At 73.4% G+C, this 57,671-nt stretch carries 45 protein-coding genes, 1 tRNA gene and 3 pseudogenes (1 of these 49 cut by a window edge); 19 read left to right on the forward strand and 30 right to left on the reverse strand.

The features are described from left to right. Nucleotides 1-8: 8 nt before the first annotated feature. From AB0G08_RS02515 to AB0G08_RS02560, 10 genes and pseudogenes are all read right to left on the reverse strand, one after another. Nucleotides 9-1,249: pseudogene (locus AB0G08_RS02515) on the reverse strand (IS701 family transposase). 394 nt (nucleotides 1,250-1,643) lie between these two features. Next, a complete protein-coding gene (locus AB0G08_RS02520; protein ID WP_358082028.1) occupies nucleotides 1,644-2,153 on the reverse strand; it encodes a Pycsar system effector family protein in 510 nt (169 codons plus the stop codon). Next, nucleotides 2,150-2,908, reverse strand: a complete 759-nt coding sequence (locus AB0G08_RS02525) for a hypothetical protein (RefSeq protein ID WP_358082031.1) — start codon at nucleotides 2,906-2,908, stop codon at nucleotides 2,150-2,152. The genes AB0G08_RS02520 and AB0G08_RS02525 overlap by 4 nt, the downstream gene beginning before the upstream one ends. 1 nt (nucleotide 2,909) lies before the next feature. Continuing rightward, nucleotides 2,910-4,964, reverse strand: a complete 2,055-nt coding sequence (locus tag AB0G08_RS02530) for a hypothetical protein (RefSeq protein ID WP_358082034.1) — start codon at nucleotides 4,962-4,964, stop codon at nucleotides 2,910-2,912. Beyond that, nucleotides 4,961-5,923: a hypothetical protein gene (locus AB0G08_RS02535; RefSeq protein ID WP_358082037.1), complete on the reverse strand. Its 963-nt coding sequence runs from the start codon at nucleotides 5,921-5,923 to the stop codon at nucleotides 4,961-4,963. Before AB0G08_RS02535 ends, AB0G08_RS02530 begins: the two co-directional genes overlap by 4 nt. Continuing rightward, nucleotides 5,892-6,563, reverse strand: coding sequence for a Crp/Fnr family transcriptional regulator (locus AB0G08_RS02540; protein ID WP_358082040.1), 672 nt, complete (start codon nucleotides 6,561-6,563; stop codon nucleotides 5,892-5,894). The genes AB0G08_RS02535 and AB0G08_RS02540 overlap by 32 nt, the downstream gene beginning before the upstream one ends. A gap of 116 nt (nucleotides 6,564-6,679) precedes the next feature. Beyond that, a complete protein-coding gene (locus tag AB0G08_RS02545) occupies nucleotides 6,680-7,279 on the reverse strand; it encodes an ABC transporter permease (protein ID WP_358082043.1) in 600 nt (199 codons plus the stop codon). 227 nt (nucleotides 7,280-7,506) lie between these two features. Further along, complete coding sequence (locus AB0G08_RS02550; protein ID WP_358082046.1) at nucleotides 7,507-7,842, reverse strand: hypothetical protein; 336 nt, start codon at nucleotides 7,840-7,842, stop codon at nucleotides 7,507-7,509. Next, nucleotides 7,839-8,984, reverse strand: coding sequence for a hypothetical protein (locus tag AB0G08_RS02555; protein ID WP_358082049.1), 1,146 nt, complete (start codon nucleotides 8,982-8,984; stop codon nucleotides 7,839-7,841). Before AB0G08_RS02555 ends, AB0G08_RS02550 begins: the two co-directional genes overlap by 4 nt. A 674-nt stretch (nucleotides 8,985-9,658) precedes the next feature. Beyond that, nucleotides 9,659-9,745 (reverse strand) — tRNA-Leu (locus tag AB0G08_RS02560). 222 nt (nucleotides 9,746-9,967) lie between these two features. Here AB0G08_RS02560 and AB0G08_RS02565 point away from each other — a divergent pair. The 8 genes and pseudogenes from AB0G08_RS02565 to AB0G08_RS02600 form a co-directional block, all read left to right on the forward strand. Then, nucleotides 9,968-10,405: pseudogene (locus tag AB0G08_RS02565) on the forward strand (tetratricopeptide repeat protein); the annotation flags it as partial. 2,361 nt (nucleotides 10,406-12,766) lie between these two features. Continuing rightward, a pseudogene (locus tag AB0G08_RS02570) lies at nucleotides 12,767-13,225 on the forward strand (fibronectin type III domain-containing protein); the annotation flags it as partial. 217 nt (nucleotides 13,226-13,442) lie between these two features. Continuing rightward, nucleotides 13,443-16,013, forward strand: a complete 2,571-nt coding sequence (locus tag AB0G08_RS02575) for a fibronectin type III domain-containing protein (RefSeq protein ID WP_358082232.1) — start codon at nucleotides 13,443-13,445, stop codon at nucleotides 16,011-16,013. A 25-nt stretch (nucleotides 16,014-16,038) separates the two neighbouring features. After that, entirely contained in the window at nucleotides 16,039-17,034 is a 996-nt protein-coding gene (locus AB0G08_RS02580) for a MoxR family ATPase (protein WP_121400830.1), read from the forward strand. A gap of 12 nt (nucleotides 17,035-17,046) precedes the next feature. Then, a complete protein-coding gene (locus AB0G08_RS02585) occupies nucleotides 17,047-18,216 on the forward strand; it encodes a DUF58 domain-containing protein (RefSeq protein WP_358082052.1) in 1,170 nt (389 codons plus the stop codon). A gap of 125 nt (nucleotides 18,217-18,341) precedes the next feature. Continuing rightward, nucleotides 18,342-20,591, forward strand: a complete 2,250-nt coding sequence (locus tag AB0G08_RS02590; protein WP_358082235.1) for a transglutaminaseTgpA domain-containing protein — start codon at nucleotides 18,342-18,344, stop codon at nucleotides 20,589-20,591. A gap of 173 nt (nucleotides 20,592-20,764) precedes the next feature. Continuing rightward, the gene (locus tag AB0G08_RS02595) at nucleotides 20,765-21,832 is read left to right on the forward strand and encodes a DUF2855 family protein (RefSeq protein WP_358082055.1); all 1,068 of its coding nucleotides are present in this window, start codon (nucleotides 20,765-20,767) and stop codon (nucleotides 21,830-21,832) included. A 583-nt stretch (nucleotides 21,833-22,415) separates the two neighbouring features. Further along, nucleotides 22,416-24,116, forward strand: a complete 1,701-nt coding sequence (locus tag AB0G08_RS02600; protein WP_358082059.1) for a substrate-binding and VWA domain-containing protein — start codon at nucleotides 22,416-22,418, stop codon at nucleotides 24,114-24,116. Between the two features lie 311 nt (nucleotides 24,117-24,427). Here AB0G08_RS02600 and AB0G08_RS02605 read toward each other — a convergent pair whose 3' ends face one another. Together AB0G08_RS02605 and AB0G08_RS02610 are read right to left on the reverse strand one after the other, a co-directional pair. Continuing rightward, nucleotides 24,428-25,489, reverse strand: a complete 1,062-nt coding sequence (locus AB0G08_RS02605) for a hypothetical protein (protein WP_358082062.1) — start codon at nucleotides 25,487-25,489, stop codon at nucleotides 24,428-24,430. Then, the gene (locus AB0G08_RS02610; RefSeq protein ID WP_358082065.1) at nucleotides 25,486-25,830 is read right to left on the reverse strand and encodes a PadR family transcriptional regulator; all 345 of its coding nucleotides are present in this window, start codon (nucleotides 25,828-25,830) and stop codon (nucleotides 25,486-25,488) included. Before AB0G08_RS02610 ends, AB0G08_RS02605 begins: the two co-directional genes overlap by 4 nt. 507 nt (nucleotides 25,831-26,337) lie before the next feature. Between AB0G08_RS02610 and AB0G08_RS02615 the strand changes: the two genes are divergently transcribed. Next, entirely contained in the window at nucleotides 26,338-27,072 is a 735-nt protein-coding gene (locus tag AB0G08_RS02615) for an alpha/beta hydrolase (RefSeq protein ID WP_358082067.1), read from the forward strand. 178 nt (nucleotides 27,073-27,250) lie between these two features. Here AB0G08_RS02615 and AB0G08_RS02620 read toward each other — a convergent pair whose 3' ends face one another. Both AB0G08_RS02620 and AB0G08_RS02625 read right to left on the reverse strand, forming a co-directional pair. Next, complete coding sequence (locus AB0G08_RS02620) at nucleotides 27,251-28,042, reverse strand: SDR family oxidoreductase (RefSeq protein ID WP_358082070.1); 792 nt, start codon at nucleotides 28,040-28,042, stop codon at nucleotides 27,251-27,253. Next, on the reverse strand, nucleotides 28,039-29,013 hold the full coding sequence (locus AB0G08_RS02625; protein WP_358082238.1) for an LLM class F420-dependent oxidoreductase: 975 nt from the start codon (nucleotides 29,011-29,013) through the stop codon (nucleotides 28,039-28,041). Before AB0G08_RS02625 ends, AB0G08_RS02620 begins: the two co-directional genes overlap by 4 nt. 126 nt (nucleotides 29,014-29,139) lie before the next feature. Between AB0G08_RS02625 and AB0G08_RS02630 the strand changes: the two genes are divergently transcribed. Continuing rightward, on the forward strand, nucleotides 29,140-30,024 hold the full coding sequence (locus tag AB0G08_RS02630) for a DUF1028 domain-containing protein (RefSeq protein ID WP_358082072.1): 885 nt from the start codon (nucleotides 29,140-29,142) through the stop codon (nucleotides 30,022-30,024). A 106-nt stretch (nucleotides 30,025-30,130) separates the two neighbouring features. Here the strand turns inward: AB0G08_RS02630 and AB0G08_RS02635 are convergent, their stop codons facing one another. Beyond that, nucleotides 30,131-30,841, reverse strand: a complete 711-nt coding sequence (locus AB0G08_RS02635) for a maleylpyruvate isomerase N-terminal domain-containing protein (RefSeq protein WP_358082075.1) — start codon at nucleotides 30,839-30,841, stop codon at nucleotides 30,131-30,133. Between the two features lie 71 nt (nucleotides 30,842-30,912). Here AB0G08_RS02635 and AB0G08_RS02640 point away from each other — a divergent pair, with 71 nt between their 5' ends. Then, nucleotides 30,913-31,365 (forward strand): YbhB/YbcL family Raf kinase inhibitor-like protein, encoded by a 453-nt coding sequence (locus AB0G08_RS02640; RefSeq protein ID WP_358082078.1) that lies wholly within the window; start codon nucleotides 30,913-30,915, stop codon nucleotides 31,363-31,365. A gap of 6 nt (nucleotides 31,366-31,371) precedes the next feature. Here AB0G08_RS02640 and AB0G08_RS02645 read toward each other — a convergent pair whose 3' ends face one another. Then, nucleotides 31,372-32,259: a phosphatase PAP2 family protein gene (locus AB0G08_RS02645; RefSeq protein WP_358082081.1), complete on the reverse strand. Its 888-nt coding sequence runs from the start codon at nucleotides 32,257-32,259 to the stop codon at nucleotides 31,372-31,374. 84 nt (nucleotides 32,260-32,343) lie between these two features. On the opposite strand from AB0G08_RS02645, the gene AB0G08_RS02650 reads away from it, so the two are divergent. Continuing rightward, the gene (locus AB0G08_RS02650; RefSeq protein ID WP_358082084.1) at nucleotides 32,344-33,036 is read left to right on the forward strand and encodes a DUF3159 domain-containing protein; all 693 of its coding nucleotides are present in this window, start codon (nucleotides 32,344-32,346) and stop codon (nucleotides 33,034-33,036) included. A gap of 287 nt (nucleotides 33,037-33,323) precedes the next feature. Here AB0G08_RS02650 and AB0G08_RS02655 read toward each other — a convergent pair whose 3' ends face one another. Next, a complete protein-coding gene (locus tag AB0G08_RS02655; RefSeq protein WP_358082241.1) occupies nucleotides 33,324-36,215 on the reverse strand; it encodes a glycoside hydrolase family 48 protein in 2,892 nt (963 codons plus the stop codon). Nucleotides 36,216-37,170: 955 nt separating this feature from the next. Between AB0G08_RS02655 and AB0G08_RS02660 the strand changes: the two genes are divergently transcribed. After that, nucleotides 37,171-38,643 carry a GH1 family beta-glucosidase gene (locus AB0G08_RS02660; RefSeq protein WP_358082086.1) on the forward strand — a complete coding sequence of 491 codons (1,473 nt, stop codon included), beginning with the start codon at nucleotides 37,171-37,173 and terminating at the stop codon, nucleotides 38,641-38,643. Between the two features lie 58 nt (nucleotides 38,644-38,701). Here the strand turns inward: AB0G08_RS02660 and AB0G08_RS02665 are convergent, their stop codons facing one another. The 3 genes from AB0G08_RS02665 to AB0G08_RS02675 form a co-directional block, all read right to left on the reverse strand. Continuing rightward, nucleotides 38,702-39,115 (reverse strand): roadblock/LC7 domain-containing protein, encoded by a 414-nt coding sequence (locus AB0G08_RS02665; protein ID WP_357874472.1) that lies wholly within the window; start codon nucleotides 39,113-39,115, stop codon nucleotides 38,702-38,704. Nucleotides 39,116-39,120: 5 nt separating this feature from the next. Continuing rightward, nucleotides 39,121-41,658, reverse strand: a complete 2,538-nt coding sequence (locus AB0G08_RS02670) for a nitrate- and nitrite sensing domain-containing protein (RefSeq protein ID WP_358082089.1) — start codon at nucleotides 41,656-41,658, stop codon at nucleotides 39,121-39,123. A 99-nt stretch (nucleotides 41,659-41,757) separates the two neighbouring features. Further along, entirely contained in the window at nucleotides 41,758-43,137 is a 1,380-nt protein-coding gene (locus tag AB0G08_RS02675) for an FGGY family carbohydrate kinase (protein WP_358082091.1), read from the reverse strand. A 254-nt stretch (nucleotides 43,138-43,391) separates the two neighbouring features. On the opposite strand from AB0G08_RS02675, the gene AB0G08_RS02680 reads away from it, so the two are divergent. Continuing rightward, complete coding sequence (locus tag AB0G08_RS02680) at nucleotides 43,392-45,332, forward strand: chorismate-binding protein (protein ID WP_358082094.1); 1,941 nt, start codon at nucleotides 43,392-43,394, stop codon at nucleotides 45,330-45,332. Nucleotides 45,333-45,451: 119 nt separating this feature from the next. Here the strand turns inward: AB0G08_RS02680 and wrbA are convergent, their stop codons facing one another. From wrbA to AB0G08_RS02700, 4 genes are all read right to left on the reverse strand, one after another. Then, on the reverse strand, nucleotides 45,452-46,069 hold the full coding sequence (gene wrbA, locus AB0G08_RS02685; RefSeq protein WP_358082097.1) for an NAD(P)H:quinone oxidoreductase: 618 nt from the start codon (nucleotides 46,067-46,069) through the stop codon (nucleotides 45,452-45,454). A 311-nt stretch (nucleotides 46,070-46,380) separates the two neighbouring features. Next, nucleotides 46,381-46,749, reverse strand: a complete 369-nt coding sequence (locus tag AB0G08_RS02690) for a DUF3037 domain-containing protein (RefSeq protein ID WP_357874395.1) — start codon at nucleotides 46,747-46,749, stop codon at nucleotides 46,381-46,383. Then, nucleotides 46,746-47,504 (reverse strand): HipA family kinase, encoded by a 759-nt coding sequence (locus tag AB0G08_RS02695; RefSeq protein WP_358082100.1) that lies wholly within the window; start codon nucleotides 47,502-47,504, stop codon nucleotides 46,746-46,748. The genes AB0G08_RS02690 and AB0G08_RS02695 overlap by 4 nt, the downstream gene beginning before the upstream one ends. 67 nt (nucleotides 47,505-47,571) lie before the next feature. Beyond that, nucleotides 47,572-47,967, reverse strand: a complete 396-nt coding sequence (locus tag AB0G08_RS02700) for a DUF4190 domain-containing protein (protein WP_358082102.1) — start codon at nucleotides 47,965-47,967, stop codon at nucleotides 47,572-47,574. A gap of 130 nt (nucleotides 47,968-48,097) precedes the next feature. Here AB0G08_RS02700 and AB0G08_RS02705 point away from each other — a divergent pair, with 130 nt between their 5' ends. After that, nucleotides 48,098-49,207: a winged helix DNA-binding domain-containing protein gene (locus tag AB0G08_RS02705; protein ID WP_358082105.1), complete on the forward strand. Its 1,110-nt coding sequence runs from the start codon at nucleotides 48,098-48,100 to the stop codon at nucleotides 49,205-49,207. A 212-nt stretch (nucleotides 49,208-49,419) separates the two neighbouring features. After that, entirely contained in the window at nucleotides 49,420-50,163 is a 744-nt protein-coding gene (locus tag AB0G08_RS02710) for a YsnF/AvaK domain-containing protein (RefSeq protein WP_358082108.1), read from the forward strand. Between the two features lie 60 nt (nucleotides 50,164-50,223). Here the strand turns inward: AB0G08_RS02710 and ugpC are convergent, their stop codons facing one another. The 4 genes from ugpC to AB0G08_RS02730 are packed head-to-tail and all read right to left on the reverse strand — an operon-like array spanning nucleotide 50,224 to nucleotide 54,608. Then, nucleotides 50,224-51,429 (reverse strand): sn-glycerol-3-phosphate ABC transporter ATP-binding protein UgpC, encoded by a 1,206-nt coding sequence (ugpC, locus tag AB0G08_RS02715; RefSeq protein WP_358082111.1) that lies wholly within the window; start codon nucleotides 51,427-51,429, stop codon nucleotides 50,224-50,226. A 9-nt stretch (nucleotides 51,430-51,438) separates the two neighbouring features. Next, nucleotides 51,439-52,272, reverse strand: coding sequence for a carbohydrate ABC transporter permease (locus AB0G08_RS02720; protein WP_358082114.1), 834 nt, complete (start codon nucleotides 52,270-52,272; stop codon nucleotides 51,439-51,441). A 1-nt stretch (nucleotide 52,273) separates the two neighbouring features. Further along, nucleotides 52,274-53,272 carry a sugar ABC transporter permease gene (locus tag AB0G08_RS02725; protein ID WP_358082117.1) on the reverse strand — a complete coding sequence of 333 codons (999 nt, stop codon included), beginning with the start codon at nucleotides 53,270-53,272 and terminating at the stop codon, nucleotides 52,274-52,276. 46 nt (nucleotides 53,273-53,318) lie between these two features. Beyond that, nucleotides 53,319-54,608: an ABC transporter substrate-binding protein gene (locus tag AB0G08_RS02730; protein ID WP_358082120.1), complete on the reverse strand. Its 1,290-nt coding sequence runs from the start codon at nucleotides 54,606-54,608 to the stop codon at nucleotides 53,319-53,321. A 232-nt stretch (nucleotides 54,609-54,840) separates the two neighbouring features. Between AB0G08_RS02730 and AB0G08_RS02735 the strand changes: the two genes are divergently transcribed. Next, nucleotides 54,841-55,419: a DsbA family protein gene (locus tag AB0G08_RS02735; protein ID WP_358082123.1), complete on the forward strand. Its 579-nt coding sequence runs from the start codon at nucleotides 54,841-54,843 to the stop codon at nucleotides 55,417-55,419. A gap of 43 nt (nucleotides 55,420-55,462) precedes the next feature. On the opposite strand, the gene AB0G08_RS02740 is transcribed toward AB0G08_RS02735, so the two are convergent. Beyond that, nucleotides 55,463-55,939, reverse strand: coding sequence for a hypothetical protein (locus AB0G08_RS02740; RefSeq protein WP_358082125.1), 477 nt, complete (start codon nucleotides 55,937-55,939; stop codon nucleotides 55,463-55,465). Nucleotides 55,940-56,155: 216 nt separating this feature from the next. Between AB0G08_RS02740 and AB0G08_RS02745 the strand changes: the two genes are divergently transcribed. Then, the gene (locus AB0G08_RS02745; RefSeq protein ID WP_358082128.1) at nucleotides 56,156-56,587 is read left to right on the forward strand and encodes a hypothetical protein; all 432 of its coding nucleotides are present in this window, start codon (nucleotides 56,156-56,158) and stop codon (nucleotides 56,585-56,587) included. Between the two features lie 47 nt (nucleotides 56,588-56,634). After that, nucleotides 56,635-56,910, forward strand: a complete 276-nt coding sequence (locus AB0G08_RS02750) for a hypothetical protein (RefSeq protein ID WP_358082131.1) — start codon at nucleotides 56,635-56,637, stop codon at nucleotides 56,908-56,910. A 31-nt stretch (nucleotides 56,911-56,941) separates the two neighbouring features. Here AB0G08_RS02750 and AB0G08_RS02755 read toward each other — a convergent pair whose 3' ends face one another. After that, nucleotides 56,942-57,671 carry the end of a BTAD domain-containing putative transcriptional regulator gene (locus AB0G08_RS02755; RefSeq protein WP_358082134.1) on the reverse strand. Its footprint extends 1,163 nt past the window's final position, so 730 of the gene's 1,893 nt are visible here — the last part of the coding sequence; the start codon falls outside the window, past its right edge; the stop codon is at nucleotides 56,942-56,944.

Consider the following 57,671-nt stretch of genomic DNA (forward strand, 5'->3'; position numbering starts at 1 on the left):
GTAGAGAGTCAGGCCGGCGCAGCCGCTTTTGGGTCCAGGCGCAGTTCGGTGATGAACAGGTGCGCGGCGGTGACCAGGGTGACGTGGCGGTGCCAGCCGATCCAGGATCGGCCCTCGAAGTGGTCCAGGCCGAGGCCGGTCTTCAGCTCGCGGTAGTCGTGTTCGATGCGCCAGCGGATCTTGCCGTAGCGGACCAGGCCGGTGTGGCTGGTGGTAGCAGGCAGGCTGGACAGCCAGTACTTGACTGGCTCGGCCTCATCGTCGGGCCACTGGGAGATCAGCCACCGCTCGGGCAGGAGGCCGTCGGCATCGCGGGCGACGCGGTGCCCGGCCGGACGCACGCGCAGGAAGACGAACTGGGAGCTTATCGTGCCCTTCGAGCCTTCCCGCCAGGTAACCGTCTCCGTGGCGGCGCGTCCGGCGGCGCGAACGTGCTCGACCAGGCTGATCGCGGTCTTCGGGTAGCGCGGCTCCGTGCGGGTGGGTGGGCGGGCCCGCCCGGACCACACCCGCTCGGTCGGCCGCACGTCTGGCTTGTGTGCGAGGGCATCGCCTTTGACCTGCATCATGTAGCCGATCCCGCGTTCGTCCAAGGCGCTGCGGAACTGACTGTTGTCGCCGTAGCCGGCGTCGGCGGCCAGTAGCGGTGAGCGCAGCCCGTGGCCGGCCAGTTCGTCGAGCAATTCCACCACCATCGCCCACTTCGGGCGGTGACGCGCCTGCTCGGGTATGCCGCAGCGGGCCCGGCGAGCAGCCACCTCGGGCCGGTCAGCCTCGTCAACGGCGTGGTCGTCCCACGACGCCGGGAGAAACAGCCGCCAGTCCAGAGGACAGGACGCGGTGTCGGTGACCGCGTGGACGCTCACCCCGATCTGGCAGTTCGCGACCTTGCCGAGCGTGCCGGAGTACTGCCTGGCCACGCCCGGCGAACTCTTGCCGTCCTTCGGGAAGCCGGTGTCGTCGACGATCCACGCCACCGGCTCGACCACCTCGAGGGCTCGGCGGGCCAGCCGCATCCGCACCGCCGTGGTGTCCCACGTCGAGGTCGTCACGAACTGCTGCAACCCCTGATGATCCACCCCGAGCCGCTGCGCCATCGGCTGCATCGACTTGCGCCGCCCGTCCAACAACAGCCCCCGCAGATACGTCTCACCCTTCGCCCGCTGATCCAACGAACCATAGGAGTGAAAACGTCTGCGGCGAACGCCTCAAGCCGTTGCCGCGCAACGGAAAGCTCGTCAGGGGTCACCGCAACATCGAACTACCCCGAACCACTCGACGACTCAACGACACACCGACCTAACAAAGCACTACTAGTCGGCGCTATCCCGATCGATTGACGATCAGCCAACCTGGGCTGTACGGGTCCCCGGGCCATTAACGGGACCCGGCCGGTACACCGTCAAGGGCTGACCCGAGGTTGAGTCAGCCCTTGACCTGAATCGGGACATCTGGATTCGAACCGACGACCCCTTGTTACCGAAAGTAGCCGTCCGAAGTTTGTCATCAACTGTCATAATTCGGCTCTGAGCTGCGCAGACACGATCAGCCGCCCAGGTGCCGAGCATCCAACGTACGGCTTTCGACATGGTGACGGGACGAGACGCATCCTGCCACCTCGTTCGGCGACACCGGCCGACGCGTCAGACCAGCCCGGCCACAAGCCAGGCCAACACTCCGAGCACCAGAAGTCGGATCGACCACGTGACATAGGCGAACTTGCGACTCGCCACCATGTGCGCCGCCCAGACGTGTCCCGCCAGCATCCTGGCGGTGGCGTCTTCATCGACTGTGGTTGCCAACCAAGCGTCGACGAATCCCTGGCTGTTGCGTCCGTAACGCTCGGCTACGTACGCGAAGTGGTGTAGAGGCTCCGACGCAGCCGCCTGTCGTCGCGGCATCAGCGTGTGTAACGCGAGGAGCGCACTCGTCGCGGCCGCTACCGCAGAAAACACCGGGAGCACCGGCGACCAGGCCCGGCCCGTCACGGTCAGGGAGTCCTGGCCGGACCACAGGCTGCCGCCCAGGAGCCCGGCGGCTGCAAGGACCGCAGCCGCCTTCACGTCGGCGAAACGAATCGTCTCGTGTAGTTGCTGGAGGGCATTCCATCCCGCTTCGCTCTGCAAACCGGAGGACCGGAGCGCCCCCGTCACGACCCGACCCGGTCACTCGGATCCCCCAGCTGGCTGGCGAGGTCCGTGCGGTCGAAGCTACGGAACACCCGATCGAGCTGGCCGACTAGGTGCCGGCGCTCGTCTGCACTGAGCCCGGCGACAAACTTTCCGATGAGCACACTAATCGGGTCCGCCTCGACCTGCGGGGGCGCAGTCACACGCTCACCACTGCCAAGTTGAGCGGCGATCGTATCGAAGAGAGGGTCCGTCAAGGACTGAAGATCGGCCGGGTGGTGGAGATGCCAGTACATCCGAGCTATATCCGGCCTGCCGAAGATCTCGTCACGCAGCCACCGAAGCTGACGCAGTTCGTCTCCGCGACGCTGCTTCTCCAGAGTCGCGCGTCGTTCGGCCTCCTCCCAAGCGGTGGTCACGGCAAGCGCCTCGGCAGGCACGGTGATCCGGACACGCAGATGGGTGAGGACCAGACTGGTCTGCGGCACGGCAATCTCGGTGACGCCCCTGGCATTGATCAGATCAGCCAGGTGACTCGCAACCGTGACGCGCCGGGTGACGGCCCACCGGGCGAGGTGGTCCCAGGCAAAGGCACGAACCTTGGCCTCGGCCTCCGGCTCACGTCCCCGCCACTCAACGGTCACCTCCGCCTGAAAGTTCGCGCCGGGCAGCGCGCTAGCCAGCGTGGCCTCGAACGTATGTGACGGGGACGGGAAGGGGGAGTGCTTCTCATTCCCGGACGTCCACTCCCGGGAGATTCCCCGCAAGAGATCACGCATCTCATGCTCCTACGGTGAGTGGATCGACCTGGTGCAGGCTCTCGACGACGTGGTCACGCACGTCACGCCGTTCCGGGCTGGTCACGTCGCGATCGACCGGCTGCCACGCGAACGTCAGCTTGGAGAGGCGCACGAGACGGCGGGTCCCGCCGTCCCCACGACGCACCACGTCCCCGAGAAACTCGACAATCCGGATCCGACTAGCCTCGGACAAGAGCGCCGCGTCGAGCAGACTCTCGCCGAACTCCGTACGGGCCGCATCGACCTCGGTCTGATCGAAGAGTCGGGCCACGGCCCCGACGAGCCCGATGCGCGACGACTCGTCATGCCAGGTCAGCAACACGGGATGAGCTTCACTACGGGCGAGCGCTGCGAACACCGCCCACGCCGTTTCCGTACGACCACCAGGTTCACCCTCGGACCAGTTGGTAACCACCTCGACGATCCGAGGGCGTAGCCGGGGTATCTCCCAGAGCCGACTCACCGCCGCCACGATGGCATCCCGGACGACCGGAGAGTCACGGTGGGCAATGTGGCTCAGACGGGTCAGCGACACCCGGGGATAGAGCCGGGCGAGTTCACCTGAGCAGACCTCGGCGATGGTACAGAGGGACTGGTCACTCGCACGCTCCAAGCGCGACCAGCGGTAGAGCAGGCTCCGCACGTCAGCCCCCACCTCCTCGCTCATGGCAGTGGCCGTTAGGGCCTGCACCACGTGGGGCCGCAGATTTGGCCGTCCGGTCCAGCGATTCAGCCACACCAGCGGGCGGGTGTCCCGGCTCCGCAACACGATGGCCACCAGATTCCCGACGATCCGTTCCGCCAGACGGGTCTGCCGATGGTCGTTCCGCCGTAACGGCAGGTCCATGGCCCACTCCCACAGCTTCTTGTGGAACCAGGCAGAGCGGTCACCGTGCAGAAAGGTCAGCACTGCCGCGCCGTAGTTCGCCCGCTCGAACCGGAGCCCACCGTCCACCACCTCGGCTTTGATCTCGCTCATCAGCGCCCGTAGTCCGATTTCCGCGAGACCGTCGGAGCGGGCGGAGGGCAGGTCACCGAGGGTCTGCCCGAGCGAGTTGACCGCGTCCAGCACCTCTGCCGGTGGCTCTCCCTCGAGCAAGGCGGCTGCGACGAGGAACAGCCGATGCCGGACACTCCTGGCTCCGCTGAACCAGTTGGCCAGGACGTCGTCCCAGTCACCATAGGCCCCGCACACCTCCTCGACGAGCTTCGTCACGTCATGCTCGGGATGGTTACGGAGGGCGGTCACGATGATCCCGGTAAGCCGCATAGCGTCCATCACCGTGGCTCGGGTCAGCAAGTCGCCGATGGCGGGATTCCCGATGATGGAGGAAGCGTCGACAGCGTGCACTGCGCACTCGCGACGTACCACCTCCCCAAGGTCTGGGGGCGGGACCTGAAAGATGGAGACGGTCCCGACGCCGCCGGCGGCGGCCCAGACGGCTGGGGTCGCCGCGACCACCAGATTCGCCTCCAGGGTCGCCAGGTGTGCGGCGTGGGCCTGCAACCGGCGGCCCAGGTCGGGACTCAACCGTTCCCGCTGGTCCGGCAGACATAACAGGTATGTCACGCCCCGTTCCGCCGGAAGCTCCGCCGCAGTGAACGGGCGCCCCCGCTCCTCGTCGATCAGAATTTCCTCCAATCGCCGTCCCGCCTGGCTCGACTCGTACAGCAGCGCGACCGCAGCCGTCCGCAGCCCGGAGTTGGCCGGGCCCAGCACTACCGCCCATGGCTGGTCGCCGACGACGCGGGCTGCGGCGGCCCGGTCGAGAGTGAGATCCTGGTCCTGGCTCGCCAGTCGGTAGCTGCGTGGCGCGAGTGACTGCACGACCTGCTCGACATAGGCCCGTAGCAGATGGTGCCGGCGAATGGCTTCGTTGATCAGCTTGTTCTCGACGAAGGTCTGGTGCACTCCGCCGTGCACGGTGCCACCGGTGACCATCTGCCCGACGTTGATGCCGCTGACAGCCTCCGAGTAGAGGTCCTCCTCGAGCCGGTCGTCCTCGGCGAGAGTCACGGTCTCTTCGGGGCTCACGATCGGCTCCCGAGGGGGTTACCGCCGAAGGACTGGTGCATTCCGCCGTGCACGGTCCCACCCCCGACCACCTGCCCGTAGTTGGTGCCCACCGGCTGCTGCGACGGCCGGTAGGCGAGCCCTGGCGGGGACTGAGACTCCGATGCGGGTTCCGCTTCGTTCGTCCGGCCCACCGGCCAGGCGCCCGACGGGGTGGGTAGGTGCAGCCACGCACGCTGCGCGAACGCCTTGCCCTCCACCCGGGCCTCGACGTCGACGAAGTGGTCCGGGTGCAGACCGGAGTAACCAGCACTGATCACGTCGTGGAAGACCCGGTCCGAGACGATCATGGCAACCAGGGTGATGCGCGGTTTGGCTTCCGTGAGCGCGCTCTTGACCACCCCGGAGTCCAGTAGTCGGTGCGTCTCGTTACGTGCTGTCCCATTGCCCCCCTGCCCCACTGCCGCCGAGTCAGTCGGCAGGGGACCCACGTGCAGACTCACCCGCAACCGCAGAGGTTCCTCCCCAGGGTGTTGGCGCCGGTGGTCGTCCAGACGATTCTGAAGCATGGCCGGAAAGGGATGGACGAGATACGGGAGTATCCGGGTCGGCAAGCCCACGGCCAGGCCGTCCCCGGTTGGGCCATAGAAGTCGGGACTCGACCACTCCGCGTCCAGCCCGGCATCCCGCATCGCGTCCCCGACGAGCCGGTGAATGGTGCGGGAGACATTCTCGTGCGTACAGCCGGGCAGGTCTGTGAAGCCCTTCGCGTCGACCGCCAGCACCGCGCGGTACGGCGGTAGCGGGCGGGACTGCTCGAACGGGAGTGACTGCTCCATATCGCGTTCCCTTCGCAGGCGGCCGGACGAGGCAATCGTGTCCGGCCCGCTTGGGTAGCGCTGCCCACCACTGTGCACACCAGAGGTGACGTGGTTATCAACCACTGCGTCATCCGGCCAGCCGGTGCAGTGCATCGACATCGAGGATCGATACCCGCATGCGATGGGTGTCCAGCACGCCTTCGGCGCGGAGAACCCCGAGCGCGAGGACGACGGCGTTCCGGGACGCGCCGATTAGCTCTGCCAGATCCTGTTGCGGCAGATCGAAGGCGCGTTGGCCACCGGCGGCGTCAGCCGTCACGTAGAGCCGGAGCAGTGCCCGGGCTAGGCGCTGCCGTACCGGAAGGACGGCGATCTCGGTCCGCTGGACATCAGACTGTCGGAGGCGGTTGACGATATACCGGGCGTAGGCGGCGGTGACGGAGGGTCGTTCGATGAACCGTTTGAAACTCGCCCCGGAGACCACCCGGACCACCATGGGGGTCAGCGTCGAAACCGTGCCGGAGCGGCGGCCACCGTCCATCACGGCCAGATCGCCCACGACGTCGCCAGCCCCGCGAATCGTCAGGATCGCGCTCTTTCCCGCTGCTTCGCCACGAACCACCTTGACCGCGCCGCTGAGGATCACGTAAGCGTGCTCCCCCTCGTCGCCCTGTCGGAATAACGGGTAGCCGGCGGTCATGAGGCACCGGGAACCGAGCGAGCACATCGCGGCCCAGTCGGTCGTCGAAAGAAAGGAAGCGAGACCGCCACTGCTGGCGGACAGGTCGTCAACGTCCACGCACAGAAGGTAACGAGTGGATTCCCTCCGGCCTACCCTCAAGCCGGCACCCTCCGCCGGAAGTGCGGCATCACGGTGAGGCGACGCCGAAGTTTCGGCGGACTGGTCGGAGGTGGTCAGTCGCCGGCGCCGAGGGCGGCGGCCGGGCAGACCCGGGCGGGGCGGCGGGCCGGCAGCAGGCCGGCAAGCGCGGTCGCCGCCGCCAACGTCAGCACCACGAGCGCGAGCCGTCCGGCCGGGAGTTCGACCGACACGCTCTCGCCGAGCACGGCCATCGTCAACCAGGAGTACGGCAGCGCCAGCACCAGGCCGAGAACCGCGCCGAGCAGCCCGTACAGGCCGGCCTCGAGGGTGAGCATCGCCCGGAGCCGGTCCCGGGACATCCCGACGGCCCGCAGCAGGCCGGACTCTCGGATCGGTTCCACCACCAAGAGCGCGGCGGTGGTGCCGACCCCGACCACGGAGACGATCACGGTCAGCCCGAGCAGGGCCAGCAGCACCCGAAAGACCTCCCACAGGTCGCCCTCGGCGTCGTCGCGAGCGTCGGCGAGCACCTGGACCTCCACGTTCTCGCCGCCTAGGCGACGCAGGGTCAGTGCCGCCGTCCGGGCGTCCTCCCCGTCGGTGACCAGGTCGGCCAGGAAACCGGTGGGTTGCGCCAGCACACCGTGCCGGTCCAGGTCTGCCGGGTCGAGCAGGACGCCCGCGTCGACCAAGGTGTTGTCCAGCGTGGCAGCCAGGCGCCGTTCGACCGCACGATTCCCCGGGTCAGCGTGAGTGTCTCCCCCGGCCGGACCCCGACCGCCTCGGCGTAGTGCGAGAGCAGCACCACCCGCCCCGGGGCTCAGGTCGTCCAGGGAACCACTGCCGGCGCCGAAGTCCGCCCAAGTGGAGAGTGGGCGCAGGTCGAGGTCGACGGCCACCGAGATGTCCACGATCGGCTTCAGACAGGCGGCCGAGGCATCTCCCAGACTCGCTCGAACTCCCCAGCCACCTGCGGCCACACCAGCGCAAGACCGTCCGCCACCGAACGGATCTCTGCTGCCTGCGGCCCGCAGATGACGAACTCGTGCGGGATCAGCCGGCCCGACTGGTCCTTACGCCCCAGCGGATCCGCGATGCGTAACGCCACCCTGTCCCCGACAGGGTGGCAGATCTCCGGCGCATCGCCAGCGCCCACGAAAGCGGCTTCGTACTCCGGAAGGGGGTCCGGGAACCCGCCGGTGAGCAAGAAACGGAAGCCCCACGCCCGGCCGCGGGTGGCCCAGATGAGGCTCATCGCACGCTCCGGAGCAGGATCTGGTTCTCTTCGCCCTTCTCCAGGTCTATCCGGAAGCCGGTCAGTGTGGCCGAGAGGAACTCCTTCTTGGACAGCGCCTCGGCATTGACCGCCCGAAGCCTGTCCCCGGCCAGTTTCGCCGCGCTGCTCAAGAGGTCGGAACCGACGAGGTTCATCAGCAGGCCCAGCGGGCCAGGCAGCCTGGTCCTAGCCAGCAGCGCGAATGCCAGGTCGTCGGCACGGCCGAGAAGGCCCTCGAACAAGCGCGCTGGGAGCTGTGTCAACTCGTGCCACCGGTGATGCCGCTCGAACGGCAGGACGGCGGCCAGCGGCAAGATCAGTTCCAACCCGACGCGCTCGGTCACCGTGATCTTGCCCGGCTCAAACTTCGCCGACGAGAGCAGCACGAAATCCTCGCCCACCGACAGCGCCTCGCGGCCATCTACCAGCCCGGCGATCGCCTCGCGCAGCTGCTCGAGGTCGTCGCATGCCTTGGCGACGAGCAGATCACGGAACCTGTACACGTCCATGTCCGGCAGAAGGTCGGCCTTCGACAGCGCCATCACCCATATCCGGGGGAACTGGGCGAGCGGCTTGCCGTCCTCCAGCAACTCGTCCCGTAGCGACAGCACGCCGTTGCGGAGATTGCTGAACAGAGACTTGAGGTACCGGTCCTCTTCGCCCGCGTTGTCGAGTAGCCTCTGGCCATCGACCAGCAGCAGGGCGACGTCCGAGCTCAGCAGGGACCGGAAGGTGTCGGCGCGGCGCTGAGCCTCCTCCGGGCTCTGCACCGACTGCTCGAACCACTCCCCCGGATAGTCGTGCCAGACCACCCGCAGCACGTCGAATGGCCGGGACTTCGCTGCCGCGGGATCTGATCCGTCCTTCATCTGCACCTTGAAGGCGTACGACGTGGCGGCAAAGCGGGTGGTTAGCGGCAGCGTGCCCTCGTCCTTCATGCCGAGGTAGTTCTTATGTAGCCGGTTGCCCTGGCCGATGTCCTCTGCCAGGACGTGGAAGAGGCTCCTCTTCAGATACTGCGGTTCCTGCGTGGCACCGTAGAACGACGAGAGTAGGACGGTCTTTCCGCTGCCGCTCTCCCCGAACACCGCAATGTGCTGCTCGAACGCCCTCGGTTGCATGTGAGGACCTTACGCGAGCCGGCGATCATCGCCGTGCACCGGCCAAGGGGCCGGCGCATCGGAAATGAAGGCGATCGGCGCCGCCTTCGAGTCCGAACCAGTTTTCAAGTGACCTGCCCGGCGGCGCACCCAAACCCTCCCGGCCAGGACAAGGGAGGCCACCCGGACGCCGCAACATCCACCCCTCGGCCGGCCGAGGCTGCTTGCCACGACAGGCGCTCACGAGTGTGGACGCCTTGCTGCTCACCGCCGCCGGCAGGTGGAGATGACCTTGTCCGGCGACGGTGAAGACGCCCTGCCCGTCCAGCCGGACGACGATGGCTCCGGAGGCCTCACGGATGTGCAGCCGCGAGGGCGCAGATGATCGTGCGATCGGCGATCCCGGCCACTGCCGTCGATGGCGGCCAAGCCGTACAGCATCGTGCCGGCGCTTGGCGACGGCAGGACCACCAGCGCAACGGCGGACGGCGAGGAGCTCCACCACCCGGGCGACGAGAACCCTGCTCCCGGTCAGCCAGCATCACCGGCGGGATGATCGGAGCCACGGAACGATTGCCCACGACAAGCGCCCCCTCGATCAAGACAGGCTTGATCGAGGGGGCGCTGCGCTGAGATTGGCGTGATCAAGCATGCTTGATCACCAGTACGCCGAAAACAGCATGGATGCTGCAATTTGGTGTCCGAGGGGGGACTTGAACCCCCACGCCCTATACGGGCACTAGCACCTCAAGCTAGCGCGTCTGCCATTCCGCCACCCGGACCTGCTCATCCAGCCTACCGTGTCGACCGGGGTGAACTTCCACCCGCCGGCCGCCCTGGTGGGCCGCACGGGGAGTTACTGTACACGCCCCGGGTGGATCATGCACATCAGCTTCCGGCCGATGGGTCGACGCAGGTCGGAAGGGTGCCCGGGCCCGTGTGAGCCACGGCCAACCGGTGGGCCTGGGTAGCGTCCGACGGGCCTCACGCGGCAGCATGGCCACGTGTCCCATCCCTCTCCCCTGGCCGCCGTGCAGCACCGGGCTCTCGCCCTGCGCGCCGCGGGCGATCTCTACTCCGCCCGTCGACTGCTCACCGACGCCGTCGGCTCCGCCCGGCCGCCGTACGGCAAGGACCACCCGGATGTGCTGAGCACGGCGCACCTGCTGGCCCGCCTGCACAGGGAGGCGGGCGACCCGGGTGCCGCCCGCCGGGTGCTGGAGGAGGCGTCCGCCGCCGGCGAGCGGCTCTGGCCGCCGTCCGATCCGCTGATGCTGGCGCTCGCCTTCGAGTTGGCCGCCGTGGCGGACGAGCTGGGCAACCGGCACGAGGCGCGCCGCAACTACACCCGCGTCGCCAGTCTCGGGCCCGCCGTGCTCGGCGTCGACCACCCGGCGGTACGCACGGCGCGGCAGTATCTCGGCGACGCCGCTCCCGCCCCTCAGCCCGCGCCGCCGGTCGCGCGGCCCGACATGTCTGCGCTCTCCGAGCCGACGATGTCGCTGGCGGTGCTCTCCACCGCCTGGCGGCCGCACGAGCCGGCCGCGGCCGGCCCCCCGCTGCCACCGACCGCGCAGCCGATGCCACCGCACGTCACCAGCACCTCACCGGCCGCGTCGGCGCCCGCACAGGCGCCGCCGATCCCGCCGCCCCCGCCCGTTCCGGGCCTGGGGCGTGCCGTCCCCACTCCCCCGCCACCGCACCCCGCGGCGTCCCCGTACGCGCCCGGCCCCGCCGCCCAGGGGCCCCACGTGCCGCCCGCACCGGCACAGCCGTATCCGGCGCCGCCGCAGGCCCCCCGGATCCCGCCACCGCCGGCGGCTCCGGCCCCGTCGCAGCAGGCGTGGGCGCCGCCGGCCCCGCCGGTCGCGCCCCCCGCCGCCGGGCACGGACGGGCCACCCCGTACGCCGCCCCGCCGCAGCGGATTCCCCCGCCGCCGACGATCCCGCCGCCGCCGGTCGTGCCCACGCCACCGGGACAGGGACGCGCCGCCGTACCCCCGCCTCCGGCGTCCGCCGCCGCCCAGGCGCGACCGCCACACACCCCGGCCGCGCCCGTGCCACCGCCCCCGGTCGTGCCACCGCCCTCCACCGCCGCCCCGGCGCAGCCGCACGTGCCGCCGGCACCCTTGCTGCCCCCGGTCGTGCCGGCGCAACGCCCCGGGCCGGGGTCGCCGCAGTCTCCGTGGGCGCCGGCGCCCCCGGCGGCCCAGCCGCCCGCCTGGCCGGGACCGCCCACGGCAGCACCGCAGGTCCCGCCGCGCCCCGCCGCGCCGGCGGCGGGGCGGGCGACCCCGGTCGTCCCGGCTCCGAGGACGATCCCGCCACCGCCGGCCCCGCCGGTGACGCAGGCCCCGGCGTCGCCCGCGCCTGCCGTGACGGCGAGTACGGCACCGCCCGCCGGACGGCACGCGGCCGCTCCCGACGCCGCCACGCCGGAACCTGTGGCCGCTCCCCCGCGAGCCGCGCCACAGCCCACCGCCTCCGCCGTGACCAACCCGGAACCGGCGGCACAGGCGAGGGCTGCGGCGCCTCGGCCGGATTCCGCCGCGCCGCCACGGCAGCGGACCGCCGAGGAAGGCTCCCCGGCGGCGCGGCCTGCGGCAGCGCCGCCCGGCGGGGAGGCGCCACCGACCGCAGCGCCGTCAGCCGCCACCGGAACGCCGTCGACCGCCGGAGCGGCCGGGCGCCCCGCCGGGGACCCGCGCTCGTCGACTCCGGATGCGGCGACCGGCGCGCGGCACGAGGCACCGGATGCGGCGACCGGAGCGCAATCGGAGGCATCGGAGCGCCCGGCCAGGCCGGCACCCGGGTGGGCCAAGCCGACCATCCAGGTCAAGCAGATCGAGCCGCTGCTCGCCGAGGAGCTCGCCCGCGCCGCCGGTGCGCCCGCCGGCCCGGATTCTGCCGACTCCGCGCCGGGCACGGTGGCCGGTCCGGCGAGCCCCGCGCGACCGTCCGAGGCGCCATCGCCCGGCACGCCACCCGCGGCGGCGCACGCCGCCGCGCCGGCACCGCCCCGCCCCACGCCGGTCAGCGCACCCCCCGCACCGCCGGTCAGCGAGCCCCCGATCAGCGCACCGCCCGTCAGCGCACCGCCCGCGCCGCTCGCTGGTGCCCGAGCCGAGCACCGGGCGAGCCCTCCGCCGCCGGTCAGCGCGCCCCCGATCAGTGCGCCGCCCGCACCGCCGGTCAGCGCGCCACCGACGCCCCCCGTCAGCGCGCCGCCCGCGCAGTGGACGAGCAGCCCGCCCGTGAGCGCGCCACCGACGCCCTTCAGCACGCCTGCCAGGGGCGTCGGTTCCCCACCGGCGGCCGCGATCCCGGCCCCACCGGCCATCCCGGCCCCGCCGGTGATCCCGCCACCACCGGTGGTCCCACCGCCGGTCAGCGCGTCACCGCACCAACCCCCGCAGTTCAACGCGCCGCCGCAGCCTCCGCAGCCGGTGAGCGCCCCGCCCGGGGGCCAGCCGCCGGTGAGCGCCCCGCCGTGGAGCATGTCCGCGCCGCCGTGGAGCAGCACGGCTCCCCCACAGGCGCTCACGGGCGCGACGACCGACGACGACGCCGACCAGCCGGACGTCGAGGAGGAACTGGAGCGGGCGGAGTCGGAACGGGAGGAGGCGGCGCAGGCGGAGCCGGAGCGGGAGAGGGTCGACGACCTGCCGCCGGCGTACCTCGACATCGACGAGACCTTCCCGATGAAGGCGCAGCCCGTGCGGGCCCGGCCGACGGCCCAGCAGCCCGCGCAGCAGCAGGTGCCGGCCTTCCCGCCGCCGCCGGCGTACCCGATGATGCCGGAGCCCGAGGAGGGCGGCCGGAACCGGACGGCGATCATCGTCGCGGTGGTCGTCGCGGTCCTGGCCGTCGCGGCGCTCGTCGGCGTGGGCGTGCTGATGCTCAACCGGGACGCGGCGCCGCCGACGGGGCCCGCCTCGCCGGTCGCCGCCGCGCCGGCCGCGTCGACGGTCTCCGGTCCCCCGCCCGGCGGGCTGACGCTCAAGGACGACGCGGCGACGATCACCCTGAACTGGACGGACCCGGCGGGTGGCGGGGTGCCGTTCATGGTGGCCGGCGGCCGGACCGGCAAGGCGCTGGGCGTGATGGCCACGGTGGACCCGGGCCAGACCAGCTACACGGTCAACGGGCTCAACTCGCAGGTGGACTACTGCTTCACCGTGCTGGCGGTCTACTCGACAGACTCGTTCGCCACCTCCGGGCAGGTCTGCACGGAACGGGAGGGCGACACGCCGTCGAGCTGACCGTCCACCTCGGCGCGGCGCACACGCTCGGTGTCCACAGGGGGACGGTGCGGGTTCCCCCGCCCCCGACCGGGCCATATGATGGCACCCGGCTCAGGGGAGGGTCGCCGGACAGGGCGCCACCTGCCAGGGACGACAGGGGAGGCAGCCGGTAGTGGCCACCATCGACGAGGCCGGGCACGCCGGCACCGCTCCCCCGCGTCGCCGGCCCCGCCGGATGCGCGGCGGGGTCGTCACCATCGCGACGGTGGCCGCGCTGCTGGCCGCCATGGGGCTCACCATCCACGGGCTCGGCGCGGCGGACAACGCGGTGGCGAGCCACGACGCGAGCTCCTGGCTGTGGAGCGCCGCGCGCAGCGAGCTGGCCCGCGTCAACGGGATCACCGCGCGGGTCGACACCCGGGTCGGGGTCCCGGGCGCGCGCCGGCACCCGATGCAGGTCACCCAGACCGACCGGCTGCTGGTCCTGCGTGACCTGAACACCGGTCAGGTCAGCTCGCTGGACCTGGCCACCCTCCAGATCACCGCAACCACCCCGACGACCCCGGGGCTGGGCGTCAACGTCGCCCTGCACGGGGACGCGGCGTTCGTCGTCGACGCCGTGCAGGGCGTCGTCCGGCAGCTCGACCCGCGGTCGCTCACCCCGGTCGGCGAGCCGGTGCGCTACCCGCCGGGCATCACCGGCGGCTCCTTCGACGGCGAGGGGCGCCTCTGGATCGCGGTGCCCAGCGAGGGCACCGTCTCGGCGGTCACCGCCGCGCCGCTGCCCTCCGCGCCCGCGTCGGCGGCACCCGCCGGGGTCGGCCTCAGCCCGAAGAAGGTCGAGACGTACGACGTCGCGGACGCCAGCCACGACCTGGTCGTCTCCACGCTGGACGACGGCGTCGCGGTGCTCGACCGCACCGCCGGGGCGCTGGTGACCGTGCAGCGCGGCAAGGTGCGGACCACGCCGCTGACGATGACCACGCCGGGCGCGCTGCCGGCGCGGACCAGCGGGCCGGACGTGCCCGTGACGGTGCCCGGCGAGCGACGGGTGCACGTGGTCGACGACGCCGGCGCGGTGCGGGCGTTCACCGTGCCGGGCACGGGCGACCAGCTCAGCCCGGCCGTGGCGTGGGCCGGCCGCTACTACTGCGCCGACGAGGCGTCCGGCACGGTCTACGCCTTCGACTCCGCCGGTCAGCTCGTCGACACCATCCGGGGCCGGGGCACCGGGCCGCTGGAGCTGGAGGTGCGGGAGAACCACCTCTTCATCAACGCTCCCGACTCGGCCACCGCCCAGGTGGTGGACGACAGGCACCAGGTCCGCGAGGTCGACAAGTACGCCAACGACGTGCTCGGCGGCGACCCGCCGCCGGCTCCCCCGCCGCCGCCCCCGCCGAAGAAGCCCAGGGTGGGCAAGCCGGGCGCGCCGCGCGGCGTCACCGCCGCCGCCGGCAACGCGCAGGCCCGGGTGAGCTGGCGACCGGCCCCGGCCAACGGGGCGGAGATCGTCCGGTACGTGGTGCAGGGCGCCGGCCAGCGCGTGGAGGTGGGCGCCAACCAGCGGGCCGTCGAGATCAAGGGCCTGACCAACGGCGAGACGTACCGGTTCTCGGTGCACGCGGTCAACGCGAAGGGCGACGGTCCCGCGCGTACCAGCAACCCGGTGACGCCGACGGCCGCGGTGCCGGACCCGCCGTCGGGTGTCACCGCCGAGGAGCGCCCGGACGGCACGGTGCTGGTGACGTGGCCGGCGGCGAACGGGCAGGGCAACACGATCGCGAAGTACGTGGTCACGGCCACGTCGGCGGGCACCAACGCCCCGGCCGGCGAGTCCCGCAGGACCGAGCTGGTGGTGCCGGCGGGCGAGCTGGAGTACGGCACGCAGTACGCGTTCACGGTGGTGGCGGTCAACGACCGGGGCGCCGGCTCGGCGGCCTCGCCGGTGAGCAACACGGTCGTGCCGTACGCGCCGCCGGAGCGACCGACCGAGCTGCGGGCGGCCACGGTGGCCGATCGGCCGGGCACCGTCGCCGTGCAGTGGGCCCCGGCGACGGCGAACGGCCGCCCGGTGACGAAGTACCTCGTGGACGTGGGCGGACGCGGCAGCGAGGTGACCGACACCCGGGCCATCGTGGACGGGCTGGGCGACGGCCAGAACGTCCTGGTGAAGGTGCGGGCGGTCAACGAGGCCGGCCCCGGCCCGGAGGCCACCGCCACGGCCCGCACGGTGGCCGAGCCCCGCGTCACCGTGACCGGCTCCTCGGCCACCGCCACCTCGGCGACGGTGACGTTCACCGTGGACGCCGGCGGCGGCAGGGCGACCTGCGCGCTGAGCACGAACGGCGAGCCGGCGAAGCCCGGGAACTGCTCCAGCATCACGATGACGGGCCTGACCCCCGGCACGAAGTACACCTTCACCGTGACGGCGAGCAACGCCGCCGGCAAGGGCACCGCCACCCGCGCCCAGGCCACCGGCGCCCTCTACGGCATCGCGACCTGCCGCAACGGGCCGGACGGCGACCAGCGGACGTACTGTGACAAGGACGTCGACGGCCGCAACGGCAACGAGATCTTCTCGGTGCCCCGCCAGGACAACGACCGGCAGGTCGGCTGGGCGAAGCCCGGCACCCGACTGAAGGCGTACTGCAAGAAGTCGGGCGAGAACGTCGACTCCTGGATCTACAACGACCAGAAGCAGAGCACCTGGTGGGTGCAGGTCGACTACAAGGGACGCACCTACATCCCCTGGGCCTGGCTCAACCTGGAGGGCGGCGACGACATCAAGGTCCTGCCCACCTGCTGACCACCCAGGCAAGGAGCACCACCGCGTGAACACCCCCGAACCGCTCACCCAGCCGGAGGTGCAGGGCTTCGCCGCCCTCGCCGCCCGGCTGGCCGAGAACGTCAACGCGGTGGTGCTGGGCAAGCCGCAGGTCGTCCGGCTGGCGCTGACCGCCCTCTTCGCCCAGGGGCACGTGCTGCTGGAGGACGTGCCGGGGGTCGGCAAGACCACCCTGGCCCGGGCCATCGCGGCGACCGTCAAGGGGCAGTGGCGGCGCATCCAGTTCACCCCCGACCTGCTCCCCTCCGACGTGTCCGGGGTGACGATCTTCAACCAGGCCACCCGGGGCTTCGAGTTCCACCCGGGGCCGGTGTTCGCGAACATCGTCATCGCCGACGAGATCAACCGGGCGTCGCCGAAGACCCAGTCGGCGCTGCTGGAGGTGATGGAGGAGCGCACCGTCACCGTCGACGGGGTCCGGCACCCGGTGCCGCAGCCGTTCCTGGTGGTGGCCACCCAGAACCCGGTGGAGATGGACGGCACGTACCGGCTGCCCGAGGCGCAGCTCGACCGGTTCCTGGTGAAGCTCTCCGTCGGCTACCCCGACGAGGCGGTCGAGGTGGAGGTGCTGCGCGGGGCGACGGTCCGCTCCCCGGAGGCGCTGACGGCGGTCACCGACACGGCCACCGTCGGGGAGATGGTCCGGATGGCCCGCCGGGTGCACATCGCCGAGCCGCTCTACGCGTACGCGGTGCGGCTGGCCGCGGCCACCCGTACCCACCCGCAGGTGCGGGTCGGGGTCAGTCCCCGGGGCGTGATCGCGCTGACGAGGGCGGCGTGCGCGTACGCGCTGATCGACGGGCGGGGCTGGATCATGCCGGAGGACCTGAAGACCCTGGCCGAGCCGGTCTTCGCGCACCGGCTGCTGCTCACCCCCGACGCGCAGGTGCGCGGGGTGACCGCCGCCGAGGTGCTGCGCCAGGCGGTCGCCTCGGTGCCGGTGCCGCTCCCCTCGGGCCAGCCGGCCCCGGTCCAGGGCTGACCGGCGACGCCGGTGTCCGCGCTCACCGCCCGCTGTGTCGGGCTGCTCGTCGCCGCCGTCGTGCTGCTCGGCGTCGGCTTCCGCTTCGCGTACCCGGAGCTGACGCTGCTCGGGGCGGCGGCCGGCACCGCCGTCGGCTACGCCGTGATGACCGCGGCCTGGCGGCCCCGCCTGGAGGTGACCCGCAGCGCCGACCCGGACCGGGTGGCGCGGGGCGAGCCCGCGGCGATGACCCTGACCGTGCGCAACGCCGGGCGGCTGCGGGCGGCGAGCCTGGTGGCCGAGGACCGGTGCGGCGACCGGAGGGTCCCGGTGCCGCTGCTGCGGCTGCGGCCGGGCCGGGACACCACGGTCCGCTACGAGGTGCCGACCGCCCGGCGGGGGGTGGTGCCGGTGGGGCCGCTGCGGGTGACCCGGCGCGACCCGCTGGGCCTGGTGGCGCTGGCCCGCCCGTACGGCGGCACGGTGCCGGTCTGGGTGCACCCGCGCGTGCACCCGCTGAACGCCGTGCCCACGGGCGCGGGTCGCAGCCTCGACGGCCGGGTGGACAAGGTGCCGCACGGGTCGATCACCTTCGACTCGCTGCGCGAGTACGTGGTCGGTGACGAGCTGCGCCGGGTGCACTGGCGTACCAGCGCCCGGGTGGGCGAGCTGATGGTGCGGGAGAACGTGGACACCAGCCTGCCCCGGATCGTGGTGCTGCTGGACAACCGGGCGGGCGCCCACCCGCAGCGCCTCGACGGGGTGGCCGAGTCGTTCGAGTCGGCGTGCGAGGCCGCCGCCTCGGTGCTCGTCGCCGCGTACCGCGAGGGTCTGCCGGTGGTGCTGCTGCTGGTCGCGCCGGAGCCGGCCGGCACCCCGGCGGCCGGCGACGACGCGGCGGCGCACGGGCCGCTGGACCGGCTCGCGGCGGCGGGACTCGCCGACGACGGCGACCTTCAGCCCGCCGCCACCCGGCTGCGGCGGGAGCGGCTCGGCGACACGCTGGTCTTCCTCACCGGGCCTGGTGGCCGGGACGACCTGGGGACGGTGGGCGCGCTGCGGGCCGCGTACCCGTCGCTGGTGGTGGGGGTCTTCGGGGCGGCGGAGCCGGCGCCGTCGGGCGCGGCCGGCCTGGTGGTGATCGACGCCGCGGACGGGGCGGCCTTCGCCGCCGAGTGGGACGGGGTGCGCAGGTGGTGACGGTGGCCGGCGGCACGCCCGCCGGCGCGGCGGGGCGGCCGGCCGACGGGGGCGGCACGACGGCGACCACCGGCCCGACCGGGGCCGGCGCTGGTGACGGCCGTGACCGCGCCGGGGGCGGCGGGATCGCCCGGCTGGGACGGGCGCTGCGGGCGGTCCCGGTGCCGCTGGCGCTGATCGCGATGATCGGTCTGGCGGGCGCGGTGCTCGGGCGGGTCTACGCCGGCCCGCTGCTGACCTGGCTGGTGCTCGGGGCGGCGGTGGGTTCGGTGCTGGTCAGCGTGGCCGCCCGCCGGCTGCCCTCGTGGCTGGTCGCACCGGTGTCGGTGCTCGCGATGGCCGGCTGGACGGCCTGGTCGCTGCGCCTCACCGCGACCCGCGCCGAGCTGCCCGGCGGTCTGGCCGAGGTGGCCGCGGACGCCGCCGCGAACGGCATCCCCCGGCTGCTGACGGCGATGATCCCGGTGGAGCCGACCCCCGACACGGTGCTGGTGCCGCTGGTCGCCGCGTGGCTGGCCGGTCTCGCCGGGGCGGAGGTGGCGATGCGGGCTGGCCGGGTGCTGCTCGGCTACCTGCCGCCGGTGCTGCTCTACGCCGCCGCGCTCTACGTGGTCGGCCCGAACGCCGATCCCGCGATCGGACCGACGCTGGCCCTCGTGGCCGTGGCGGTGCTCGGCCTGGCGGTGCCGGCGGGCGGCACGGCCGGCGCCGACCCGGCCGCAGGCCTGGACCCGGCGGTCCGCGCCGCCGTCCGGGCCCGGCTCGCCGCCGCCTCCGCCGCCGGCCTCGCGGTGGTGGTGGGGCTGGTCGCGCTGCTCGGTCCGCTGCTCGCCGGCCAGGTCGACGGCCGGCCGGTGGACCCGCGGCGGTACGTCGAGCCGCCGCAGGTGGAGACGCTGGACGAGAACCCGCTCATCCGGATCTCCGGCTGGGCGCTGAACCCGGGGCAGCAGCTGCTCGACGTACGCACGCAGCGCTCGGGCCCGCCGGGTTCCGCGCCCGCCCCGGACGGCGGGCCGGGCGTCGCCGACCGCCCGGTGCCGATCCGGCTGGCCGTGCTCAGCGACTACGACGGGGTGACCTGGCGGGTCGGTGCGACGTACCGCAACGCGGGGCGGATCCTGCCCGCCACGGCGCCGGCCCCCGACAGCACCGTGGAGACGGTACGGCAGGAGATCAGCGTCGCCGGGCTGAGCGGCCGGCTGCTGCCCGCCGTCGCCACCCCGCGCGAGGTCACCGGCGCGCGGGTGGCGTACGACCCGACGACCGGGACGCTGATCCGGCCGGAGGGCCTGACCCCGGGGCTGCGCTACAGCGTGACGTCGGCGCTGGAGACGCCGGACGCCAACCTGCTCGGCACGGCGGACGTGCCGGCCGGCGAGGAGGTGGCCCGGGTGCTGCGGGTCGCCGACGGGGTGCCCGATCCGCTGCGCCGGCTCGCCGCCCAGCTCGCCGAGTCCAACGGCGCCCCGTACGCGCGGGCCGCCGCCGTGGAGCAGTTCCTCGCCGAGCACTACCGCCTCGTCGCCGACGCGCCCAGCGGGCACGCGTACCCGAACCTGAACTTCTTCCTCTTCGGGCCCCGCGACGCCGGCGGCCAGCGGGGCACCTCGGAGCAGTTCGCGGCGGCGTTCGCCGTGCTGGGCCGGCTGACGGGGCTGCCGACCCGGGTGGTGGTGGGCTTCCGCGCCGCCGGCGACGGCCCGGTCCGGGCCGGCGACGCGTACGCCTGGCCGGAGGTGCTCTTCGAGGGTCTGGGTTGGGTGCCGTTCGACCCGCTGCCCCGGCCCGACGAGGAGCCGCGACCGGTGGAGGAGGACTTCCGCCCCGCACCCGAGGAGCCGCCCCCGTCGGAGGTGCCGGAGCCGACGGTCGAGCCGACCGCGACCCCGCAGCCGGCGGCGGCGCCGGGCGGGCCGGCCGGCTCCGGCGGACCGTCGACGGCGCTGCTGGTCGGCGGCGGGACGGGCGGCGTGCTGCTGCTGGTCGTGGCCGCGCTGCTCACGCTGCTACTGATGCGCCGGTCGCTCACCCGGGGGCGGCTGGAGCGGGGCGACCCCGGCCAGCGGATCGCCGGCGCCTGGCGGGAGGTCACCGACGCGCTGCGGCTGGCCGGTCACCCGGTCGGTGGGGACCTCTCCGCCTCCGAGGTCGCCGCCCGCGCCCGTGCCGTCCTCCCCTTCGGGGCGGACGTCGAGGAGTTGGCGGGGCTGCTCAACCAGACGGCGTTCGCTCCTGCCACCGCCACGACGGAGCAGGCGGCGCGGGCCGCCACGACGGCCGGCGACTACGTCGCCGCGCTGCGCGCCGCCCGCCCCTGGTGGCGGCGCCTCCTCTGGTCCGTGCGCCCCGGTCCCCTCCGCTGGCACCGCTGATCCCCTCCGCGAGGCTCGGCGATCCGGCCACCCCAGGCCGCGCTGCACGCGGCGCGATCCACCGCCGTCGCTGCCGCCGGCTCCGGGTGGTGGCTCCGTCAACCGGACCGCGAGTGGGATTTTGCACTCGCAGTGCACTTGTCTCGGCCTCCGGGGCTGCTTAGCGTCGCATCATGCCTGCTTCCTGGACCTTCGCCGTGGCCCGTGACGACCTGAGCCGGACCACCCTCGTCGAAGGCACGACGCCCACCCTCACCGACGGCGAGGCACTGTTGCGGGTGGACCGCGTCGGCCTCACCGCCAACAACGTCACCTACGCGGTGCTCGGCGACTCGATGCGGTACTGGGAGTTCTTCCCGCCCGGCCCCCGTGGGCTCGGCCCGCAGTGGGGACTTCCGCCGCTGTGGGGCTTCGCCGAGGTGGTCGAGTCGACGGTCGAGGGGGTCGCGGCGGGGCAGCGGGTCTACGGCTACCTCCCCCCGGCGGGTCACCTGGTCCTGCGGCCGGACCGGGTGGACGCCTCCGGATTCCGCGACGCGAGCGCGCACCGGGCCGACCTGCCCTCGCCGTACAACGTGTACCGGGCGACCACCGGCGACCCGGCGTACCGGGAAGACCAGGAGGACCTGCTGGTCCTGTTCCGGCCGCTGTTCTTCACCTCGTTCATGCTGGCCGACCAGGTCGTCGACAACGACTGCTACGGGGCGCGGTCGCTGGTGCTGTCGTCGGCGTCGAGCAAGACCGCGTACGCCGCCGCCTTCGAGCTGCACGGCCGGGGCCCGCGCCTGGTCGGGCTCACCTCACCCGGCAACCTCGCGTTCACCCGGTCACTCGGGTGCTACGACGACGTCGTCTCCTACGACGACATCGACGCCCTCGACGCCGTACCGACCGCCTATCTCGACCTGTCCGGCGCGCCCGCCACCCGGGCCGCCCTGCGGGAGCACCTCGGCGACCGGCTCGTACGCGACGTCGCGGTCGGACTCACCACCCAGATCCCGAATGCCGACGCCACCGGAGAGGTGTTCTTCGCCCCGGTGCAGATGCGCAAGCGCCGCCAGGACTGGGGCCGCGACGGGCTCGACCAGCGGTTCACCGACGCCTGGCAGCGGTTCACCGGGGTCGTGGGCGAATGGCTCGACGTCCGGACCGGATCCGGGCCCGCCGCCCTGGAGCGCGCCTGGCTGGAGGTCCTCGGCGGCCGGACGCCACCGCGCGTGGGTCAGATCGTCCAGTTGTGAGCGGTGTCCCGGCCCCGGGACGGGCTGCTGGCAGACAGGCCACTCACCGCCCTTCTGGGCGAGGGGTCCACCGTCATCGCCGCCGCCGCTCCCGCCCCAGGCGTGGCACGCCCCCTGGGCCTACCGCTCCTGAATGGAGGGTGCGGGACGCGACAGGCCGGACCTGCGGGCCGTGCCGTCCCCGAGATCGCCGTCCGGTCGAACCGCCGAGACGACACGACACGCCGGAAGCGAGTGGCTTTCGGGCTGGCGGGCCGTGACACCATACCTCTGTCGTCCGTCGCCTCGGCGCGGCTCGTCAAGGTTTCGGTGGAGTCACGATGGCTGGGCTGACAGGGGCGGCGATGCCGGGCACCACGCCGCTGGGTCCCTGTGATCCGCGCACGGCGGGGCCCTGCCAGCTCGTCGAGCGGCCGGGCGTGGGCGGCCGGGGCGCCGTCCACCCGGGCAGGGGCGGACCCGGCTGCCGGGTAGCGGTCAACCCGGCAGGCCATCGCCGACGCCACCGCCGCACCCCTGGAGGGACCAGATGGTTTCAGGTCGACCGACCGCCCGGCCGTGGTTGCCGTACACCGCGGCCATCGTGGCCGGATCCGCGGTCATCGCGGCGGCCTACCTGATCGTCCGGCCGGCGGCGGACGCCGGGTGCACGCCGCTGGAGGTCAGCTCGTCGATCGAGAAGGACGTGCTGCTCGGCGAGCTGGCGGACCGCTACAACAAGAGCGACCGGCGGGTCGGCGGCCGGTGCGCCGTGGTGACCGTGCACGGCCTCGCCTCCGGCGCCTCGACGGACGCGCTGGCCGGCGACTGGGCGGCCAAGCAGCCCAACCTGCCACGGCCGCAGGTGTGGTTGCCGACGTCGAGCCTGTGGACCGGGCAGTTGAAGTTGCTGGACGAGGCCGCCGGACGCCCGGCGCAGACCCCCGGCCGGTACCCGTCGATCGCGAACAGCCCGCTGGTGATCGCCATGCCGCAGCCGAAGGGGAAGCTCCTGCAGCAACAGGGTCCACTCGGCTGGGGTGAGGTCCTGGGCTCGTCCGGGCGAACGGGCTGGGCCGCCTTCGGTCGCCCCGACTGGGGGCGGTTCAGCTTCGGCAAGGTCAACCCGAACCTGTCCACCTCCGGGCTGGCGGCCACGATCGCGTCGTACTACGCGGCCATCAACCGGGCCAGCGACCTCACCGAGAGCGACCTCGCGAATCCGGCGGTGACCCAGTACGTCCGCCGCATCGAGGCCAACGTGTCCCACTACAGCGACGACATCGTGGACCTGTTGAAGGACCGCGCCGAGGCGGACCTGTCGGGGGCCGAGGCCCCGACGGACATGAGCGCGGTGGTGACGCAGGAGGAGCTGGTCTACCAGTACAACGAGGGAAAGCTGAGCCCCACCCCGGGCGAGAAGCCGAGGGTCCCGCTGGTCGCGCTGTATCCGAAGGAGGGCACGTTCAACCTCGACCACCCGTACGTGGTCCTCCCCTCGGCCAGCGCGGAGCAACGTGACGCCGCCGCCGACTTCCTGGCGTTCCTCCAGGAGCCGCCGCAGCAGCAGAGCTTCAGCCGGCACGGGTTCCGCGACCACGAGCGGAACGCGTCCGGCCCGCTGATCGCCGCCGTCGGCGCGCGGGGGGCCGAGAACCTCACCTACTTCGACCCGCCGGATCCCGCCGTGGTCAAGGCGATCCTCACCGGCTGGGGCACGCTGCGCAAGAAGGCCAACATCCTCGTGGCCGTCGACACGTCCGGTTCGATGAACGCGAGGATCGGTGACCGGACCAGGTTCCAGGTGGCGACCAGGGCCGCCGCCAAGGGCTTCGGCCTCCTGAACTCCGAGGACAAGGTCGCGCTCTGGTCGTTCTCGTCGGAGACCCCACAGCGGCCGAGGTCGCCGTACAGCCAGGAGGTCCGGCTGTCGCCCTTCGACCAGAAGGCGCTCAGCAGTGAGATCAACGATCTCCACGTCGAGGGCGGCACCGCGCTGTACGCCACCGTACGGGCGGCACACCGGCACATGCTCGACCACTACGACCAGTCCCGGATCAACGCGGTGGTCGTACTGACGGACGGCAAGAACGAGTACCACAAGGACAACGACCTCGCCCGGCTACTCAAGGACGTCGCGTTGGATCCGGAACGACCGATCAAGATCTTCTGCATCGCCTTCGACGAGCAGTCCGACTTCGCGACGCTGGACCGCATCGCCAAGGCGTCCGCGGGCAAGGCGTTCGACGCCCGCGACCCGGCGAAGATCGACGACGCGTTCGTCAAGCTGGTCAGCAGTTTCTAGCGGCGCTCAGGCGTGATCGACCTTCCCGGGCAGGAACCGCGGGTGCGATCCGTGCGGAGAAGCCCTGCGTCAATCGCCGTCGCCGTCGCCGCCACAGCCCCCGGTGTCGCCCGGACTGGCCAGCCACAGCAGGCCAGCCGGGGTCGCGGCGTGAGTGGTCACGACCTGGTCGAGGCTCACGCGTGCCGGCAACCGCCGGTACCTCTCCGCGCCATCGGGATCCGGCGTCCTGCGTGACGTGTCAGGTTCCGTCATCAGTGGGTCTCCTCTCGCCCCAACTCAGTGGGTCGCCGGCCACGCGACGACCCGTGTCACGTCGTCATGTCGGCGGGGTTCATGCGGAGTTCCCGGGTCGCCCGTCGCGCGAGCACCGCCAGCGGCATGCACACCACCAGCAGCAGCACTGCTTGGGCAGCGCAGACCGCCATCACGGCGGCAGGCGCGCCGCCCCGCAGGACGTGATCGGCGATGGAAACGCCGCGCAGCACGAGGGCGGCAAGCCCCAGGAACAGGAGGGTCAGCGGCCAGTGGGCCGCCCGGGCCGCTGCCGACGGGTGCAGGACGAGGTAGGCGATACCCGCGGCGGACACCGACAACGCACACAGGCCCGACCAGTCCAGCGCCGCGAATCGCACATCCTGCTCCACGGGAAGTGCCCACAATCCGATGACGTGCAGAGGGCTCAGGAGGACACCGGCGACGAAGGCACGAACCCAGGTCCGGGTGCGTACGGACGGAGCCTCCCGATGGAACGCCACCAGCGCCAGCACCAAGGCCGTGTCGACGAGCACGATGAGCCAGGCGCCGGGGGGCGTGCCACCGGGCAGGGACACCGCCTCGTAGATCCTGGCGACCCAGGCCGCTCCGAGGGGCACCACCGCCAGCCAGCGGGCCGGCCTGGGCTGATTCACCGCGAGCGCGATGAACGCGGCGATCGCGAACAGACCAACGGAATCGGACGCCAGGCGCCACGCTTCACCTGGCAGGCCTGATGCCGGCTCGGCGGGCGACGACGGCAGTGGCGAAAACTCGTCGGCGAGCCACGGCATGACGCCGATTTCCATCGCCGCCATGACGGCATGAAAGAGCAGGCCGAGCAGCGCCACCGCACGGATCGCATCGCCCCAGAGCCGCGACCTCGGCTCGGCGCCGACGCCGCCGAGCCGAAGCCGCGTAGCAAGCGTCAGGACGCTGAGGACTTCATGACCGCCCGGCCGACCGTGGTCCCGGAGGTACGCGGCGTCCTCGGTGTCCTCCTCCGCGCCGACGCACTCCAGGAACGTGTGGACCATGTCGTCTTCCCACCTGCGGCGATAGGAGGCTGGCAGCAGCATCAGCAGCCGGCGGTACCGCTGCTCCAGGCGACTCGTCATGCCGCACCGCCCGCGGCGGGCCGCCACACACCGAGCCTCGCAGTGGCCGCGCGGGCGTTGGCGGCCTGGCGGTCAGCCTCCTCCGCCAACGCCCGCCCGCCCGAGTCGGTAAGCCGGTAGTACCGCCGGAGCCGGCCCTGCTGCACCTCCTCGCGGTCCAGTTCCACCAGACCGTCGGTGACGAGCCGGTCGAGCACGCCGTAGAGCGTGCCCACCTTCAGGTGCACCCGCCCCTGCGACAACCCCTTCACCTCGTTGACGATGCCGTAGCCATGGCAGGGCCCACCGGCCAGCGCCGCCAGGACGAAGAACGCCGCTTCGGTCATCGGTCGAGTCGCCATGGCCATAATATATCGGGAGGCAGGATATGCGTCCAGGCCGAGATATCAGAAGTCGACGTGCGGCATGCGCAGGAGTTCGCCCACTCGCGTGGCCGCACGACAGGCAGAGCAGGTTGTTCGTCGACCCGGTGCGCCCACGCCGTCTCACCGTGGCGACCGGAGTTCCCTTGTCCGGGCTCCACCGTGGCGACTCGTCGGGTTGGACGGTGAGCGGCTTGCCGTCGGTCCGCAGGAGCAGGAAGGGGAGCGCGGCGGCCAGGTCGTTGGACCTGATTGGTGAGCTCCACCTGACCCCTTGCGCCCTGTTCGGTGCATCCGGCCACGGAGCCTGCGCGGAAAAACGTTCGGCGGATCGCGGTGGCCGCTGCTAGTTTCGCGGGGACCGTGCGAGAGACCGAGGAGGTGGTACCCGTGAACGTTTCGACATGGGTGCTCCCCTCTGGGGTCACGGTCGGGCGATAGGTCGTCCGGGAGCGCCGTTCGTGAGCACTCCCGAAAGGTACGACCATGCGATTGACTACTGAGCAGCGCCTCGATGACGGGGTCATCGAACGCGAATTCACCCTCGGCGAGATCCCCGGCATCCTGTGGACGCCGGGATCCGCATCCGCAGCGGTCCCGCTGATCCTGCTCGGTCACCCCCCGCTCGGACTGCGCAAGATGTACCCCCGCCTGGCGGCGCGGGCCCGGCGCGCTGCGGCGGATGGCTTCGCCGCGGCCACCATCGAGCTTCCCGGCAGCGGTGACCGGCCCCGTTGGGCCGCCGCCGAGCAGGCCCGCGCCGACTTGCGCCGGGCGCTGGAGGCCGGCGAGCCGGTCGGCGACGAGATTGTCGACGCCCTCGTCCTCCCGCTCGTCGACAGGGCGGTCCCGGAATGGCAGGCCGCCCTGGATGCCCTGCTGTCGCTGCCGGAAATCGGCGGCCCGGTCGGGTACTCGGGGGGAGTGATCTCCGTCGGCATCCGGCTGGCGCTGGTCGAGCCGCGCATCGTGGCCGCCGGGCTGTTCGCCGGGAGTTTCGTGCCTCGCAGCATGTTCGAGGAGGCTCGGCAGGTCACCATTCCGCTGCACGTCCTGCTGCAGTGGGACGACGAAGGAAACGACCGGCAAGCGGCCCTGGACCTGTTCGACGCCTTCGGCTCCAAGGAAAAGACGCTGCACGCCAACATGGGCGGACACACGGGCGTCCCGCAGTTCGCAGGGGAGGACGCAGCCGGGTTCTTCGCCCGGCATCTGCGCTAGTGCCGTGACCTCGAACGGTTGAGGCGTGGGGGTCAGGCTGCCTGGGTGGCGGGCTGGCCCCAGCGTCGGCTCCGACAAGGTGACCCGCCGCAGGCGCAACGTCGTGGAACGCCGCTTCGACCGACTCGGCCGGACGCGGCAGTGACGCGGCCGAGGGCCGGGTCCGCGCGGCCGGGTCTCAGGAACGGAGGCGGCGCACGAGCTTGCGCAGGCCGGACTGCCAGCCGTCCGGGTCCTCGGCCTTGCGGCGGGCGTAGGCAGCGACCTCGGGGTGCGGGAGGATGAGGAAGCGCTCCTCGGCGAGGCCGGCGACCACCGCGTCGGCGACCTGGTCCGCGGTGAGCACCGCGCCGGAGGCGGCCACGACGCGGGCGCCCAGGTGCCCGGCGGCCAGCCCGTCGGCGAGCATGGGCGTGTCCACCCCCTGCGGGCACAGCGCGCTGATCCGGACGCCCTGGTCGCGGTAGGTGACGGAGAGCCACTCGGCGAAGCCGACGGCGGCGTGCTTGGTGGTGGCGTACGGGGCGTCGCCGACCGAGGTCAGCACGCCCGCCGCCGAGCAGGTGTGCAGCAGGTAGCCGCCACCCCGGGCGAGCATCGCCGGCAGCACCGCGCGGGCCGCGTAGACGTGGGAGAGCACGTTGACCCGCCAGGCGCGGTCCCAGCCGGCGTCGTCGACCTCCATCCCGCCACCGGAGGTGACGCCCGCATTCGCGCAGAACAGGTCGATCCGCCCGTACCGCTGCTCGGTGTCGGCGACCAGCGCGCGGACCTGCTCCTCGTCGGTCACGTCGAGCCGGACGGCGTGGGCGAGCGGCCCGAGGCCGTCGACGACCGCGCGGGCCGCGTCGGCGTCGAGGTCGGCCACCACCACGGCGGCGGCGCCCTCGGCGGCGAAGCGGCGGGCCAGGGCGGAGCCGATGCCGCCGGCGCCACCGGTGATCACCACGACCCGGTCGGTGAGGTTCACCGCGGCTCACCCCCACCCAGTCGCGTGATCAGGTCGCCCAGCGTCGCCGCGCCACCGGCGGCGAGCTCGGGGGTCGGCAGCAGGGCCTGCACTGGCACGTCCACGCCGGCGTCGGCGTAGCGACGCACCTGCTCGCGGCAGTGCTCCGGCGAGCCGTGCAGCACCAGCGCGTCGACGACCTCGTCGGGCACCGCCGCGCCCGCGCCGCGCCGGTCCCCGGCGGCCCAGGCCCGCCACATCGGCCCGAGCACCTCCTCCCGGCCCAACCAGCGGTGGAACTCGGCGTACGCGGGGACGGTCAGGTAGCTGGTGATCAGCCGGCGGCCCAGCGCGCGGGCGTGCGTGGCGTCCTCGGTCGGGCAGACGAAGATCCGGGCGACCACCTCGAAGCCAGGTCGCCGCTGGCCCACCTCGGCGAGCGCCCGCGGCACGTCGGCGGCGGCGAGCCAGTTGAGGATCACGCCGTCGGCCTCGGCGCCGGCCAGCCGCAGCATCCCGGGGCGCAGCGCGGCGAGCAGCACCGGCGGCGGCACGGCCGGCTTCCGGTCGAGGGTGAAGCGGCGCACGGTGAAGGTGTCGTACTCCTCGTCGACGGTCGCCCCGGAGAGCGCGGCGCGGAGGAACCGCAGCACGTCGCGCGTGCGCCGGAACGGCTCGTCGAACGGCACGGCGTTCCAGTTGCGGACGACGACCGGCGAGGACGCGCCGATGCCGAGCGCGAACCGGCCGGGGGCGGCGTCGGCGAGCGCCGCCGCGCTCATCGCCAGCAGGCCCGGGCCCCGGGTGAAGACCGGCGTGATCGCGGTGCCCAGGCGCAGCCGAGGCTGCCAGGCGGCGGCGAGCGCCAGGGGGGTGAACGCGTCCGCCCCGTTGACCTCCGAGGACCAGACGTCGGTGAACCCGGCCCGGTCGAGGGCCGCGTAGAGCGCGGCGTGCTCGGCGAGCGGGATGCCGTCCAGCGGCACGGTCATGCCCCAACGCGTCGTCATCGGTCGATCGTGCCTGCTCGGCGCGCCGCAGAGCAAGATCCCGTCGGGGATCCCACACGCATCGAAGCTCAGGGATATGCACGCAGCGGGGCGAGCTAATCTCCATGCGTGACCTTCTCGCTCGTCGCCCGCTCGGCGGACGGCCGCCGGCACGGCGTCGTCGTGGCCAGCCGGTTCCTGGCCGCCGGCGCGCTGGTCCCGGCCGCCGAGGCCGAGGTCGGCGCGCTCGCCACCCAGGCCCACGTCAACCTCGCCTACCGCCCGCAGGGGCTGACGCTGCTGCGCACCGGGGTGGCCTCGGCCGACGTGGTGGCCGGGCTGGTCGCCGCCGACCCCGACCGGGACCACCGCCAGCTCGGCGTGGTCGCCGCCACCGGCGCCGGCGCGACCTGGACCGGCCCCGCCTGCCACCCCTGGGCCGGGGGCCAGGCCGGGGACGGCTGGGCGGCGCAGGGCAACATCCTGGCCGGCCCGCAGGTGATCGACGCGGTCCGGGACGCCTGGCTGGGCGGGGCGGCGCTGCCGTTCCCCGACCGGCTGCTCGCCGCGTTGCGCGCCGGGGACCAGGCCGGCGGCGACCGGCGCGGCCGACAGAGCGCCGGGCTGCTGGTGGTCGAGCGCGGCGGCGGATACGACGGCACCGGCGACGTCCTGGTCGACCTGCGGGTCGACGACCACCCCGATCCGGTGACCGAGCTGGGCCGGCTGCTCGCGGTGCACACGCTGCTCTTCAGCCGGCCCGACCCGGCCACCCTGCTCGACCTGACGGGCGCGGTCGCCGCCGAGGTCGGCGCGCTGCTGGCCGCGCTCGGGCACCCGGTCGACCCGGCACGGCCGGAGGAGGCGCTCTTCTCCTGGGCCGGCCTGGAGAACCTGGAGGAGCGCCTGGTGCCCGGCCGCATCGACCCGGTCGTGCTGGAGCACCTGCGCGGGGCCGCCCCGCACGTGCCCGCCCCGCGCCCGGAGGCCGACCCGCTAGGCGCCGACGCCTGACCCGCCCGGCGGCCGCGGCCGGCCCCTGACCACGCGGGGGCCGCGCCGGCACGGCCGTGCGCGAAGCCGCGCGTCCCGCGGGTGAGGCCCGCAGACCCTGCCGGGATCAGCCGCCGAAGGAGAGCCAGCGGAAGCCGGCGGCGTCGACGACGGCCCGCTCGCGGTCGGTGAGGCCGGCCCGGCCGGTCGCCTTGCGGATCAGCGTGAGCCGGTCCCAGCCCAGCCCGGCCGGGACCGCCCGCCCGCCGGTGAGCAGGTCGGCGACGACCTCCGCCGCACCGGGCGTCAGCCACGGCCGCCGCTCCAGCGCCGCCGCCAGGTCCAGGCCGTGCACGCCGACCTCCACCACGCGGGTACGCAGGAACTCGCCGAGCGCCATCGCGTCGCCGTGCCGGGTGCGCACCACCCGGCCCGGCGGCGCCGCGTCAACGGCGTCGAGGGCGGCCCGCCAGGCCCGGTCGAAGTCGGCCACGAGGGCCGCACCGTCGAGTTCCCGGGCCTCCCGTTGGCCGGCGTCGACGCGGGCGGCGTCCACCGGCGCGGTGAACTTGGCCGCGCCGTAGTAGGCGGCGGCGTCGACCTGCGCGCGGGGCGGGGCCGGCGCGGCGAGCATGTCGACCAGCCGGCCCGCGCCGGTGCGCACGTGGGCCAGCAGTTCGCGTACGGTCCACGGCCGGCAGTCGGTCGGGCGGTCGAGATCCGCCTCGCCGACGCCGCGCAGCACCTCGCCGAGCCGCTCGCACTCGTCGCGGAACGCCGCCCGTACGCTCTCCACGGTCCTCCCCCGTCCCGCACCTTGCGCCGTCGACCCTCTCACACCGGGGTTCGCCCGTTTCGGCGTCGCCCCGGCGGGTACGCGCGGCCGGGCAGACGAGAGGAGCGCCAGGGATGGCCGGAATCATGCTGCGCAGCACCGCGTTCAACGACCACGACATGCTGCCGAGCCGCTTCTCGAAGGAGGGCGGCAACGTGTCGCCGCCGCTTGAATGGGCGCAGGTGCCGGAGTCCGCGGCCGAGCTGGTCCTCTTCGTCGAGGACCCGGACGCGGGGAAGACGCCGTTCCTGCACTGGCTGGTCACCGGCATCTCGCCGAGCGCCGCCGGGGCGCCGGAAGGTGGCGTGCCGCTGGGCGGTCGCGAGTGGCCCAACGACTTCGGCACGACCGGGTGGGGCGGCCCGCACCCGCCCCAGGGCGACGATCCCCACCGGTACTTCTTCCGGCTCTACGCGCTGGACCGGCCGTTGGAGCTGCCCGAGACGCCGCGGGCGGACGAGGTGCACCGCCTGCTCGTCGAGCGGGACCTCGCGAGCGGGACGATGGTGGGCACCTACTCCCGCTGAGCGGGGTCAGCCCTTGACCCGGGGCACCAACCGGTGCACGGCCGCGAGCACCAGCGCCATCACCACGCCCATCGTGCCGGCGATCCCGGCGGCGCTGCCGGCGTAGCCGACGAGGAGCGGCCGGCGGGCCAGCTCGGCGGGCGGGGTGCCGCGCAGGTCGACCAGCCAGGAGAGGGCGAACCCGCAGGCCACCACCGCCAGGACGCCGCCGACGCCGAGCACCGTCGCGGCGACCCGGTGGGCGTCGGCCGACTCCACCTGCGCCTGCTCCCGCTGGGTGATCAGCAGCACCAGCCCGGCCAGCGCCGCCCAGACCCCGACCACCAGGAACGCGGCCACCGCGTCGCTGGGCCGGTGCCAGCCGGCGGAGAGGGTGGCCACCCCGGCGATCGCGGCGTAGCCGGCGCCGAGGAACGCGCCGAAGACCCGTACCGTGCGCGGCAGGACGAGCACCAGAGCCACCGCGACCGACGCGGCGACCGTGGCGTGCCCGCTGGGCAGGCTGTTGCCGGCGTAGATCCGTTCGGGGTCGATGCCGAAGTCGGGCCGGCCCAGGCCGAACTTGAGCAGCTGGGTGGTGGCGTTGGCGCCGCCGATCAGCAGGGTGGCCGTGACCGCCAGGGCGATCCGGCCCCGGATCAGGGCGATGAAGCCGATCACCGCGGTCGCCGCCAGCAGCGAGACGATCGACATGGCATTGAGGATCCGGTCCACCGGACCGTCGATGCGGTCCTGCCCGATCCGATTGCCGGTCAGGGCGACGGTGTCGATCCACTGGCCGATCTCGACGTGCACGGCGACCCGCCACACCGCGATGAAGGCCGCCGCCTGGACGATCGCCAGGACGACCAACCAGACCGCGGTCCAACCCCTCGGCGTCGCTCGCACCCGCACACCGTAGCGGCAGGCGCGGCCCGGTCGGCGGGTGGCCTGTCGTTCGGCGACGGCTAGGTTGGTGGCGGACGTGAGGAGGGTGCGGTGACGCGTACACCGGAGCGTGCGGCGGCCCCGACGGACCGGCCGGAAACGCTCGCGGACCTGCTCGGCGGGCGCCGGGGCGCGGTCGACGCCAGCCTGCCGCCGGTGGCGTTCGCGATCGGCTGGCTGCTCGGTGGGCACTCGCTGTGGGGCGGGGTGGGCGCGGCGGTGGTGGCCGGGGCCGCGCTGGCCGGCTGGCGGCTGCGCCGGGGCGACCGGCCGCGTTCGGTGCTGGTCGGGCTGCTGGCCGTCTGCGTGGCCGCGCTGGTCGCGTTGCGCACCGGTCGCGCCGAGGACTTCTTCCTCGTCCAGCTGCTGTCCAACGCGGCGAGCACCCTCGCCTGGGTGGTCAGCATCGTGGTGCGCTGGCCGCTGCTCGGGGTGGTGGTGGGCGCCGCGCTGGGCCAGCGGACCCGGTGGCGGCGGGATCCGGCGCTGCTGCGCGCGTACGGCCGGGGCAGCTGGGTCTGGGCGGCGTCCTACGTGCTGCGGGTGGCGGTGTTCCTGCCGCTGTGGCTCGGCGGCCAGGTGGTCGCGCTGACGGTGGCCCGGGTCGCGCTGTCCTGGCCGCTGGTGGCGGCGGTGCTCGCGGTGAGCTGGATGATGGTGCGCCGGTCGCTGCCGGCGGACCATCCGGGGCTGCGTCACCCGGTCGTCCCGGCCCCCGCTGCGGCGGAGCCGGCGGGGAAGTAAGGGAGAGGCCGCCACGGGGGGAGCGGCCTCTCCGGTGACGTACGTTACTCCGTCCCGGCCCCGCGCGTGATCCCGTGGTGGCCGGTTTTTCGGGCGTTTTCGCGCCCGGTGCATATCCGGGTGTGGTGGGGTGGGCCGGCTGCCCCGCTGCGTCGGCCGGTTGACCGGCCCACCCCGGCCTGACCGTGGGAGTCAGGCCGTCCGCCGACCGGGCGTCTCCGTTCCCCCAGGCCCGCCCGGCCGGCCTCCGGGTGGGCGGGCCGCGCCGCCCACCCGGAGGAGTCGGTTCAGCCGTTGGGGAACAGCTTGCCGTAGTCGGCGTACGCCATGGCGACGTCCGCCTGGGCCCAGAACCGGTGGTACTTGAACTCCGGCTCGGGTCCGCCGTCCAGGTACGCCTGGACCTTCGGCCAGGCCGGGTCGTTCTTGTAGAAGGAGCGGATGTCGACGAAGCTCTTGCCGGCGGCGATGGCGTCGCCGTTGGGCATCGTGCCCGTCCAGCCCGGCGGCACGTAGAGGCCCTGACCGGTGCTGGCGTCGTAGACGTCGTCGAAGCGGCGGTAGTCGCCGCGCTTCTCCACCGTGGAGACGCCCTGGGCGTCGCTGGCCGCGTGCAGCGCGTCCAGCAGCCCCTTGGCGGTGTTCTTCGCCGCCACGTTGCCCGACTTCGCCGCGTACGCGATGAGGGTGCGGGCGTAGGCGGCGGCGATGCCGACGTCCTGGCCCTTCACCGTGACCTCGACGTGCAGGTTGGTGTTGGGCTGCGGGTTGGCCGGGTTCCAGGTGGTCGGCTGGCCGGTCCACTTCATGTCCGACGGGATCGACCAGTTGGTGCCCAGCGTGGTGTTGGCGATGGCCCACGGCACCCACTTGTCCAGCAGGGCCTTGGCCTTGGCGTTGCCGGTCTCCAGGTACAGCTCGGCGATGCGCTGCATCGACCAGGCCTGCATGCCGAACCACTGGTTCGACGGCGGGTCGTTGTAGACCGGGTCGACGTCGTAGTACATGCCGTAGAAGGTCGACGTGCCGGCCGGGGGCTGGCCGTAGTTGCCGCCCCAGCTGTTGGTCGCGCCGCCGGCGATGCCGCCCTCGGCGGACTGGAGCCAGGTGTAGAACTCCAGCTGCCGCTCCAGGCTCTTGGTCCAGTCGGTGACCGCGGTCGGCGACTTCGGCTTGAGCTCGCTGACGTTGGTCAGCGCCCAGGCCGCGAACGGGTTCTGGTAGCCGAAGTGGTTGTGGCTGGAGCCGATCCGCCACGACCAGTTCTGGTTCGGCTCGTACGCGCCGCCCCAGGCGTAGTACCAGGACATCAGGTAGTGCGCCGAGTCCTTGCCGGTGCCCGCCGGGCAGGCGGCGGCCCCGACGCAGTTGCCGATCTTCTTGAAGTACTTGTCGAACATGGCGTAGCGCAGGTAGTCACCCATCTTCGCGGCCTTGGCCACGGTGGCCGCCACGTCGGCCTCCTTGCCCTGCTCCTTGGCCCAGGTCAGGGCCCAGTACGCGGCCTGCACGGCGCGGGCGTCGGCGTCGGGGGCGTTGGTGTACTTCCACTGCTTCGCCGGGGCGTTGGCCTCCTTGATGAACAGGTCGAGGTAGCCCTTGGAGCCGCCGTGGGCGAAGGTGTCGCAGGACGGCTGCGGCACGGTCTCCCACACCGACTCCTGGGTGCCCCGCTGGAAGGTGTTGATGTACGCCGGCCGGGTGGTGCCGTCGCCGCAGCGGCCGAAGCCGTAGGTGTTGTCCACGTCGAGCAGCCAGTGCATGCCGTAGATGTCGCCGGTGCCGTAGGTGGACTGCAGCTCCGAGCGCAGCGGGTCCTGGCCGACCGGCACGGACGGCTCCAGCTGCGACGGGTACTGGCTGGGCAGGTCGTGCTCGGCGGCGTACTGCGGGGTGCCGGCCGCGCCGGCCGTGGGCTGGTCGGCGTGCGACGGGATGATGTACTTCTCCATCACCGTCCAGGCGTTGTTGAACGGCGCCCAGTTCTGGGTCACCCGCCCGTACTGGGCCTCCAGCCAGAGCCAGAAGCTGAACGCCTCGGAGGTCGTCTCGTGGCCGTGGTCGGGCGCCTCGACGATCAGCGTCTCGATGGAGTGGTACGGCACGCCCTCGGGGCTGAAGTAGCCCGAGTTCTTGATCTTGCCGTACTGGTCCAGGAACCGCTTGACGTAGGTGTCGTCCCCGCCGCCGTTGTCGTTGTCGATCTCGGTGGCGGTGATCGCCAGCGGCGCGTAGCCGGTGGCCGAGGCGGTCAGGGTGGCGGTGCCGCCGAGCGTGTCGGCGTCCTCCGCCGCCGCGACGGTCACGCTCACCCCGGTGTTCCAGTTGCTCGGGGTCAGCGTCGCCGAGGCCGGCGAGACGGTGATGTCGGTGTCGCCGGTGCGGGCGAGGGAGACCGGCACGTTGGCCGCCGGCGCGGCGCTGAGCTTCAGGTTGACCGTGGAGCTGCCGCCCTCGGCCACGCTCACCGCCGACGGGGTGGCGACCAGCACCGGCCCGGACGCCGCCGTGACGGTGAAGGACTTCTCCGCGGTGGCGGTCAGGTTCGCGTTGTCGTACGCCTTGGCCTGCACGGTGTACGCGCCGGCGGGCAGGTCCTCCAGCGTGTAGCCGTACGGGGCCGTGGTGTCGGTGTTGACCAGCAGGCCGTTGCGGTAGAACTCGACCTTGCTGATCGTCCCGTCCGGGTCGCTGGCGGTGGCGCTCAGCGGCACGTCGGCGGGGGCCTCGAACGGGCCGGCCGGCACGCTCAGCCCGACCGTCGGCGGCTGCTGCTGGGTGCCGCCGCAGGTCACGCCGTTGACCGAGAAGGACGTCGGCTTCGCGTTGGTGCCGCTGTGCGTGCCGTTGAAGCCGATGCTGGTCGAGGCGCCCGTGCCGAGGCCGCCGTTCCAGGACTCGTTGGTGGCCGTGACCTGGTTGCCGGTCTGGCTCCACTTGGCCGACCAGCCCTGGGTCACCTTCTGGTCGCCGGGGAAGGCGAACTTCAACGTCCAGCCGTTGATCGGGTCGCCGAGGTTCTTGATGGTGACGTTGGCGGTGAAGCCGTTGCTCCAGTCGCTGGTCGCGTAGACCACGTCGCAGGCGGGGGCGGCCTGTGCGGCGCCGGCCGGCAGGGTCACCCCGCCGACGACGAGCGCGGCGGCGGCGACCATCGCCAGGCGGCGACGTCTTGCCAGTCTTCTCATGTGCGCGGTGTCTCCTCGGACCTGGCCGGGGACGAAGGGCCCCGGCGGGGCGCCCTCCCGCGAACGGGGTCCCGGGCGCCCGGGATGGTGGTCGCCCCGGCCCGAGGCCGGGGTGCGGCGGGCGGCGCCCCTGCGGGGGCGGCGACTCCACCGACTGCGTCGGATGCCGTACCGGAGACACCGGCTGCCCTCGGCGACCCACGCTGGCGCGATCTGGCTCCGCGTCGCGGTGGCGACAGTGTGCCACGCATGGAAGCGCTCCCACAATGGGCGGCGACGGACCAGAGCAGCAACATGTTTCGATCTCGTTTTGGGGCTTTCACAAAGCCGTGACGGGCGTTACAGTCGCAACATCGGTCGATGGGAGCGCTTCCATCGACGGAGTTCCAACTAGAAGATCACCCGGGGTCCGTCGACGCGGAGCCCGGGGAATCAGCCCGAGGGCTGACGGCGGGCCAGCCCGGACACCGCCGTCAGCCATCCCGCCAACATGGAGGGAGGTGGATCCTCTAGCCACTCGCGTGGCCCGGCTCCCGCGCGACACGCACGACAGGACGCCAATTCCGCCCGTGCGTGTGCAGCAACAATGGGGACGGGGGTTGCCCTCCCCCGTCCCCACACTAAACCCCCTCCCACGATGGGAAAAGAGGCCGACGGGACTGGCCGTGTCGCCGTTCCGACCGGCCTCGTCCGCTGTCCCGCCCGTACCGCCCGGTCGACGCCCCCGCGCCCCGGCGCCCCGGCGTCCCGCGGCCCGGCCACCCGAGCGCCGGCGCGCCACCCGCCCCGCTCCCGCACCGCCGCCACGGGCGCACGACACACCCCTGCGCCATCACCGGTCGCGTCCGCGCGGCCGGCCGGGCGGTCGCGACCGGCCGGCCGCCCCTGCCCTATGCTGGGAGCGCTCCCGGCCCGGCGGTGGCCACGCAGACCATGAGGAGAACCGATGTCGATGCCCACCCCGCGCCCGCCCCACGGCGCCGCGCCCTCCGCCACCGCCCCCGCCGCCCCGACCGGCGCCGGGCCGGACGCCGCCGGCGCGGCGGCGGGCGACGGGAGCCCGTCCGACGCCGCCGCGTCGCCGACCGACGAGACGCCGGCGGGCGGGCTGCGCTTCCCCCCGGGCTTCGGCTGGGGGGCGGCCACCTCCGCCTACCAGATCGAGGGCGCGACCAAGGAGGACGGCCGGGGCGAGTCCGTCTGGGACACCTTCAGCCGCACGCCGGGTCGCACCCGCAACGGCGACACCGGCGACGTCGCCGCCGACCACTACCACCGGTACGCGGAGGACCTGGACCTGATGCGCGACATCGGGCTGGACAGCTACCGGTTCTCCATCTCCTGGCCGCGGGTGCAGGCCGACGGCACCGGCGCACCCAACCAGCGCGGGCTCGACTTCTACCGCCGCCTCGTCGACGGGCTGCACGAACGGGGTATCGCGCCGATGGCGACGCTGTTCCACTGGGACCTGCCGCAGGCCCTCCAGGACGCCGGCGGCTGGGAGTCGCGCGACGTCGCCCACCGGTTCGCCGACTACGCCGAGATCGTCTTCCGCGCGCTCGGCGACCGGGTGCCGGTCTGGCTGACCGTCAACGAGCCGAAGACGGTGGTGCAGAACGGCTACCTCGAAGGGCACCACGCCCCGGGCCGGCAGGACCCCGCCGCCGCGTACCTGGTCGCCCACCACCTCCACCTGGCCCACGGGCTCGCCGTCGCGGCGCACCGCGCCACCGGCTCCGGCCGGATCGGCCCGGCACTCAACCTGCACCCCTGCTACCCGGCCGACGACTCGCCCGAGGCGGCCCGCGCCGCCCGGCTCTACGACGGCTACGAGAACCGCCTCTACCTCGACCCGATCCTCACCGGCCGCTACCCGCAGGACGTGCTGGACGACCTCGGCCCCGACAGCCGGCTGGTGCGCGGCATCCGCGACGGGGACCTGGCGACCATCTCCGCGCCGGTCGACCTGCTCGCCGTGCAGTACTACACGCCGTACTACGTCACCGGCGACGGCGCGACGACCGGGCGCTGGCCCACCTCCCAGGCCTCCTGGCAGCAGATCCACCCCGACGGGATGTACGACATCCTGACCCGGGTGACCCGCGACTACGGCCCGATCCCGCTGACCGTCACCGAGAACGGGCTGCCCACCCCCGACACCCTCGGCGCCGACGGCACGATCGACGACGCCGGGCGGGTGACCTTCCTGCGCGACCACCTCGCCGCCGTCCACCGGGCCATCGCCGACGGCGTGCCGCTGGAGAGCTACCACGTCTGGTCCCTGCTCGACAACTTCGAGTGGGACGCGGGGTACGACGAGCGCTGGGGCCTGGTCTACGTGGACTACCAGACGCAGCGGCGCGTGCCCAAGCGCAGCGCGCACTGGTACCGCCAGGTCATCGCCGCCAACGGTCTCTGACCGTCCCGGCACCGTCCACCCCGCCGACGGGGTGGACGGTGCCGGCGCGCCGGTCCGGTCAGCGGGGCAGGGCCTGCTGGAGCTCCGCCCGCAGCGCCGGGGTGAGCATGTCCCCCGCCTGCTTGGCCAGCCGCGCCATCTCGTAGCCGACCACACCGATGTCGGCGTCCGAGCCGGCCAGCGTGGCCAGGATGGACCCGTCGCGCACCTGCATGACCAGGAAGTAGCCGCGCCCCATCTCGACGACCGTCTGCTTGACGATGTCCCCGTCGAACATCTGCGCCGCGCCCGCGGTGATGCTCATCAGCCCCGAGGTCACCGCCGCGAGCTTGTCGGCGTGGTCCCGGGGCAGGTGGTCGGAGATCGCGACCAGCAGGCCGTCGGAGGAGACCACGATGGCGTGCACCACCCCCGGCACCCGCTCCGCGAACCCGCTGACCAGCCAGCTCAGGTCGCGGGCCTCCCGGCTCAACGTCGTCATCGCTGTCCCCCTTCGGTGCGTACGCCGCCCGGCGGCGTGGAAATCTCCGTGGTGTCCTCGGCCTCGGCCCGCCGTACCCCGCTGTAGAGCCGGGACAGCATTCCCCCGACCGCCTCCGGGTCCGGGTCGTGGCGCACCGCCGGCTGCTCCGGCCGCCCCGGCCGGGTGACGGTGGAGAGCTGCGCCATGGGCACCCGGACGGGCAGGCCGCGTTCGTTGGTCCCGCCGGTGACCGGGACGGCCGGCGGCGTGGGCGAGGTCTGCGGCGCCGGACCGGGCGCCGGCCCCTGCCGCGACCACCAGCCCCCACCGGTCGACGCGGGCGGCCGGGCCGGGGCGAGCACGTCCTCGGCCCGGACCGGGACCGACCGGGCCTGCCGGGGCGGGAGGTCGGAGCGTCCGGCCGCCGGCAGCTCGCGCGCCGGCCGTCCGCCGCCCCACACCGGCGGCCGCCCGGCCACCGGCAGCTCGCCGGGTGGCGGCCCGCCGTCCCAGGCCGCGCCGCCCGCCGAGGCGGTCAGCATCCGGGTCGGGGCGGGCGCCTCCGCCAGCAGGTCGCCGGGCAGCCGCACCCGGGCGACGAGGCCGTCCTCGCCGCCGTCCAGGCGCACCTCGACGCCGAGCCGGGCGGCCAGGTGGCTGACCACGAAGAGGCCCATCCGCTCGACCGCCGCCACGTCGGCGGCCGGCGGGGTGGCGAGGACGGCGTTCGCCTCGGCCAGGGCGGCCGGGCTCATGCCGAGCCCCTGGTCGCTGATCTCGATGACCGCGCCGGCGCCCTCGGCCCGGGCGGTGACCGCCACGACCGTGTCCGGACGGGAGAAGGAGGTCGCGTTCTCCAGCAGCTCGGCGAGGACGTGGACCAGCTCACCGACGGCGTGGCCGACGACGTGCAGGTCGGCGACGGCCCCGTGCCGCACCCGCTGGTACTGCTCGATCTCGGCGCTGGCGGCGAGCAGCATCGCGCCGAGCCCCACCGGCCGGTTCCACCGGCGGGTCGACTCGCTGCCGGCGAGCACCAGCAGGCTGTCGTCGTTGCGTCGCATGCGGGCGGCCAGGTGGTCGAGCTTGAAGAGGTTCTCCAGTTGGTCCGGGTCGCTCTCCTCGCGCTCCAGGTCGTCGAGCAGCTCCAACTGGCGCTCCACGAGCACCTGGCTGCGCCGGGCGAGGTTGACGAACATCGCGTTGACGTTGCGCCGGGTGGTCGCCTGTTCGACGGCGACGTTGACCGCGCTGCGGTGCACCGCCACGAACGCCTCCGCCAGCTCGCCGATCTCGTCGAGCGAACGGACCACCGCCGGCGCGACCTCGATCGCGGGTACGCCCCCGGTCACCGTACGCAGCCGGTCGAGGGCGTCCGGCAGCTCCAGCTGGGCGATGCGCAGCGCCTGGCCGCGCAGCAGCCGCATCGACCGGGCGATGGAGCGGCCGACGAGGACGGAGATGAGCAGGGCGACCAGCAGCACCGTGAGGATGCTGCCGACGACCAGCAGCGTGCTCCGCAGCTGCGTCGCGCTCGCCTCGTCGGCCTGCCGTACGGCGTCGTCGAGCACCGACGCCTCGATCCGGCGCAGCAGCTCCTGGCGCTGCTCGCCGGCCGCCCACCACTGTGGGGCCGGCAGCACGGTCGGCGCGGCGACGCCGGTCGGCAGGCTCTGCTCCTCCAGCCGGGTGGCCGCCTGGAAGGCCTGGTCCACCGAGGTCTCGTCGTAGCGACGGACCTGCTCGGCGGTGGCGACGACCCGGAACGCGCCCAGCGCGGTCAGCTGCTGGGCGCGCAGGTCGGTCAGGACCACCTGGTCCTCCACGCCGTACCGGCCGGCGCGGGCGGCCTCGTAGAGCTGGGCCCGGACCCGCGAGGAGAGCTCCTTGACCCGGGCGAGCTGCACGTAGCGCAGCACCGCGTCGCTGAGGGCGGGCCGGTCCTCGCCAGGCGAGGGCTCGGCGAGGAGGCGGAGCAGCGCGTCGACGGCCCGGTGGTAGTTGCTCAGGATGGTGTCGCTGCCTAGCACCGCCGGGGGGATCGCGGCCCGGATGTAGGCGACCTGGTCGTAGGCCTCCAGCACCTCCGAATAGGCGACCCGCCAGGACGCGTCGGCGTCGGCCAGCGGCTCGGCGGCCCGGCGCAGGTCGCGCAGCGCCTGGTCGGTGGCGCCCTGCAACGGCTTCAGCACCATGACCGCCGCGTCCCGGTCGCCGCCCGCGCCGCCGCGGCGCAGCTCGCCCAGCTCACCGGCGGCCCGGTCGCGTTCCTGCTGGAGCTGGTGCACCAGCGCGACGATCTCCCGGCCGATGCCCACCTGCCGGGCGAAGTCGCCCAGCGCGGTCGTCCGGCCGACCAGGGTGTGGGTCTGCACGCCGGCCAGCACCAGGAACGCGACCGACGGAATGACCAGCACGGTGACGAGCTTGGTGCGCATCCGCCAGTCCCGCAGCCGAAACGGGGAACGGCGGCGGTGCGGCACGACCCGGACGTCGAACCGGCGCCGGCGGTGCTGCGACACCCCGTCGTCGGACGGTTCCGGACCTGCCACACCTACCCCCTCCCAGTCCCGCGTCCGCCGCGAGCCGGGGAGCGGAGTCCATCCAACCAGGCCCGCGAGCCGTGTCAACGGGGCGGGCTGAGGTGCCAATCAGGAGGGTGAGGCGGTCTCGTCCGTCCGGACGATGGCGGCGAGCCGGGAGGCGTCACCGACGCGGCCCAGGGCCACCAGCGCCGCGCCGCTCGCCCCGACCTCCGGGTTGCTCCCGAACCACACCGGCCGGGGCGCGAGCGTCGCGGCGAACGTCGTACGCCACCAGCGGGAGGCGGCCATCGCGCCCCCGCCGAGCACCACCTCGACCGACTCGTCGACGGTGGACTCCAGCACGACGAGGTCGTCGGCGACGAGGTCGCACAGGCCCCGCATCAACCCGGCCAGGATCTCCACCGCGCTGGTGCCGAAGCTCAGGCCACTCAGCGCGCCCGAGCCGGCCGGGGCCATCCCGGGCGGCCGGTCCCCGCCGAAGCGGACGTTCACCGGCAGGCCGCCCTCGTGCGGCACCCGGGCCAGGGCGACCTCCAGCTCGCTGCCCCCGGGCAGCCGCAGCTCCCGGTCGGCCCAGGCGAAGAGGTTGCCGCCGGAGGAGTACGCGGCGCCGGTCACCACGTGGTCGTGGTCGACCCGGTAGCGCCAGAGCTCCGCGGGCAGCGGCGGCATCACCTGCCCCGCCGGGACGCGCTGCACCAGCCGGACCGCCGCCGACGTGCCGACCGTCACCGCGGCCCGACCCGGCTCGACGCAGCCCGAGCCGACGTTCGACGCCGCGCCGTCGCCCACCGGACCGGCCCAGGGCACGTCGGCGAGCTGCGGCCAGCGCCGCGCGTACGCCGGCCGCAGCCGGCCCCGCCATCCGTTCGGCGCCAGCTCGGGCAGCTCGTCGGCGCGGCTGCCGGCCAGCGCGCACGCCTCGGCGTCCCAGTCCAGCGTCCGCAGGTCCAGCAGGCCCGTGCCGGAGGCCTGGGAGATCGACATGGGCGCCGAGTCGAGCAGCTCGCCCAGCGCGTACTCGGCCAGGCCCGCGAAGCGGGCGATCCGCCCGCCGGTGTGCTCGCGCAACCAGGGCAGCCGGATCGACCAGTAGCAGCGGTGCCACCACGTGCCGGTGCGCCGGTGGAAGTCCACCGGGTCGGCGGGGCCGACCGCCCCGGCGGGCGCCTCGGGGCGGGTGTCCAACCAGGTCAGCACCGGCCCGAGGGGCGCGCCGTCGGCACCGAGCGGGAGCACCGAGTGCCACTGCGCGGACGTCGCCACCAGCGACACGTCGCGCAGGTGCCCGGCTTCGGCCAGCTCGTCCAGGCACGCCGCCAGGCAGGCCAGGTAGCCGGGGCCGTCCAGCGTGCCGGTGCCGTCGTCCTGCACGACGAGGCTCACCCTGCGCCGGGCCAGCGCGCCGGGCAGCGGACGGGCGTCCGTGTCCAGCACGAGTCCGCGTACCGAGGAGGTGCCCAGGTCGAGCGCGAGAATGTTCATCGCGGGTCAAGTTACCCGCTGTGCGGCGCTCCGGCGTCCCAGCGGGTGGGCCGTACGCCCGATCGGCTTTCCGGGGCCCGCGCGGGGTCGTAGGGTGACGACATGCTCGCGCACCTGTCCTGCTGGTGGCCCGCCGACCCGGCGGCCATCCCCCGCGCGTAGCTTCCCACGCGGCCGCCCGACGAGGCGGCCGCCGGTCTCTCCCCGGCCCTCCCGGTCGCCCCGCCGGGCGCCGCCCGGCCCGAGGAGACCCCGTGACCCACCTGACCGAGCTGCTCGCCGCCGTCGCCGGCGGCGGCGACCCCGGCCCGTTCGCGCTCGTCCGCCGCGAGGGCGCCGCCCACCTGGAGCTGTTCACCGGCACGGTACGCGCGGCGGACCGGCTCGCCGACCTCCCGCTGCCCGACGGGCCGCCCGGCCCCCGCACCCTGGCGCTGGTGCCCTACCGGCAGGTCACCGAGCGGGGCTTCGACTGCGTCGACGACGGCGTCCCGCTGGAGTTCCTCGAGATCGCCCGGCACGAGCGGATCGAGCTGGCCGAGGCGCTCGCCGCGCTGCCCGACGTGCCGGTGCGCACCGCCGACGCCGGTTTCGACGTCAGCGACGACGAGTACGCCGCCACCGTCGGCCGGGTGCTCGCCGAGGAGATCGGGCGCGGCGAGGGCGCCAACTTCGTCATCCACCGCTGTCTGCGCGCCACCGTGCAGGGCCCGCCGCTGGTCGCCGCGCTCGCCGCGCTGCGTCGGCTGCTGCGGGCCGAGCGCGGGGCGTACTGGACGTTCCTCGTGCACACCGGCGCCCGGATCCTGGTCGGGGCCAGCCCGGAGCGGCACGTCAGCGTCGACGACGGCCTGGTCATGATGAACCCGATCAGCGGCACCTTCCGGCACACCGGCGCGGACGCCGACCGGGCCGCGCTGCTGCGCTTCCTCGCCGACCCCAAGGAGGTCGAGGAGCTGTACATGGTGCTCGACGAGGAGCTGAAGATGATGGCCACGGTCGCCGAGCACGGCGGCCAGGTGGTCGGGCCGTACCTCAAGGAGATGTCCCACCTGGCCCACACGGAGTACCTGCTCGCCGGCCGGGGCACGAAGGACGTGCGGGAGGTGCTGCGGGAGACCATGTTCGCGCCGACCGTCACCGGCAGTCCGATGGAGAACGCCTGCCGGGTCATCGCCCGGCACGAGCGCACCGGGCGGCGCTACTACGCCGGGGTGCTGGCGCTGCTGGGGCGCGACGACGCCGGCCGGCAGACCCTGGACGCGCCGATCCTGATCCGGACCGCCGAGATCTCACCCGGCGGCGAGCTGCGGGTGCCGGTCGGGGCCACCCTGGTGCGGCACTCGACGGCCGAGGGCGAGGTGGCCGAGACGCACGCCAAGGCCGCCGGTGTGCTGGCCGCGCTGGGCCTGGGCCCGCAGGCGCCCACAGGCGGCCCGCAGCCCGCCGTACGCCTCGCCGACGACCCGGAGGTCCGGGCCGCGCTGGCCGCGCGCAACGCACCGCTGGCCCGGTTCTGGCTCGACCAGCGCTCGCCGGAAGCCGGCGGCCTGCCCGGGCTGACCGGCCGGCGGGCGCTGATCGTCGACGGCGAGGACACCTTCACCGGCATGCTGGCCCATCAGCTGGGCGCGCTCGGCCTGGCCGTGACGCTGCGGCCGTGGCACGCCGCCGGTCCGGTGGACGCCCACGACCTGGTGGTGGTCGGCCCCGGTCCGGGCGACCCGGGCAGCGCCACCGAGCCGAAGATGCGGACGATGCGCGCGCTGCTCGCCGGCCTGCTCGCCGAGGGCCGGCCGACCCTGGCCGTCTGCCTGGGCCACCAGTTGCTCGCCGGCCTGCTCGGGCTGGCGCCGCACCGCCGGGACGCGCCCTACCAGGGGCTCCAGCGGGAGGTGGACGTCTTCGGCACGCGCCGCCGGGTCGGCTTCTACTCCACCTTCACGGCGCGCGCGGAGGCCGACCGGCTGACCACCCCGTACGGCCCGGTGGAGCTGGCCCGGGACGCGGCGGACGGCGCGGTGCACGCGCTGCGCGGGCGGGGCTTCGCGGGGGTGCAGTTCCACCCGGAGTCGGTGCTCAGCGCCGACGGCGTGGCCGTCCTCGCCGAGCTGCTGTGCGGTCTGCTGCCGGCGTCCGGCGCGGACCCGTCGACGGCGGCCGGGAGGGTGTCGGGGGCGACCGAGCGTGCATAGTCGACCCGATCGGGGGTAGGGGTGCTGCGACCGGCGGTCCGGACGGGTCGAGAGCCCCCGCCCGGACCGCCGGTCGCGTGGCCCCGCCGGTGGCGCCACGTCAGCCGGATGGCGGCGGCTCAGCCCGCCAGGCCCGCCTTGAGCGCCGCACCGATCTGCACGGCCCGCTTGACGGTCAACGCGGTGGCGCCGAGCGCGACGTGGTCCGGCGCCGTCTCGCCGTTGTTGCTGGTGTGCGAGGCGCCGTAGGGGTTGCCGGCGACGAACTGGCTCGGGTCGGTGTAGCCGGGGGTCACCACCACCCCGCCCCAGTGGTAGAACACGTTGAACATCGACAGCAGGGTCGCCTCCTGCCCGCCGTGGGAGGTGGCCGTCGAGCAGAACGCGGAATAGACCTTGTTCGCCAACGCGCCCTGCGACCACAGCGGCCCGGTGGTGTCCATGAACTGCTTGAGCTGGGCGGCCATCACGCCGTACCGGGTGGGGGTCCCGAAGACCACCACGTCGGCCCAGGACAGGTCGTCCAGCTGCGCCTCGGGCACGTCCTGGGTCTCCAGGTGGTGCGCCGCCCAGCCGGAGTTGGAGCGGATCGCCTCGTCCGGCGCCAGCTCGTGCACCTTGCGCAGCCGCACCTCGGCACCCGCCTCGCCGGCGGCCTCGCACGCCGCCTGCGCCATCTGGTAGGTGATGCCGGTGGCGCTGTAGTAGATCACCGCGACCTTGGTCTGGGCAGCCATCGGGTGTTCCCTCCTCATGTCGGTCCAGCTCCGGCGACTACCCGACGATTGGGCCGTCAAACGGTCACCCGGGGACTGCGCGCCCGGGACCGCCCGCTGCGGGCGATGCCGGGGACAGGGAGTCAGAGCTGCACCACAGGCGGTAGCTCAAGATGTCCGCAAGTTTCGATGCGTTCCGTGGCCGGTGCGACCGCCGGCCGGCGATGCTGGTCGCACCGGTGCCGGCGGACCGGCAGCCGACCGGCACCGGTCACCCTGAACGGGGGATCGCGCTTGGCCGGCAGCGTCGCCGGCGAAGCGCGATCAAGGGCTCAGCGCACCAGCGCGTCCATCAGCCGCTCCAGCTCGGCCGGCGGATCGGCGGTCAGCCCGGTGTGCACCGGCCCGGTCTGGATCATCGTGCTGCGTGGGGCGGCCAACCAGCGGAACCGCTCCCCCAGCCGCATCCCGCCCGACGGGCCGTCGCCGGCGCAGGTCCGGTCCCAGGAATCCAGCACGGCGGCCACCGCGGCCAGGTCGACCTCCGGGGCCAGCGCCCGCACCCGGCCGGCGTCCAGATGGGTACGCACGCCGAGGAAGTCCCGCCGCTGGCAGTAGAGCAGCACGCCGACGTTGACCTGTTCGCCCCGTTCCACCCGGGGCACCAGCCGGACGACGGCGTACTCGAAGGGTTCCCTCACGCCGCGCCCCCCTGCGGCAGCCAGTCGGCGGTACGCGCGACCCGGCGGGCCAGATGGTCCACGTACGCCGCGCGGGCCGCGTCGGCGGAGTCGAAGTCGGCGCCGGCCAGCCAACCGTCGGGCACCAGCGCCAGCACCTCGCCCAGCAGGTCCCGGGTCACCCGCGGGGCCAACTCGGCATCCGCCTCGGCCACCCGGGTCGCGTATGACGCCAGCACGTGGTCGTCGGCCCGGTACGGCCGGTGCACCGCCGCCTGGGCGCGGGGCCAGTTGTGGTGGAAGTACAGGCAGGCGCCGTGGTCGATCAGCCAGAGCTCGCGGTGCCAGACGAGCAGGTTCGGGTTGCGCCAGCTGCGGTCGACGTTCTCCACGTAGGCGTCGAACCAGAGCACCCGGGAGGCGAGCGCCGGCTCGACGGGGTGCGCGACCGGGTCGTAGCCCAGCGCCCCGGGCAGGAAGTCCATGCCCAGGTTGGCGCCGCCGCTGTTGCGCAGCAGCTCCTGCACCTCCTGGTCGGGCTCGGCCCGCCCGATCACCGGGTCGATCCCGAGCACCACCAGGGGCGGCACCGCCAGGCCCAGCCGACGGGCCAACTCGCCGCAGATCACCTCGGCGACCAGCGCCTTGGGGCCCTGCCCCGCGCCCCGGAACTTCGCCACGTACGTGCCGAGGTCGTCGGCCTCCACCACGCCGGGCAGCGAGCCGCCCTCGCGCAGCGGGGTGACGTACCGGATCCCGCAGACCTCTCGGAGCACGGGCCCACCCTAGTCGGGCGCGCGCGGCCCGGGCCGGGCGACCCGGCCGGCGGCAGTGGGCGCCGGGTCAGTTGTCGAGGCGGTCGCGCAGGTCGTCGACCTCCTGCTGGATCCGGTTCACGCCGCCCTCGTCGTTGAGGAAGGTGGTGATCCCGGCGGCGAAGGCGAGCCCGATCAGCACCGCCAGGGCGCTGAGCACCAGGCCGCCCATCGCCACGCCCCGGCCGGTCACCCCGGGTCGGCCGGCCATCTTGAGCCCGACGATGCCCAGGATCACGCCGATGATGCCGAGCAGCAGGCCGATCCAGGACAGGATCACGGTCAGCACGCTGATCAGCGCGGCCACCCCGAAGACCAGGGCGAAGGCGGCGGCGGCGCTGGTCTTGGCAGATGTGCCGGCCCGACCCTCGCCGGGATGCAGCGGTACAGCGCCGCGCCGGGACGGCTCACTGGACGCAGTCATGTTGCTCCCTCCACGCGCACCGTTGCGCGTATCTCGGCCGGGCGCTTTCCCACTGTGGCCGCCCCTATGCGCGTCGACGGGTCGGTAGACGGTCCTAGGCTGGCGCCGACCTCTTTGTGAAGGGAACCCGATGACGGTGGACCTCGGCCGACGCAAGGCGCTCGCGCTGCGGATGACCAGCCTGCTGCTCCGCCCGCACCCCACGGTGCGCCCGGGCGGGGTGGCCGGCGTGGTGGAGTGGTTCGGGGCCATGCAGGCGCAGGACCTGGCCAGCGGCATGTGGTCGCTCGGGGCGCGGCTGCCCGCGCTCGGCCACGCCGACGTGCACGCCGCGCTGGAACGCCGGGAGGCGCTGCGCACCTGGCCGATGCGGGGCACCGTGCACCTCGTGCCGCCCCGCGACGCCCGCTGGATGCTGGAGCTGACCGGCGTACGCTCGCTGGCCGGCGGCGCCACCCGCCGCGCGCAGCTCGGGCTGACCGAGGCCGACGCGGACCGCGCGCTCGACGTGCTCGGCGCCGCGCTGGCCGGCGGCGGCCGGCTCACCCGGGCGCGGTGCCTGGCCGCGCTCCAGGCCGCCGGCATCGACACCGGCGACCAGCGCGGCTACCACCTGCTCTGGTACGCCAGCGTCCGCGGCGTCACCTGCCTCGCGCCCGACGTGGGCACCAAGCAGACCTTCGCCCTGCTCGACGAGTGGGTGCCCGACCCGCACCGGCCGGAGCGCGACGAGGCCCTCGCGATCCTCGCCCACCGCTACGTGCGCTCCCACGGGCCGGTCACCGCCCGGGAGTTCGCCGGCTGGACGGGGCTCACCCTCACCAACGCGCGCCGGGGCTTCGCGGCGGCCGGCGACGCCCTCACGGCGGTGCGCGTCGACGGGCAGGAGGCGCTCGTCGACGCGGCCCTGCTGGACGCGCCCCGCGAGCCGGTCGACGACCTGCTGGTCCTGCCCGGCTTCGACGAGTACCTGCTGGGCTTCAAGGACCGCTCGCTGATGCTGGATCCCGACCACGCCGACGCGATCGTGCCGGGCCGCAACGGCGTCTTCCAGGCCACGGTCGTGCGCGACGGGCGGGTCGTGGGCACCTGGAAGCGCGTGGTCGGCAGGACCCGGGTGACGGTCACGGTGTTCCCGCTGGCGCCCCTCGACGAGCGCACCCGGGCCCGCGTGGCGGGCGCGCTGGACCGTTACGCCGATTTCCTGGGCCTGCCGCCCCGGGTCGACTGGGCCGGCTGACCGGCGGGCCGCGGGGGATCCGGGCGGCCCCACCGGCCAGCGCGTCGTCCCAGCGGCCCCACCGGTCCCGCCGGCCCCTCTCGCCCCTTCCGCCCGCCTCGTTCGCCCGGCTCCCGATTTTCCGGCGCTGCTCCTATCCGTCGGGTCGTCGACGAATCCGGGCCGGCCGGCCGGGTATCCGGGCCGTGAACCGAGAGGGAGGAATGACGACCATGAGGCTCAACGAACAGCAGGCCAACTCGCTGTACGGGCAGGACGTCAAGGACCGCTCGGGGTCGAAGATCGGGAGCGTGGGCCAGATCTGGGCCGACGCCGCCGGTGAGCCGACCTGGGTCAGTGTGAAGACCGGTCTGATGGGCCACAAGGAGTCGATGGCTCCGCTGGAGAAGGCCCGGATCACCGACAGCGGGCTCGCGGTCGACTACGACAAGTCCACCGTGAAGGACGCCCCGGCCGTGGACGCCGGCACCGACCAGCCGCTCGACACGGCGCAGATCGAGCAGCTCTACGCCCACTACCGCCTGACGCCGCAGGCCCCGCCGGCCCCGCCGACCGCCGGTCGGGGACGGGCGCCGGGTGCCGGCGAGGACCTGATCCGCTCCGAGGAGCGGATGCGGGTCGGCACGGAGAGCCAGCCCGCCGGTACGGCACGGCTGCGCAAGTACGTCGTCACCGAGGACGTGCACACCACCGTGCCGGTCGAGCACGACGAGGTGTACGTGGAGCGGGAGCCCATCGCCGCCGGCGACGCGCGTGGCATGCGCTCCGACATCGGCGAGGCCGAGCAGGAGATGACCCTGCGGGCCGAGCGGCCGGTGGTCGCCAAGGAGACGGTGCCCGTCGAGCGGGTCCACCTGGCCAAGGACGAGGTCGTCGAGCAGCAGGCCATCGACGACCAGATCCGCCGGGAGCGGGTCGACGCCGACATCCCGGAGCGGAGCCGGCGCCGTCGCTGACCGCTGAGACGGCAGCGGGCGGGTGGGTCGGTGCGACCCACCCGCCCGTTCCGTCGTACCTCAGTCGGCGAGCGCGCCGGCCGCCCGGCCCTCGTGCAGGGTCAGGTTGCGCCCGTTGGTCGGGTCGAACAGGTGGATCTTCTCCAGGTTGAACCAGACCCGCCGGGTCTGGCCCTCCTCGACCGGTGACTCGGCCGACAGCCGGGTCACCAGGCTGGCGCCACCGCCGCTGAAGTCGGCGCCCGCGTCGGCCGCCAGCTCCTCCAGCTCGGCGGCGCTGGCCCGCTCCCCCTCGACGCTGAAGTAGACGTACTTGTCGGATCCCATGGACTCGACGATGTCGACCGGCGCGTCGAACTCCAGGCCCCGGCCGCGGGTGTCGTCGTCGATCAGCGCGGCGTCCTCGAAGTGCTCCGGCCGGATGCCGAGGATCAACTCGCGTGGGGCGTCCGCACTCTCCAGCTCACGCCGGATCCGCTCGCCGATCGGCACGTCGCCCAGCGCCGTACGCAGCCGGCCGTCCTCGACCGCGGCGTGCAGGAAGTTCATCGACGGCGAGCCGATGAAGCCGGCGACGAAGAGGTTGCGGGGGTGGTCGTACAGCTCCTGCGGCGGGCCGACCTGCTGCACCGCGCCGCCCCGCATGATCACGACGCGGTCGCCGAGGGTCATCGCCTCGGTCTGGTCGTGGGTCACGTAGACGGTGGTGGTGCCGAGCTTCTTCTGCAGGCGCGACACCACGGTGCGCATCTGCACCCGCAGCTTGGCGTCCAGGTTGGACAGCGGCTCGTCCATCAGGAACGCCTTGGGCTGCCGGACGATCGCGCGGCCCATCGCGACCCGCTGGCGCTGGCCGCCGGAGAGGTTGGCCGGCTTGCGGTCCAGCAGCGCGGAGAGCTCCAGGACCTTCGCCGCCTCCTCGACCTTCCGGTTGATCGTCTCCTTGTCCAGCTTCGCCAGCCGCAGCGGGAACGCCATGTTCTCCCGGACGGTCATGTTCGGGTAGAGGGCGTAGGACTGGAACACCATCGCGATGTCCCGGTCCCGGGGGGCCTTGTCGTTGACCCGCTGGCCGCCGATGCGCAGCTCGCCGGAGCTGATGTCCTCCAGGCCCGCGATCATGTTGAGGGTGGTGGACTTCCCGCAGCCGGACGGGCCGACCAGGATGACGAACTCGCCGTCGGCGATCTCCAGGTCGACGTCGGCCACCGCGACGGTCCCGTCCGGGAACTTCTTGCTCACCTTGTCGAGCACGATGTCAGCCATGAGTACCACCTATCCCTTGACTGCGCCGGAGGTCAGGCCGGAGACGATGCGGCGCTGGAAGAAGAGGACGAACAGGATGATCGGCACGGTGATCACCACGGCGGCGGCGCAGATCGCCCCGGTGGGGTCCTCGAACTGCGACTCGCCGGTGAAGAACGACAGCGCCACCGGCACCGTGCGGGCCCGCTCGGTGGAGGTCAGCGTGATGGCGAAGAGGAAGTCGTTCCAGCAGAAGATGAAGACCAGGATCGCCGTGGTGAACAGCCCCGGCGCGGCCAGCGGGGCGATGACCCGCCGGAACGCCTGGGCCTGCGTCGCGCCGTCCATCTTCGCCGCCTTCTCCAGGTCCCACGGGATCTGCTTGAAGAACGCCGACAGCGTGTAGATCGCCAGCGGCAGCGCGAAGGTGATGTACGGCAGGATCAGGCCCGGCCAGGTGTCGAAGAGGCCGAGCTGCCGCTCGATCTCGAACAGCGGCGACACCAGGGACACCTGCGGGAACATCGCGATCAGCAGGGAGACCCCGACCAGCAGCCGCTTGCCGGGGAAGTCCAGCCGGGAGATCGCGTACGCGGCCATGGCGCCGAGCACCACGGCGATCACGGTGGCGATCAACGCGATGCCGATCGAGTTGGCCAGGGCCCGGAGGAACTGGTCGGTGGAGAAGATCGTCCGGTAGTTGTCCAGCGTCCACTCCTGCGGGATGAACTTCCCGTCGGTCAGGGTCGCCGGGGTCTTGAACGACAACGACATGATCCAGAGCACGGGCACCAGCGCGAAGACGACCACGATGGCGTCCAGCAGGCCCCAGCGCAGCTTGGCCCGGGTGGTGGTGTCAGCCATCTCAACGCCTCTCCCCGTCGTCGCTGCCGGGGGCAGCGGTACCGAACAGCTTCACGAAGACGAAGGCGATGATCGCCACGGTGAGGAAGATCAGCACCGACATCGTCGACCCGATGCCGAGGTTCAGGCCCCGGATCAGGTTGTTGTAGGCCAGCATCGACACCGACGAGGTCTCGTTGCCGCCCGCGGTCAGCACGAAGATGTTGTCGAACACCCGGAACGCGTCCAGGGTGCGGAACAGCAGCGCGACCAGGATCGCCGGCTTCATCACCGGCAGCATCACCTTGGTGAACCGCTGCCAGGAGGTGGCGCCGTCGGTGGAGGCCGCCTTGAGCAGGTCCTCCGGCACCAGGGCCAGGCCGGCCATGAGCAGCAGCGCCATGAACGGCGTGGTCTTCCAGATCTCGGCCAGCATGATGATCGCCAGCGAGCTGGCCCGCTCGGTCAACGGCGCGCCGTCGCTGAACAGGTTGGCCAGGTAGCCGGTGCCCGGCGTCCACGCGTACCGCCAGGAGAAGGCCGCGACGACCGTGACGATGCCGTACGGGATCAGCGCGGCGGTGCGCACGATGCCCCGGCCGACCAGCGTGCGGTGCATGATGAGCGCCAGTCCCATGCCGAGCACCAGCTCGACGGCGACGGTGACCACCGTGATCAGCGCGGTGACCCCGAACGCCGTCCACCAGAACTCGTTCGTCAGCACGGTGGCGTAGTTCTCCAGCCCGACGAACTCGCGCTCGGCGGGGAAGCGCAGGTCGTAGCGCTGGAGCGACAGCCAGACCGAGTAGATGATCGGGTACGCGGTCACCAGCACCATGACCAGCGCGGCGGGCGCGCAGAGCAGCCAGCCCAACCGGCGCTCGGCCTTCTTGTTCTCGCTCAGCGGCGCCTTGCCGCCCCGACCGGCACGCTGGGCCGGCACCCTGGCGTCCCGGCCGGGCCGGGCCGCCGTCTCGTCGGCGGCCACGTCGGCGCCCGCCGGCGTGGCGTTGACGCTCATGCCGCCACCTCCGGGCGGTCGGCGTCGAGTCGCCGGGTGCGCTCGCTCACGGCAGGACCCCCTTCGATTCGAGGGCGTCGGCGATGGCGTCGCGCAGCTCGTCGGCGGTCTGCTCGGGCCGGATCGCCGACGGCGGCGACAGGATCGCCGACATGACGGTGGAGATGCTCTGGTACGCCGGGGTCAGCGGCCGGACGGCCGGCTCCTTGAGCTCCTCGAGGATGGTGTCCTTCATCGGGTACGCCTCGGCCATCTCCGGGTCGTCGTAGACCTTCTCGATGGTCGGCGGCACCCCGTCCTTGACGGCGGAGAACTTCTGGTTCTTCTCGCTGCGGATGCACCGGGCCGCCTCGAAGGACTCCTCGGGGTGCTTCGAGTAGGCGCTGACCGCCATGTTGATGCCACCGATGGTGACCTTGCTCGGGGTGTTCTCGTCGACGCCCGGGATCCGGGCCCAGCCGACCTGCTTCGCCAGCTCCGGGTTGGCCTCCTGCATGGCCGGGTAGACGAACGGCCAGTTGACCTGGAACGCGCCGTTGCCGGACTGGAACTCCAGCCGGACCGGGTCCTCGGTGGCGTTGCTGAACGACGGCGACGTCACGCCCGACGTGGCGAAGCGCTGGAGCTGCTCCAGCGCCCGCACGGTGCCGGCGTCCATCACGGCCTGCTTGCCGTCATCGCTGAGGATCTTGCCGCCGGCGCTCTCGGCGAGGGTGTTGTAGAGGACGACGAGCCCCTCGTACTGGGCGCCCATCGTGAGCACCTGGTACGGCTTGCCCTGCTGCTTCAGCTCCTGGGCGGTGGAGATCATCTGGTCCCACGTCTTCGGCGGCTGCGGCACCAGGTCCTTGCGGTACCAGAGCAGCTGGACGTTGGTGTTCTTCGGCGCGCCGTAGAGCTTGTCGGAGTAGCGGGCGGTCTCCAACGGGCCGGCGAGGGTGCCCTGCTCGACCTCGGCCCGGTCCTGCCCGGTCCACTCCCTGATCCAGTCGGCGCTGGCGAACTCCTGGGTCCAGGTGACGTCGAGGCCGAGGACGTCCATCCCGCTGTCCTGCGCGGCCAGCCGGCGGACCAGCTGCACCCGCTGGTCGTCGGCCTGCCGGGGCAGCACCCGGTAGACGATCTCGTAGCGCCCCCCGGCCTGCGCGTTGCAGTCGTCGACGACCTTCTGCAGGTTCTGCTCCGGCGGGTAGTACAGGTTGATCGTGGGCGTACCGCCGTCCCCGCCGGAACCGCAGGCGGCCGCCATCGGCGCCACCAGCGTCAACGCCGCGGCGGCGGCCACCGCGCGCACGCGCGGCCGCCGTCGGCGTCGGGCCTTGTCAGGGTCGCTCATCACCCCTCCCCTCGTGTCGGCCAAGGGCCGGGGTGAGGCTCCGCGCCCCGGCGCACGGCGAGCCGTTCGGGCCGTCTGACCAGCGGTTCCGTCGTCCCGGACGCTTCGTGGCCACACACTGCCCGACCTGCGAAGTTGCGAAACCTGACGCTGATGGGACGGCGCCGACATCGCCGGGTGTGGCGGGGATCACCGCCGTGCGGGCCGGCCCGGCCGACCGTAGGCTCGGCCGATGGACGCCACCTTCTTCCTCGACCCCGCCTGCCCGTGGACCTGGCGCACCTCCCGCTGGCTCGTCGCCGTCGCCGACGCCCGGGGCCTGCACATCGAGTGGCGGGCGTTCAGCCTGGCCATCCTCAACTCGGGGCGGGTACCGCCGGAGCACGCCGACGCGATGGCCGCCTCCAGCCGGGCGCTGCGTTTGGTGGAGGCGCTGCGCGCCGAGGGCCGCCACGACGACGCCGCGCGGTTCTACGCCGAGATCGGCGCCCGCAGCCACGACGCGGGCAACCCGCTGTCGGCGGCGATCGTGGACGCGGCCGTCGAGGCGGCGGGCCTGGGTGCCGCCGCGCCGGCACTCGACGACGACCGCTGGGACGAGGCGGTACGCGAGTCGCACGCCCTGGCGTACGCCTCGGCCGGCCCGGACATCGGCGCGCCGGTGCTCATGGTGCCGGGCGCCGAGCGGGGTATCCACGGCCCCATCCTGACCGAGGTCCCCGGCACCGACGACGCCCTGACGATCTGGGACTCGCTGCTCCCCCTCATCCGGATGCCCGCCTTCCACGAGGTCAAGCGCGCCCGCCACTGACCCTTCGCCGGCACCGTCGTGACCATCCCCGGTCGGGGGCGCCTCACCCGCGCGAGACGGGGTGACCGGCTGGCCCGGGCCCGGGCCTGGCCCGGCGCCGGTTGGTCATGGCGCGTACCAGCAGGACCACCCAGCCGATCGGGGCGAGCGCGCCGGCCGCCGCGAGCCCGGTGAAGAGCAACCAGGTGTCGCCGCCCCGCGCGGCGAAGACGCCCCTGCGGGCGCCGGTGTCGCGGGCCGCCACGGTGGCCCCCGGGGTCAGCTTCTCCGGCCCGTCGTAGACGACGACGTCGTGCCGCGGCGTCCCGCCCCCGTCCGGGACGAAGTCGCCGTGCCAGACGCAGTTGCGGCCGCACCTCTCGTGCAGCGCGGTGAACGTGCCCGCCACACCGCCACCGGACTTCGCCCGCCACGCCGGGGCGACGTCGGGCACGCCGAGGCCCAGCCCGAGGAGGGCGAGGAGGGGAAGCCCCAGCCAGAGCAGGAACCTCATCCCCCAGCCGCCCACCCCGTCCGCCACGGCCCCACCGTAACAAGATCGCGCCCCACCTCGACGATCATGAGGTTGGCGGTGCGTCTCGTCCGTTTCGTCCCGGCCAACCTCATGATCGACGACGGGGTGGGGCGGGCGGGCGCCCGGGGGCGGCGGAGCGCCCCGATCGGTGGGTTCTCGCGGGAATCCCCCTCCGCCGCCGGGCCGGTTGGGCAGGATCGTCCCCAACGAGGAGGTGCCGTCGTGCAGGACGCCCGCGCTCTCGCCCTGACGTTCGAGGTGGGCGGCCTGCCACCGGTCAGGACCGAGGCGCTGTCCATCTTCGCCGCCGGGCACCGGCAGGCGACGAGGGTCCGCGCCCTGCTCCAGGCGGCCTGCGCCGCGGCCCAGCGCACCGGCTGGACCCCGCTGTCCGGGCCGGTCGAGGTGGACCTCGTGCTGCGCTGCCCGCCGGGGCACCGCACCTCCGACGCCAGCACCCTGCTCGGCGGGGTGTGCGCGGTGCTCCAGGACAAGAAGCGGGTGGCCAGCATCGGCTTGGCGCACCTCGGCGTCCTGGTGGACGTCGCCCTCTACGACGACGACCGGCAGATCCGGCGACTGTCGTACGCGGAGAAGCCGGCGGAGGACTTCTCGTACCAGGTCCGGGTGGCCGCCGTACCGCACGTGGTTTGACCGACGGCCGCGGTGGGGTACCGCGGACGCCGACGAAGGGAGCGCCGATGTCGGAGCCACATGTCACGCTGGACCCCCGCGGGCTCGATCCTGTGCAGCAGAAGCTGCAGGGCCCGCTGGAGGACCAGCTGACCTCGGCGCTACAGGCCGCCACGGAGCGGATCAGCGCCAGCTACGCCGGCGAGCCGGTGGAGCAGATCTGCCAGCGGCTGCTCGACGAGACGCGCTCGGGGCTGCACCCCGACATCGCCGCCGGATTCAACCCGGACATGGACGAGTTCTGCCGGGTGGCGGTGGCGATCGTGCGCGGCGAGGTCTCCTGAGGCACGGGCGCCAGGACTCTCCGGCGGCCCCTCAGGCGGCGACCGGGTCGCCCCGCCACGCCGTCAGCGGGTGCGCCGCGTGGGCCGGCTCGCCGGCCAGTTCGGCGGCGTACTCCCGGACCAGCGCCGGCAGCCGGTGGACCCCGTGCTCGTCCCGGCTGGCCAGGTGCGCGTCGGCCAGGTCGTCGAGGGTGCGGTGCAGCCGCGCGGCGGAGATCCCGAGCTGCCGGGCGACCCGCTCGGGCTGGAGCAGGGCGTCGGGCGTCGCACCGAGCAGGGCGAGGATGCGGCCGGCCACCTCGTCGTCGGCGCGGACGGCGGCGACGACGGTGCTCAGGCTGGCCCGCACCGACAGGTCCTCGTAGTCCAACAGGTCCAGCCGCTCCCGCCCGTCGGCGAGCTGACCGACCAGGGCGTCCACCGACATGCCCGGGCGGGCCGCCAGGCGCGTGCCGGCGACGCGCAGCGCGAGCACCGATCCGGCGCAGAGACGGACCAGCTCGCCGGTGGCTGCCGGGTCGACGGCCAGCCGCTCCGGGCCGGCGAGCGCCGCCAGCAGCTCGCGCGCGTCGGGGGCGGCGAGCGGGCGCAGCGTCACCCGCCGCACGCCGTCGAGGCTGCCCAACCGGCGCTGCCCGACCACGACGAGGGCCGGGCCCGGCCCGGCCGGCAGCAGCGGGCGGACCTGGGCGGCGCGGGTGACCCCGTCCACCACCAGCAGCAGCCGTCGCCCGGCCACCAGGGACCGGTACCAGCCGGCC

This window comes from Micromonospora sp. NPDC023644 (genome assembly GCF_040640115.1).
In the GTDB taxonomy this organism is placed as follows: Bacteria; Actinomycetota; Actinomycetes; order Mycobacteriales; family Micromonosporaceae; genus Micromonospora.

Coding starts and splice junctions, on each gene's coding strand:
- AB0G08_RS02525 (WP_358082031.1), bottom strand. CDS start 2,908: ATGCGTGATCTCTTGCGGGGAATCTCCCGGGAGTGGACGTCCGGGAAT.
- AB0G08_RS02535 (WP_358082037.1), bottom strand. CDS start 5,923: ATGTCGATGCACTGCACCGGCTGGCCGGATGACGCAGTGGTTGATAAC.
- AB0G08_RS02550 (WP_358082046.1), bottom strand. CDS start 7,842: ATGAGCCTCATCTGGGCCACCCGCGGCCGGGCGTGGGGCTTCCGTTTC.
- AB0G08_RS02555 (WP_358082049.1), bottom strand. CDS start 8,984: ATGCAACCGAGGGCGTTCGAGCAGCACATTGCGGTGTTCGGGGAGAGC.
- AB0G08_RS02575 (WP_358082232.1), top strand. CDS start 13,443: ATGCGCGGCGGGGTCGTCACCATCGCGACGGTGGCCGCGCTGCTGGCC.
- AB0G08_RS02595 (WP_358082055.1), top strand. CDS start 20,765: ATGCCTGCTTCCTGGACCTTCGCCGTGGCCCGTGACGACCTGAGCCGG.
- AB0G08_RS02605 (WP_358082062.1), bottom strand. CDS start 25,489: ATGACGAGTCGCCTGGAGCAGCGGTACCGCCGGCTGCTGATGCTGCTG.
- AB0G08_RS02610 (WP_358082065.1), bottom strand. CDS start 25,830: ATGGCGACTCGACCGATGACCGAAGCGGCGTTCTTCGTCCTGGCGGCG.
- AB0G08_RS02615 (WP_358082067.1), top strand. CDS start 26,338: ATGCGATTGACTACTGAGCAGCGCCTCGATGACGGGGTCATCGAACGC.
- AB0G08_RS02625 (WP_358082238.1), bottom strand. CDS start 29,013: ATGACCGTGCCGCTGGACGGCATCCCGCTCGCCGAGCACGCCGCGCTC.
- AB0G08_RS02640 (WP_358082078.1), top strand. CDS start 30,913: ATGGCCGGAATCATGCTGCGCAGCACCGCGTTCAACGACCACGACATG.
- AB0G08_RS02660 (WP_358082086.1), top strand. CDS start 37,171: ATGTCGATGCCCACCCCGCGCCCGCCCCACGGCGCCGCGCCCTCCGCC.
- AB0G08_RS02675 (WP_358082091.1), bottom strand. CDS start 43,137: ATGAACATTCTCGCGCTCGACCTGGGCACCTCCTCGGTACGCGGACTC.
- wrbA (WP_358082097.1), bottom strand. CDS start 46,069: ATGGCTGCCCAGACCAAGGTCGCGGTGATCTACTACAGCGCCACCGGC.
- AB0G08_RS02700 (WP_358082102.1), bottom strand. CDS start 47,967: ATGACTGCGTCCAGTGAGCCGTCCCGGCGCGGCGCTGTACCGCTGCAT.
- AB0G08_RS02705 (WP_358082105.1), top strand. CDS start 48,098: ATGACGGTGGACCTCGGCCGACGCAAGGCGCTCGCGCTGCGGATGACC.
- AB0G08_RS02710 (WP_358082108.1), top strand. CDS start 49,420: ATGAGGCTCAACGAACAGCAGGCCAACTCGCTGTACGGGCAGGACGTC.
- ugpC (WP_358082111.1), bottom strand. CDS start 51,429: ATGGCTGACATCGTGCTCGACAAGGTGAGCAAGAAGTTCCCGGACGGG.
- AB0G08_RS02720 (WP_358082114.1), bottom strand. CDS start 52,272: ATGGCTGACACCACCACCCGGGCCAAGCTGCGCTGGGGCCTGCTGGAC.
- AB0G08_RS02725 (WP_358082117.1), bottom strand. CDS start 53,272: ATGAGCGTCAACGCCACGCCGGCGGGCGCCGACGTGGCCGCCGACGAG.
- AB0G08_RS02730 (WP_358082120.1), bottom strand. CDS start 54,608: ATGAGCGACCCTGACAAGGCCCGACGCCGACGGCGGCCGCGCGTGCGC.
- AB0G08_RS02735 (WP_358082123.1), top strand. CDS start 54,841: ATGGACGCCACCTTCTTCCTCGACCCCGCCTGCCCGTGGACCTGGCGC.
- AB0G08_RS02750 (WP_358082131.1), top strand. CDS start 56,635: ATGTCGGAGCCACATGTCACGCTGGACCCCCGCGGGCTCGATCCTGTG.